The organism is Bradyrhizobium sp. SZCCHNR1002 (assembly GCF_032381435.1).
Taxonomy (GTDB): domain Bacteria; phylum Pseudomonadota; class Alphaproteobacteria; order Rhizobiales; family Xanthobacteraceae; genus Bradyrhizobium; species Bradyrhizobium aeschynomenes.
This window is the reverse complement of sequence record NZ_JAUHIS010000006.1, coordinates 115,344-170,401: the sequence shown is the minus strand read 5'-3', so window position 1 is coordinate 170,401 and position 55,058 is coordinate 115,344. Positions and strand designations below refer to the sequence as shown.

55 protein-coding genes, 2 pseudogenes and 1 riboswitch (2 of these 58 cut by a window edge) are annotated in these 55,058 nt (G+C 65.8%); of the genes and pseudogenes, 22 read left to right on the top strand and 35 right to left on the bottom strand.

Annotated elements, in window-relative coordinates:
• Positions 1 to 340, bottom strand: partial view of a bifunctional riboflavin kinase/FAD synthetase gene (locus tag QX108_RS25795; RefSeq protein ID WP_315784504.1) — the beginning only. It extends 641 nt beyond the left edge of the window; the window shows 340 of its 981 coding nt (coding positions 1–340); it begins with the start codon at positions 338 to 340; its stop codon lies beyond the left edge, outside the window.
• Between the two features lie 268 nt (positions 341 to 608).
• Between QX108_RS25795 and QX108_RS25790 the strand changes: the two genes are divergently transcribed.
• Positions 609 to 1,004 carry a response regulator gene (locus tag QX108_RS25790; protein ID WP_006613531.1) on the top strand — a complete coding sequence of 132 codons (396 nt, stop codon included), beginning with the start codon at positions 609 to 611 and terminating at the stop codon, positions 1,002 to 1,004.
• 68 nt (positions 1,005 to 1,072) lie between these two features.
• On the opposite strand, the gene QX108_RS25785 is transcribed toward QX108_RS25790, so the two are convergent.
• The 11 genes and pseudogenes from QX108_RS25785 to uvrC form a co-directional block, all read right to left on the bottom strand.
• Positions 1,073 to 1,927, bottom strand: coding sequence for a TIGR01459 family HAD-type hydrolase (locus tag QX108_RS25785; RefSeq protein WP_315721771.1), 855 nt, complete (start codon positions 1,925 to 1,927; stop codon positions 1,073 to 1,075).
• 15 nt (positions 1,928 to 1,942) lie between these two features.
• The gene (locus QX108_RS25780; RefSeq protein WP_315784506.1) at positions 1,943 to 3,529 is read right to left on the bottom strand and encodes an EAL domain-containing protein; all 1,587 of its coding nucleotides are present in this window, start codon (positions 3,527 to 3,529) and stop codon (positions 1,943 to 1,945) included.
• A gap of 313 nt (positions 3,530 to 3,842) precedes the next feature.
• Positions 3,843 to 4,394, bottom strand: coding sequence for a phage holin family protein (locus QX108_RS25775; protein ID WP_315721769.1), 552 nt, complete (start codon positions 4,392 to 4,394; stop codon positions 3,843 to 3,845).
• A gap of 349 nt (positions 4,395 to 4,743) precedes the next feature.
• A pseudogene (locus tag QX108_RS25770) lies at positions 4,744 to 4,848 on the bottom strand (DUF559 domain-containing protein); the annotation flags it as partial.
• A 356-nt stretch (positions 4,849 to 5,204) separates the two neighbouring features.
• Entirely contained in the window at positions 5,205 to 6,545 is a 1,341-nt protein-coding gene (locus QX108_RS25765) for an aspartate aminotransferase family protein (protein ID WP_172112446.1), read from the bottom strand.
• 306 nt (positions 6,546 to 6,851) lie between these two features.
• On the bottom strand, positions 6,852 to 7,817 hold the full coding sequence (gene prmB, locus QX108_RS25760; protein ID WP_315784509.1) for a 50S ribosomal protein L3 N(5)-glutamine methyltransferase: 966 nt from the start codon (positions 7,815 to 7,817) through the stop codon (positions 6,852 to 6,854).
• Positions 7,817 to 8,281, bottom strand: coding sequence for a molybdenum cofactor biosynthesis protein MoaE (locus QX108_RS25755; protein WP_315784510.1), 465 nt, complete (start codon positions 8,279 to 8,281; stop codon positions 7,817 to 7,819). Before QX108_RS25755 ends, prmB begins: the two co-directional genes overlap by 1 nt.
• A gap of 19 nt (positions 8,282 to 8,300) precedes the next feature.
• Entirely contained in the window at positions 8,301 to 8,552 is a 252-nt protein-coding gene (moaD, locus tag QX108_RS25750) for a molybdopterin converting factor subunit 1 (RefSeq protein ID WP_315721764.1), read from the bottom strand.
• A complete protein-coding gene (gene pgsA / locus QX108_RS25745; RefSeq protein ID WP_035639482.1) occupies positions 8,549 to 9,166 on the bottom strand; it encodes a CDP-diacylglycerol--glycerol-3-phosphate 3-phosphatidyltransferase in 618 nt (205 codons plus the stop codon). The genes moaD and pgsA overlap by 4 nt, the downstream gene beginning before the upstream one ends.
• Positions 9,167 to 9,416: 250 nt before the next feature.
• The gene (locus QX108_RS25740) at positions 9,417 to 9,752 is read right to left on the bottom strand and encodes a GIY-YIG nuclease family protein (RefSeq protein ID WP_315721763.1); all 336 of its coding nucleotides are present in this window, start codon (positions 9,750 to 9,752) and stop codon (positions 9,417 to 9,419) included.
• 323 nt (positions 9,753 to 10,075) lie between these two features.
• Positions 10,076 to 12,142 carry an excinuclease ABC subunit UvrC gene (uvrC, locus tag QX108_RS25735; protein ID WP_315784513.1) on the bottom strand — a complete coding sequence of 689 codons (2,067 nt, stop codon included), beginning with the start codon at positions 12,140 to 12,142 and terminating at the stop codon, positions 10,076 to 10,078.
• Positions 12,143 to 12,384: 242 nt separating this feature from the next.
• Here uvrC and QX108_RS25730 point away from each other — a divergent pair, with 242 nt between their 5' ends.
• Positions 12,385 to 13,026: a porin family protein gene (locus tag QX108_RS25730; RefSeq protein ID WP_315784515.1), complete on the top strand. Its 642-nt coding sequence runs from the start codon at positions 12,385 to 12,387 to the stop codon at positions 13,024 to 13,026.
• Positions 13,027 to 13,285: 259 nt separating this feature from the next.
• Here QX108_RS25730 and QX108_RS25725 read toward each other — a convergent pair whose 3' ends face one another.
• From QX108_RS25725 to QX108_RS25710, 4 genes are all read right to left on the bottom strand, one after another.
• On the bottom strand, positions 13,286 to 13,501 hold the full coding sequence (locus QX108_RS25725) for a cold-shock protein (RefSeq protein WP_006612991.1): 216 nt from the start codon (positions 13,499 to 13,501) through the stop codon (positions 13,286 to 13,288).
• 252 nt (positions 13,502 to 13,753) lie between these two features.
• Positions 13,754 to 14,614: a 23S rRNA (adenine(2030)-N(6))-methyltransferase RlmJ gene (locus QX108_RS25720; RefSeq protein ID WP_315784517.1), complete on the bottom strand. Its 861-nt coding sequence runs from the start codon at positions 14,612 to 14,614 to the stop codon at positions 13,754 to 13,756.
• Positions 14,615 to 14,820: 206 nt separating this feature from the next.
• Positions 14,821 to 15,525, bottom strand: coding sequence for a ribonuclease T2 (locus tag QX108_RS25715; RefSeq protein ID WP_315784519.1), 705 nt, complete (start codon positions 15,523 to 15,525; stop codon positions 14,821 to 14,823).
• Positions 15,526 to 15,657: 132 nt separating this feature from the next.
• Entirely contained in the window at positions 15,658 to 16,116 is a 459-nt protein-coding gene (locus QX108_RS25710) for a hypothetical protein (RefSeq protein ID WP_172112437.1), read from the bottom strand.
• Positions 16,117 to 16,284: 168 nt separating this feature from the next.
• On the opposite strand from QX108_RS25710, the gene QX108_RS25705 reads away from it, so the two are divergent.
• The gene (locus QX108_RS25705; protein WP_172112519.1) at positions 16,285 to 16,590 is read left to right on the top strand and encodes a hypothetical protein; all 306 of its coding nucleotides are present in this window, start codon (positions 16,285 to 16,287) and stop codon (positions 16,588 to 16,590) included.
• Between the two features lie 83 nt (positions 16,591 to 16,673).
• Complete coding sequence (locus QX108_RS25700; protein WP_172112436.1) at positions 16,674 to 17,222, top strand: DUF3617 domain-containing protein; 549 nt, start codon at positions 16,674 to 16,676, stop codon at positions 17,220 to 17,222.
• Positions 17,223 to 17,271: 49 nt separating this feature from the next.
• Here QX108_RS25700 and QX108_RS25695 read toward each other — a convergent pair whose 3' ends face one another.
• The 5 genes from QX108_RS25695 to QX108_RS25675 all read right to left on the bottom strand — a co-directional run bounded on the left by QX108_RS25695 (position 17,272) and on the right by QX108_RS25675 (position 22,837).
• Positions 17,272 to 18,261 carry an NAD(P)H-quinone oxidoreductase gene (locus tag QX108_RS25695; protein WP_315784521.1) on the bottom strand — a complete coding sequence of 330 codons (990 nt, stop codon included), beginning with the start codon at positions 18,259 to 18,261 and terminating at the stop codon, positions 17,272 to 17,274.
• Between the two features lie 18 nt (positions 18,262 to 18,279).
• A complete protein-coding gene (locus QX108_RS25690) occupies positions 18,280 to 19,485 on the bottom strand; it encodes an ABC transporter substrate-binding protein (RefSeq protein ID WP_315721757.1) in 1,206 nt (401 codons plus the stop codon).
• Positions 19,486 to 19,569: 84 nt separating this feature from the next.
• Complete coding sequence (locus QX108_RS25685) at positions 19,570 to 20,421, bottom strand: fumarylacetoacetate hydrolase family protein (RefSeq protein WP_315784523.1); 852 nt, start codon at positions 20,419 to 20,421, stop codon at positions 19,570 to 19,572.
• 31 nt (positions 20,422 to 20,452) lie between these two features.
• Positions 20,453 to 21,976 (bottom strand): bifunctional 3-(3-hydroxy-phenyl)propionate/3-hydroxycinnamic acid hydroxylase, encoded by a 1,524-nt coding sequence (locus tag QX108_RS25680; protein WP_315784525.1) that lies wholly within the window; start codon positions 21,974 to 21,976, stop codon positions 20,453 to 20,455.
• 69 nt (positions 21,977 to 22,045) lie between these two features.
• Positions 22,046 to 22,837 carry a DNA-binding transcriptional regulator gene (locus tag QX108_RS25675; RefSeq protein WP_315721754.1) on the bottom strand — a complete coding sequence of 264 codons (792 nt, stop codon included), beginning with the start codon at positions 22,835 to 22,837 and terminating at the stop codon, positions 22,046 to 22,048.
• Between the two features lie 140 nt (positions 22,838 to 22,977).
• On the opposite strand from QX108_RS25675, the gene QX108_RS25670 reads away from it, so the two are divergent.
• Entirely contained in the window at positions 22,978 to 23,961 is a 984-nt protein-coding gene (locus QX108_RS25670; RefSeq protein WP_315784527.1) for a VOC family protein, read from the top strand.
• A gap of 14 nt (positions 23,962 to 23,975) precedes the next feature.
• On the opposite strand, the gene QX108_RS25665 is transcribed toward QX108_RS25670, so the two are convergent.
• The 3 genes from QX108_RS25665 to QX108_RS25655 form a co-directional block, all read right to left on the bottom strand.
• The gene (locus QX108_RS25665) at positions 23,976 to 25,364 is read right to left on the bottom strand and encodes an ATP-binding protein (RefSeq protein WP_315784529.1); all 1,389 of its coding nucleotides are present in this window, start codon (positions 25,362 to 25,364) and stop codon (positions 23,976 to 23,978) included.
• A 283-nt stretch (positions 25,365 to 25,647) separates the two neighbouring features.
• On the bottom strand, positions 25,648 to 26,379 hold the full coding sequence (locus QX108_RS25660; RefSeq protein ID WP_172112428.1) for a response regulator: 732 nt from the start codon (positions 26,377 to 26,379) through the stop codon (positions 25,648 to 25,650).
• Positions 26,376 to 26,924 carry a MarR family winged helix-turn-helix transcriptional regulator gene (locus tag QX108_RS25655; RefSeq protein ID WP_315721751.1) on the bottom strand — a complete coding sequence of 183 codons (549 nt, stop codon included), beginning with the start codon at positions 26,922 to 26,924 and terminating at the stop codon, positions 26,376 to 26,378. The genes QX108_RS25660 and QX108_RS25655 overlap by 4 nt, the downstream gene beginning before the upstream one ends.
• 346 nt (positions 26,925 to 27,270) lie before the next feature.
• Between QX108_RS25655 and QX108_RS25650 the strand changes: the two genes are divergently transcribed.
• From QX108_RS25650 to QX108_RS25635, 4 genes and pseudogenes are all read left to right on the top strand, one after another.
• The gene (locus QX108_RS25650; protein ID WP_315721750.1) at positions 27,271 to 28,350 is read left to right on the top strand and encodes a branched-chain amino acid aminotransferase; all 1,080 of its coding nucleotides are present in this window, start codon (positions 27,271 to 27,273) and stop codon (positions 28,348 to 28,350) included.
• A 229-nt stretch (positions 28,351 to 28,579) separates the two neighbouring features.
• On the top strand, positions 28,580 to 30,265 hold the full coding sequence (hisS, locus tag QX108_RS25645; protein WP_315799615.1) for a histidine--tRNA ligase: 1,686 nt from the start codon (positions 28,580 to 28,582) through the stop codon (positions 30,263 to 30,265).
• A gap of 134 nt (positions 30,266 to 30,399) precedes the next feature.
• Positions 30,400 to 30,606 (top strand): annotated as a pseudogene (locus tag QX108_RS25640) (tautomerase family protein); the annotation flags it as partial.
• Positions 30,607 to 30,831: 225 nt separating this feature from the next.
• A complete protein-coding gene (locus QX108_RS25635; protein ID WP_315721747.1) occupies positions 30,832 to 31,227 on the top strand; it encodes a thioesterase family protein in 396 nt (131 codons plus the stop codon).
• Positions 31,228 to 31,408: 181 nt separating this feature from the next.
• Here QX108_RS25635 and proC read toward each other — a convergent pair whose 3' ends face one another.
• On the bottom strand, positions 31,409 to 32,227 hold the full coding sequence (gene proC / locus QX108_RS25630; RefSeq protein ID WP_315784536.1) for a pyrroline-5-carboxylate reductase: 819 nt from the start codon (positions 32,225 to 32,227) through the stop codon (positions 31,409 to 31,411).
• 118 nt (positions 32,228 to 32,345) lie between these two features.
• Positions 32,346 to 32,846 carry a YbjN domain-containing protein gene (locus tag QX108_RS25625; protein WP_172112422.1) on the bottom strand — a complete coding sequence of 167 codons (501 nt, stop codon included), beginning with the start codon at positions 32,844 to 32,846 and terminating at the stop codon, positions 32,346 to 32,348.
• A gap of 391 nt (positions 32,847 to 33,237) precedes the next feature.
• A riboswitch (FMN riboswitch) is annotated at positions 33,238 to 33,433 on the top strand.
• Positions 33,434 to 33,509: 76 nt separating this feature from the next.
• On the opposite strand from QX108_RS25625, the gene QX108_RS25620 reads away from it, so the two are divergent.
• The 8 genes from QX108_RS25620 (at position 33,510) to QX108_RS25585 (ending at position 43,420) form a co-directional block, all read left to right on the top strand.
• Complete coding sequence (locus tag QX108_RS25620; protein ID WP_315784538.1) at positions 33,510 to 34,109, top strand: 6,7-dimethyl-8-ribityllumazine synthase; 600 nt, start codon at positions 33,510 to 33,512, stop codon at positions 34,107 to 34,109.
• 443 nt (positions 34,110 to 34,552) lie between these two features.
• Positions 34,553 to 35,788, top strand: coding sequence for an MHYT domain-containing protein (locus QX108_RS25615; RefSeq protein ID WP_315784540.1), 1,236 nt, complete (start codon positions 34,553 to 34,555; stop codon positions 35,786 to 35,788).
• Between the two features lie 352 nt (positions 35,789 to 36,140).
• A complete protein-coding gene (locus QX108_RS25610; protein ID WP_315784542.1) occupies positions 36,141 to 37,004 on the top strand; it encodes a xanthine dehydrogenase family protein subunit M in 864 nt (287 codons plus the stop codon).
• Between the two features lie 258 nt (positions 37,005 to 37,262).
• A complete protein-coding gene (locus QX108_RS25605) occupies positions 37,263 to 37,763 on the top strand; it encodes a (2Fe-2S)-binding protein (protein WP_012029577.1) in 501 nt (166 codons plus the stop codon).
• Complete coding sequence (locus tag QX108_RS25600) at positions 37,760 to 40,180, top strand: aerobic carbon-monoxide dehydrogenase large subunit (protein ID WP_315787482.1); 2,421 nt, start codon at positions 37,760 to 37,762, stop codon at positions 40,178 to 40,180. The genes QX108_RS25605 and QX108_RS25600 overlap by 4 nt, the downstream gene beginning before the upstream one ends.
• Positions 40,181 to 40,507: 327 nt before the next feature.
• The gene (locus QX108_RS25595) at positions 40,508 to 41,377 is read left to right on the top strand and encodes a MoxR family ATPase (protein ID WP_315787480.1); all 870 of its coding nucleotides are present in this window, start codon (positions 40,508 to 40,510) and stop codon (positions 41,375 to 41,377) included.
• The gene (locus QX108_RS25590; RefSeq protein ID WP_315787478.1) at positions 41,374 to 42,576 is read left to right on the top strand and encodes a VWA domain-containing protein; all 1,203 of its coding nucleotides are present in this window, start codon (positions 41,374 to 41,376) and stop codon (positions 42,574 to 42,576) included. The genes QX108_RS25595 and QX108_RS25590 overlap by 4 nt, the downstream gene beginning before the upstream one ends.
• Before the next feature lie 28 nt (positions 42,577 to 42,604).
• Positions 42,605 to 43,420, top strand: coding sequence for an XdhC/CoxI family protein (locus tag QX108_RS25585; protein ID WP_315787476.1), 816 nt, complete (start codon positions 42,605 to 42,607; stop codon positions 43,418 to 43,420).
• A 108-nt stretch (positions 43,421 to 43,528) separates the two neighbouring features.
• Here QX108_RS25585 and QX108_RS25580 read toward each other — a convergent pair whose 3' ends face one another.
• From QX108_RS25580 to QX108_RS25550, 7 genes are all read right to left on the bottom strand, one after another.
• On the bottom strand, positions 43,529 to 44,623 hold the full coding sequence (locus QX108_RS25580) for an HWE histidine kinase domain-containing protein (RefSeq protein ID WP_315787474.1): 1,095 nt from the start codon (positions 44,621 to 44,623) through the stop codon (positions 43,529 to 43,531).
• 298 nt (positions 44,624 to 44,921) lie between these two features.
• Positions 44,922 to 45,746 (bottom strand): carbohydrate ABC transporter permease, encoded by an 825-nt coding sequence (locus tag QX108_RS25575; protein WP_315721736.1) that lies wholly within the window; start codon positions 45,744 to 45,746, stop codon positions 44,922 to 44,924.
• Complete coding sequence (locus QX108_RS25570; protein WP_315721735.1) at positions 45,743 to 46,678, bottom strand: sugar ABC transporter permease; 936 nt, start codon at positions 46,676 to 46,678, stop codon at positions 45,743 to 45,745. Before QX108_RS25570 ends, QX108_RS25575 begins: the two co-directional genes overlap by 4 nt.
• Positions 46,675 to 47,994, bottom strand: coding sequence for a sugar ABC transporter substrate-binding protein (locus QX108_RS25565; RefSeq protein ID WP_315787471.1), 1,320 nt, complete (start codon positions 47,992 to 47,994; stop codon positions 46,675 to 46,677). Before QX108_RS25565 ends, QX108_RS25570 begins: the two co-directional genes overlap by 4 nt.
• A gap of 126 nt (positions 47,995 to 48,120) precedes the next feature.
• The gene (locus QX108_RS25560) at positions 48,121 to 49,353 is read right to left on the bottom strand and encodes a benzoate/H(+) symporter BenE family transporter (RefSeq protein WP_315787469.1); all 1,233 of its coding nucleotides are present in this window, start codon (positions 49,351 to 49,353) and stop codon (positions 48,121 to 48,123) included.
• Between the two features lie 516 nt (positions 49,354 to 49,869).
• Positions 49,870 to 50,196 (bottom strand): hypothetical protein, encoded by a 327-nt coding sequence (locus QX108_RS25555; protein ID WP_315799612.1) that lies wholly within the window; start codon positions 50,194 to 50,196, stop codon positions 49,870 to 49,872.
• 220 nt (positions 50,197 to 50,416) lie between these two features.
• Complete coding sequence (locus QX108_RS25550) at positions 50,417 to 50,647, bottom strand: hypothetical protein (protein ID WP_315787466.1); 231 nt, start codon at positions 50,645 to 50,647, stop codon at positions 50,417 to 50,419.
• Between the two features lie 272 nt (positions 50,648 to 50,919).
• Here QX108_RS25550 and QX108_RS25545 point away from each other — a divergent pair, with 272 nt between their 5' ends.
• From QX108_RS25545 to QX108_RS25525, 5 genes are all read left to right on the top strand, one after another.
• Positions 50,920 to 51,366, top strand: coding sequence for a nuclear transport factor 2 family protein (locus tag QX108_RS25545; protein WP_315721730.1), 447 nt, complete (start codon positions 50,920 to 50,922; stop codon positions 51,364 to 51,366).
• 123 nt (positions 51,367 to 51,489) lie between these two features.
• Entirely contained in the window at positions 51,490 to 51,756 is a 267-nt protein-coding gene (locus tag QX108_RS25540; protein WP_315721729.1) for a hypothetical protein, read from the top strand.
• A gap of 211 nt (positions 51,757 to 51,967) precedes the next feature.
• Positions 51,968 to 52,408, top strand: a complete 441-nt coding sequence (locus QX108_RS25535) for a nuclear transport factor 2 family protein (RefSeq protein WP_315721728.1) — start codon at positions 51,968 to 51,970, stop codon at positions 52,406 to 52,408.
• Positions 52,409 to 52,542: 134 nt separating this feature from the next.
• Positions 52,543 to 53,478, top strand: a complete 936-nt coding sequence (locus tag QX108_RS25530) for a hypothetical protein (protein ID WP_315787465.1) — start codon at positions 52,543 to 52,545, stop codon at positions 53,476 to 53,478.
• A 152-nt stretch (positions 53,479 to 53,630) separates the two neighbouring features.
• Complete coding sequence (locus QX108_RS25525) at positions 53,631 to 54,044, top strand: hypothetical protein (protein WP_172112404.1); 414 nt, start codon at positions 53,631 to 53,633, stop codon at positions 54,042 to 54,044.
• A 348-nt stretch (positions 54,045 to 54,392) separates the two neighbouring features.
• Here the strand turns inward: QX108_RS25525 and QX108_RS25520 are convergent, their stop codons facing one another.
• Both QX108_RS25520 and QX108_RS25515 read right to left on the bottom strand, forming a co-directional pair.
• Complete coding sequence (locus tag QX108_RS25520) at positions 54,393 to 54,542, bottom strand: hypothetical protein (protein WP_172112180.1); 150 nt, start codon at positions 54,540 to 54,542, stop codon at positions 54,393 to 54,395.
• A gap of 109 nt (positions 54,543 to 54,651) precedes the next feature.
• On the bottom strand, positions 54,652 to 55,058 hold the 3' portion of the coding sequence (locus tag QX108_RS25515; RefSeq protein WP_315787464.1) for a MaoC family dehydratase. 73 nt of this gene lie beyond the right edge of the window; only the last 407 of its 480 coding nucleotides appear in the window; its start codon lies off the right edge, out of view; the stop codon is at positions 54,652 to 54,654.

Below are 55,058 nucleotides of genomic sequence, written 5' to 3'. Positions count from 1 at the left end.
GGTCATGGTGAATGAAGTCCTGCGCCGAGGTCTGGGCGCGGCCCTTGTCGAAGGTCATCACCACGGCACCCTGCAGGCCGGTTCCCGCCAGCAGCCGCAGCTTGGCGGCCTCGTCGGTGAGGCGGAATTGGGGGGTATTGGGGCTGAAGAAGCGCCGCGGATGCGGCTCGAAGGTCAGCGCGAGGGCTGGACGCCCCTTGGCCTTGCCCATCTCGATGGCGGCCTCGATCACGGCCCGGTGACCGAGATGAACGCCGTCGAAATTTCCCATCGCCACCACCGCGCCCTTGAGGATGTCCTGTGGCGGGGTGGAATCGCGGATGATCTGAAAAGCGCACATGTCGTGGAAATATCTCGCAGATTTCAGCAGGCCGTCAGCCGGCGGACGTTGCCGTCGACCGTGGGCGGCCGGCCTGCCGAAGTCAAGCCGAAGGGGTTCCCCGGCTCATGCAGTGCAGCATCCGCGACATGCAGCCGCGGCGCAGTTAACGCGCTGTTTAACGGCTGATGCTACTCCTGAGCCCGGATGGCGGAGGTCGTTCAAGGCCTGAGCCGAAAGAGCGTTTGGTAACAGTCTGCGCGTTGCGTACGCGTCTGGGGGAGTCAAGATGGCGGTTGATTTGACGATGCCGGTGCTCGTCGTCGACGATTACAGCACCATGATCCGTATCATCAGGAATCTTCTGAAGCAGATCGGGTTCGAGGACATCGACGACGCGAGCGACGGCTCGATGGCCCTGAACAAGATGCGCGCCAAGAAATACGGTCTCGTGATCTCCGACTGGAACATGGAGCCGATGACCGGCTACGACCTGCTCCGCGAGGTCCGCGCCGATCCGAACCTGGCGACCACGCCGTTCATCATGATCACGGCGGAATCCAAGACCGAGAACGTGATCGCCGCCAAGAAGGCCGGCGTCAACAACTACATCGTCAAGCCGTTCAACGCCGCGACCCTGAAGACCAAGATCGACGCGGTCTTCCCGGACATGGCGACGGCCTGAAAGCGGCCTGATGGTTCTAAGCTGAAAGACGCCCGGCACTCAGCCGGGCGTTTTTCGTTTGCGGGCGTTCACCACTTCAGTTCGCGCATCAAGGCGCGGGGCGGGTGGCCGAACAACTCCTTGACCGAGGCCGGATCGAGCTGGTCGATGCCGGCGAACTCCTCGGAATGGATGCCGCGGGTGACGAACAGGCAGTCGATGCCGAAGCCGTGCGCGCCGGCGAGATCGGTGCGGACGGAGTCGCCGATCGCCAGCACCTCCTCGCGCGCCACCTTCCGGCCGGCATGCTGCTCGGCCAGCTGCATCGCGCGTTCGTAGATCGGCCGGTGCGGCTTGCCGTAGAAGATCACCTCGCCGCCGAGCTCGCGGTACAGCTCGGCGATGGCGCCGGCGCAATAGATCAGCCGGTCGCCGCGCTCGACCACGATGTCCGGGTTGGCGCAGATCAGCGGCAGCTTGCGCTCGCGCGCCTGCAGCAGCATCGGCCGGTAGTCCTCGGCGGTCTCGGTCTCGTCATCATAGAGGCCGGTGCAGATGATGTAGGAGGCCTCCTCCAGCGGCGACAGCGCCAGGTCGAGGCCGCGATGGATCGAGTTGTCGCGCTCGGGGCCGAGCCAGAACACCTTGCCGCCCGGATGGTCGGCGACGTAGTGGCGCGTCAGGTCGCCGGAGGAGACGATGGCGCTGTAGACCTCGTCGGCGACGCCGAGCTTGCGCAGCTGCCGCTGCACCGAATCGGCCGGCCGCGGGGCATTGGTGATGAGGATCACCGTACCGCCTTCGTGCTTGAAGCGATGCAGCGCCTCGCAGGCCTCGGGGAAGGACTCCAGTCCGTTATGGACGACGCCCCAGATGTCGCTCAGCAGCACCCGCTTGCGGCCGACCACATCGCGCAGCCGCTCCTCGAATCGCAAGGCAGTCATGGCAGGCGTCGCAGGTCAGATGGACCCGGCGATGCGGCGAGCCAGCGCGGCGTTGCCGCTGCGCGTCGCTGCGTTGGTGTTCGACACGTCCAGGGAGGTGGGGCCGGCGGCATTGGGGTCCTGAATCTTGATGTCCTGCCCGCCCGCAGGGCCGGCGGCGGCCTCGCCGGTAGCAGATGCGCCCTCGGGTCGCAATGGGCGGGGCGGCGCGAACAGGAAGCCCTGGCCGAAGCGGACGTCGTAGTCGAGCAGGTCGACGACGCTGCTCTCGCCTTCGATCCGCTCGGCGATCAGGTCGATGCCGAAACGGCCCAGGAGGTCGGACAGATCGGTCGGATGGATGTCTGAGACCGAGCTCTGCTTGGGGTCGAGCAGCAGCGCGGCCGGCACCTTGATGAAGCGGACGCCGCGATCGGCGAGCTCGCGCGGCTCGAAGCGCAGGTCGGTGACGTGGTCGATCGAGAAGCGGTAGCCGCGCTGCGCCAGCGCCGCGAGATGCTCGGTCTCGGTCGGGCCCAGGCTGCGCAAGGTCGACTGCTTGAACTCGAGCACGAAGGAGGGGGCCAGCGCCCGGTTGGCTTCGAGGAAGTCGAGACACTGCGAGAAATTCGCGGGGCTGCTCAGGGTGGCCGACGAGATGTTGCAGAAGATGCCGACGTCCTTGTTGCGCACCATCAGGCGGCGCAGCACCTGGACGCAGCGAAGCAGCACCATGTGGTCGATGCGCCCGACCAGGCCCGCGGCTTCCGCGATGCTGATGAAGTCCTCGGCCGCGACCACCTGGTCGCGCTCGTCGCGCAGCCGCGTCACCGCCTCGTAGAAGCGCACCTTGCGCTGGGGCAGCGTCACCAACGGCTGCAGGTAGATGTCGAGGCGGTTGTCCTCGATCGCGCCCTTGACGGCCGCGAGGATCTGCTGCTGGCTGCGCGGCGCCGCGGGAGCCACGGGCGCGGAGTTCGCAATCGTGGCCGGCGCGGTGGGCACGGGCTGGGCGATCGGTGCCCTCGCGATGGGCGCTGGCGCCGGTGCTGCGCTGAACGTCCCCGTCGCCTCCCGCGCCTTGAGCTCGGGGCTGGCAGATGGTGCAGGCTTGGCTTCCGGGACAATGGCGGATGTTGGCGGCACAACGACGGGAGCCGTGACATCGCGAGCAGCCGCAGCGGTGCTGTCGGCGCCGCTCGCCGCGGCCTGCGGGATGGCGGCGATCAGGTCCTCGTGCTGGGCGACGGTCACGGCGAGCTGCTTCATCAGTCCGCCCAGCTCGTTGATCTCACCGATCACGCCCTGCAGCCGATCGGCGCTGACCGAGCTCGACGACACCATGCGTCCTTCGATCGCCGACAGCCGTCGGCCGAACTCGGCGACCTGGCGCGCGAGATCGGCGGTGCCGCGCGACAGATCCGCGATCTGGCTGCCGACGTCGGAACGGTCGCGCAGCCGCATCGACACGGCGTTGTAGAGGATGAGGAAGGTGAGCGCGGCCAGTGAGACGATTGCGGATTCCGAGCCACTGATGCCGGCCATCGAATACAGGATCAGGCCCAGCGACGCTGCGACCAGAACCATGCAGATGGCAATGAAAATCGTGGAGATACGGATCATGCTGCGCGACGCTCCCAACCGAACACAACCTTAGCACTTCTGTTGATTCGCGAGGATAGTCGGCAGGATTCAAATACCGGGCGAGGCCGACGATTTCCGCTCCGCGTGTCATTTACGCAAATTCGCATGACAAAGCGGAGTGTCATCGTAGTGCCGCGTCCCGTAGAACAACGGTGACGGCCGTCGTGGCGGGAAACGTCGCGACACAAGGGCGTCCTGAGGCACGAATGTCGTCGTTGGAAACTGATCAGCTCAGACAATGCGCCAGCGACGAGCGAGGTGGGACGTCATGTCGGCGTCACATCTCGTGCTGTCACGTCTGGTGATGGCGCCGCCGGCGCAACGCGGCGACGCCCAGCAGCAGCGCCGCGACGGCGACGCCCACGGGAACGTTGACCCGGCCAAGGCCGCGCGCGTGATTCGTCGATGCAGCCGAGGGGGCGAGCGGAATCGTGTCGGGATCGATTTCGTCGGCATCGGGCTGCCGCGCCACCGGCGCCGCAATCGCGACGCGCAGCCGGCTGGACAGCGAAGGGTAATGCGGCGTCGGGCTGCGGAGCTTGACGGCGGCGACGACCGCAGAGATCACCGCGAGCGCGACGAGTATGCCGCCGACCACCGCAAACGCCGTAAACAGGCCGTAGCTCATTTCCACCCAGCGGAACAAGGCGGTCAGTCCGACGATGCAGGCCGCGATCAGGAAAATGCCAGCTGTGGCGAACAGCCCGGCCGCGACCGCGTAGGAGGTCACCGTGCCCGTCGCCTGCCGCGCGCGGTCGCGCATGTAGGCCTGGGTGGCGCGCTTGACGCGGTTCAGCCTCTGCTCGAGGCCCAATTGCAGGAGCTCTCCTGGCGGTGCGAGCATGCGCGTCCTCCGAAACGTCGTTGCCGCGCGCGAACCGCCGGCTCGCGACATGAACGTGGAGGATTTGCGAAGGTTCCCTACGAGCTAACCCTGCAAATGGGTCGTCGCCAGCTCGCCAGGGCTCACTGGTGTCGAGTTGGCCTTCGATTGGCGTTACTTGAATTTCACGGCTGAGATTTGTCAGTGCTTGCACCGGTCGTATCATCCTGGCCGCCGGCGAAACTCTCTCGGCTCCCTCCCCCCTTGTGGGGGAGGGGCGGGGAGGGGGGTAGCCGCGGGCGCGATCGACGATGACTTGGCGGATGGCTTCAACAACGCCCTCAAGGTTTGAGATCACCTGCGCGTTCGTGAAGCGAAGAACTGCAAATCCCTCGGTAGCGAAAAACTCGTCGCGCTTGACATCTTTTGCTTGCCACTCGGCGAAATCGTGTGACTCGCCATCGAGCTCGATCACGAGCTTTGCCGAGAAGCAGACGAAGTCCACGATGTAGTTCTGGGACTGGTACCTGACGGCGAAAGCTCATGCCGTCAAATCGGTTCGCCTTGATGTACCGCCAGAGCAACGTTTCGGCACCTGTCATCGTTCGGCGAAGTTGCCTCGCTCTGTTGCGCTGGCGGTCGTTGACGACCGCGTGCGGCATCCTGGGCTACCCCCTCCCTGACCCTCCCCCACAAGGGGGGAGGGAACGGAGAGACCGTTGTTCGTCGAACCTTAGCAAAACCTGCGCTGAAGCGAGGGGACGCCCTCAAACAAAAATGGCGGCCACATGGGCCGCCATTTGTTTCTGCTGTTGGCTCGTCGCGCCCGGCTTACGCCACGGCCTTGATGACCTTGCCGACCTTCTCGACGATCTCGCCGATCTGGTCCTCGTTGATGATCAGCGGCGGGGTGAGCGCAAGCGTGTCGCCGGCGATGCGCAGCATCAGGTCGGTGTTGTGGAAGGCGTGCTCCATCGCCTGGTAGCCGCGCTTGCCGACGGCGTCGGGCAGGGCTGCGAGGTCGATGCCGGCGGTCAGGCCGACGGTGCGGATGTCGAGCACGTTGGGCAGGCCCTTCAGCGACATCACGGCGTCGGCCCATTTCGGCTCGATCGCCTTGGCGTGCTCGAACAGCTTCTCGTCGCGATAGATGTTGAGCGTGGCGAGGCCGGCGGCGCAGGCGATCGGGTGCGCCGAGTAGGTGTAGCCGTGGGTGAACTCCACCATGTGCTCCGGGCCGCTCATGAAGGCGTCGTGGATGGTGTCGCGCACCAGCACGCCGCCCATCGGCGCCGCGCCGTTGGTGACGCCCTTGGCGAAGGTCAGCAGGTCCGGCGTGACGCCATAGCGCTCGGCGGCGAAGGCATGGCCGAGACGGCCGAAGCCGGTGATGACCTCGTCGAAGATCAAGAGGATGCCGTGCTTCTGGGTGATCTCGCGCAGGCGCTTGAGATAGCCCTTCGGCGCCGGGATCACGCCGGTCGAGCCGGCCATCGGCTCGACGATGACGGCGGCAATGGTGTTGGCGCCGTGCAGCGCGACCAGGTTTTCCAGTTCCTCGGCGAAGTGCGCGCCGTATTCCGGCTCGCCCTTGGTGAAGGCCTGCTTCTCGCGGTCATAGGTCGCGGGGATGTGGTCGACGCCGGTCAGCAGGGTGCCGAACAGCTTGCGGTTGTTGACGATGCCGCCGACCGAGGTGCCGCCGAAGCCGACGCCGTGATAGCCGCGGACGCGGCCGATCAGGCGGGTGCGGCTGCCCTGGCCGTTGATCTGGTGGTAGGCGAGCGCCATCTTCAGCGCGGTGTCCGCGGCCTCCGAGCCGGAGTTGCAGAAGAACACGTGGTCGAGCCCGGCGGGCGCGAGGTCGGCGATGCGGTTCGCCAGCTCGAAGGCCTGGGGAATGCCGAACTGGAACGGCGGCGCGTAGTCGAGGGCGGCGGCCTGCTGGCCGATGGCTTCCGCGATCTGGCTGCGGCCGTGGCCGGCGTTGCAGCACCACATGCCGGCGGCGGCGTCGATGATCTTGCGGCCGTCGACGGTGATGTAGTGCATGTCCTTGGCGCCGGCGAGCATGCGCGGATTCTTCTTGAACGCGCGGTTCGCGGTGAACGGCATCCAATGCGCGGCAAGATCATTCGGAACGGTGGTGGGGCGGGGGCTCTTGTCCAGCATGGGGACCTCTTCGGACGTTCAAGGCAGAATGGGGCGACGGCGACAGCATGACCCGGAAAGGTGGCAAACCGGTTGCCGGACACTGACCGAAACGGATCATGCGTGAGGGGCCTGAATGCGCGCGCAGACGTCGTCAGCCGACGATCCGGGCCGGCGCCAAGCTATCAGCTTCGCGAACGGACGGAAATGTCAAAGGTCCGGCGTTGGCGCTGCCCTGGTGAGCGAATTCTGCACAGCGACAGCAGTTTGTGCCGAATCTTGGAAGTCCGCTGCGTCATTTCGCGTCAGCGTGCATCCGGCCGAGAGTCAGACCAGATCGCGCGCGGTGATCCAGAACACCTCGCCCTCGGAATCCTCGGTATCGAGCCACAGCAGCGGCAGGTCCGGGTAGGCGGCTTCGATCTGCGGGCGGTCGCGGCCGACCTCGCACAGCAGGGCGCCTTCGGCCGTCAGATGGTCACGCGCCTCGGCGAGGATGCGGTGGATGATGTCGAGCCCGTCAGGGCCGCCGTCGAAGGCGAGCGCCGGCTCGGCGCGGCATTCCCTGGGAAGGCCGGCCATGCCCTCGGCGTCGACATAGGGCGGGTTGGTGATGATCAAATCGTAGCGGCGCTGGCTGAGCGGCGCGAACAGATCGCCGCGGTGCAGCGAGATGCGCTCGCCGAGATCGTAAGCGGCGACGTTCTTGGCGGCGACGGCGAGCGCATCCTTGGAGATGTCGACGGCGTCGATCACCGCGTTGGGAAAATGGCGGCTGGCCAGGATCGCCAGACACCCGGAGCCGGTGCAGAGGTCCAGAACGCTGTCCACGGCCAAGGGATCGTCGATCAGCGAGGTCCCATCGGCCTCGGCGCCGCCGAAATGCGTCTCCAACAGCTCGCCGATGAAAGAGCGCGGCACGATGACGCGCTCGTCGACATAGAACGGCAGGTCGCGCATGTAGACCTTGTTGACCAGGTAGGCGGCCGGCTTGCGCGTGGTGATTCGGGCCGCGACCAGGTCGAGGATGGTCTTGCCTTCGGCCGCGGTGACCCGCGCGGTGACGAAGCTCTCGAACTGGTCGGGACGCAGGTGCAACGCCTCGCCGATCAAAAAGGCGGCCTCGGAGACCGGATCGGTGGTGCCGTGCGCGAACACCAGGTCGGCGTTCTGGAAGCAGCTCACGGCATAACGCAGGTAGTCGAGCAGCGTGGCGAGCTCGCCGGCATTGACCTTCGGCAGCCTCGGAGCCGCCGCCTTGCGCGGCGTAGCCGCCTTCGCCTTCTTTGCCATCACTTCGTCCAGCGCGCCGCGGCGGCATCGTCGTGGCTCCTGGCCTCGACCCAGCTGCCGCCGTCCTCGGTTTCCTCGCGCTTCCAGAATGGCGCGTTGGTCTTGAGATAGTCCATCAGGAACTCGGCCGCCTCGAACGCCGCCTGGCGGTGGCTCGAGGCGGTCACCACCAGCACGATGTTCTCACCCGGCCGGATCCGGCCGAAGCGATGGATCACGGTGAGACCATGCAGCGGCCAGCGCGCCATCGCCTGCTCGGCATGGCGCATGATCTCGGCCTCGGCCATGCCCGGATAGTGTTCGAGCGTCAGCGCCGAGATCGGCGTCTCATGGTCGTTGCCGCGGCACAGGCCGGAGAAGCTGACGACGGCGCCGATGTCGGTGCGGTCATGGCTAAGGGCTGCGATCTCGGCGGCGGTGTCGAAATCCTCGTGCTGCACGCGGACGGTGACGATCGCGGTCATGGACGTATCTTCTGTTGCGTCAGCCGCCGGTCATGGGCGGAAAGAACGCGATCTCGCGGGCGCCGGCGATGGCTGTATCCGGCTGAACATGGGTCTGGTCGATCGCGGTGCGGATCACCTTCGGCTTCTCGAACGCGTAGGCATAGCCCTCGCCCTGCGCGGTCAGCCAGTCGATCAGCTCGCTCACGGTGCGCACATCCGCGGGCGGCTCGACGGTTTCCTCGGCCTTGCCGATGCGCTCGCGCACCCAGGCGAAATACTTCACCTTCATCGCGAGTCCTCTTCGATGAGGTGGTGGATGCCGGCGCGGAAATAATCGTAGCCGGTGTAGATCGTGAAGATCGCAGACGCCCACAGCAGCACGATGCCGATCATGGTCACCACCGGAACCACCTGGTCGCCGGCCTCGCCCGCGAGCAGGAAGCCGATCGCGATCAGCTGCATCGTGGTCTTCCATTTGGCGACCTTGGTGACGGGCACGCTGACGCGGAGCGCGGCGAGATATTCGCGCAGGCCCGAGACCAGGATCTCGCGGCACAGGATCACGATCGCGGCCCACAGGGTCCAGCCATGGATGCTGTTATCGGCGGCGAGCATCAGCAGGCAGGAGGCGACCAGGAGCTTGTCGGCGATCGGGTCGAGCATCCGGCCGAACGCCGATTGCTGGTTCCAGATGCGGGCGTAATAGCCGTCGAGATAGTCGGTCACGCCTGCGGCGATGAAGACGGCGACGGCCACCCAGCGCAGCCACAGCGGATAGTCCATGATGGACTGCGCGTAGATGCAGCCGACCACGACCGGTATCGCGGCGATGCGCGTATAGGTCAGGATGTTCGGCAGGGACGTCGACGTCTTGCTGGGCACGCGTGTGGTCGCAATATTCATCCGGTGTACCAATACTGCCGCCGTTCGAACGTCAACCTCCGAGCCGGGCGACTTTGGCAGGATGACGCAGATATGACACAAATCGCAACGAGGTCTTGAAGAGATAGGAACTCTCCCGCCCCGATACAAAGAGAGCGGTAACGTTTCATTAAGCAACCGCACGCGTGCGCGCCAGTGTGCAGATCGGCTCCGGGCGGCGCGCGCGCCGCCCCCTTTTATTGCGGTGCAATGACAGCAGCGCGACTCCGCGTCAGATCGCCTCGGCCTGATGAACCGCACACCAGTGCGCCTGACGCTCCGCGAACACGCGGTCGCGAACATAGGCCAGCGTCTCCTCGTCGAAGGTCTCGATCACATCGAGGCTGAATGCGCTCTCGCCATGGGTGCTCCAGGCTGCCTGCAGCCCGCCGCGGCGATGGCCGCCCTGGCGCAGGGTGAACCAGAGCCGGTTCTGGATTTTCTCCAGGTCCGGCGCACAGCCGATCCAGCGCGCGCCGGTCGCGGCGCACGTCACGGCATAGATGCCGGCGGGGGTCTTGCGTTCCTTGTAGGCGGCTGCGGCCGCCTTACGCTGATCGGGGGTCATGGTGGGGCTCCGGATTTTCGTCCGGGTGTATATCGGATAATTTTGTCCGGGTAAAATAATTTCTGCGCCCCTCGTGGAATGAGCGGGCACCAGCCCATCCACGTCATTCCGGGGCGCCCGCAGGGCGAGCCCGGAATCAATAACCACGACCGTGAGTGATGATACGGGATGACCGCCACAGCCGGTCCCGTCCCCACGTCCGCCTGTGGCTATGGATTCCGGGCTCGCCCTGCGGGCGCCCCGGAATGACGGGTGGCGGAAGACGGGCTCAAGCTGACCGTGGAAACGGGTGGGTCAGCTCCATTCAACTCGCCCCGGTCCGCTCAGCTCGCGTTGCTATGGAAGTACTCGAAAATCTTCCGCGCACTCTCCGCGGAGACGCCCGGCACCTTGCCGAGGTCGGCAATCGAGGCGCGCTCGATCTCCTTCAGCGTGCCGAAGTGATGCAGCAGCGCGCGCTTGCGCGACGGGCCGATGCCGGGGATCTCCTGCAGGCCGGCCTCGCGGATGTCCTTCTTGCGCAGCTTGCGGTGCGAGCCGATGACGAAGCGATGCGCCTCGTCGCGCAGGCGCTGGATGAAATACAGCACGGGGTCGCGCGGTTCGAGCTTGATGGCCTCGCGCTCGGGAATGAACAGCGTTTCGCGGCCGGCGTCGCGGTCCGGGCCCTTGGCGACCGACATCAGCGCAACGTTGCTGACGCCAAGCTCAGTGAAGATCTCTCTGACGGCATTGAGCTGGCCACGGCCGCCGTCGATGATGACGAGATCCGGCCATTGCGGCACATCGTCCTCCTTCGCGGCGCGGGCGACGTCCTTCTCCGACGGCGACACCAGCCGCTTGAAGCGGCGCTGCAGCACCTCCTTCATCATCGCGTAGTCGTCGCCTGGCGTCAGCCCTTCCGACTTGATGTTGAACTTGCGGTACTGGTTCTTCATGAAGCCGTCGGGGCCGGCGACGATCATCGCGCCGACCGCGTTGGTGCCCTGGATGTGGCTGTTGTCGTAGACCTCGATGCGCTTCGGAATCTGAGGCAGAGCGAGCGTGGTGGTCATCGCTTCCAACAGGCGACTCTGCGTCGCGGTGTCGGCGAGCTTGCGGCCAAGTGCCTCGCGCGCATTGGTCAGGGCATGCGTGACGAGGTCCTTCTTCTCGCCGCGCTTCGGGCAAGACACCTCGACCTTGTGCCCGGCCTTGACGCACAGCGCTTCGGCGAGCAACTCGGCCTCCTCGATCTCGTGCGACAGCAGGATCAGCTTCGGCGGCGGCTTGTCGTCGTAGAACTGGGTGAGGAAGGCGGACAGCACCTCCTCCGGCGTGAAGGTCTTCTCCGCGCGCGGGAAGTAGGCGCGGTTGCCCCAGTTCTGGCCGGTGCGGAAGAAGAACACTTCGACGCAGAAGAAGCCGCCTTCCTGGTGGACCGCGAACACGTCGGCCTCCTCGACGGTGCGCGGATTGATGCCCTGTTGCGACGAGATCGCCGACAGCGCCGCGAGGCGGTCGCGATAGACGGCAGCGGTCTCGAATTCGAGCTCGCCGGAGGCTTTCTCCATCTCGGCCGCCAGCAGCGCCTTCACCGCCTGGCTGCGGCCGGACAGGAAGTCGGTCGCCTCGCGCACCAGCTCGGTATAGCCGGGGAAGTCGATCTCCTGGGTGCAGGGCCCGGCGCAGCGGCGGATCTGGTGCAAGAGGCAGGGGCGGGTGCGGCTCTCGAAGAACGAATCGGTGCAGGAGCGAATCAGGAAGGCGCGTTGCAGCGCCGTGATGGTGCGGTTGACGGCGCCGGCCGAGGCGAACGGGCCGAAATAGCGTCCGGGCCGCGACTGCGCGCCGCGATGCTTGAGGATCTGCGGCGCCCAATGGTCGCCGGTGATGAGAATGTAGGGGAACGATTTGTCGTCGCGCAGCTGCACGTTGAAGCGCGGCTTGAGCTGCTTGATGAGGTTTGCTTCCAGCAGCAGCGCCTCGGTCTCCGTGGTGGTCGAGACGATCTCGACGGTCACGGTGGCCGCGATCATGCGCAGGATGCGCGCCGGCAGCGGCGCGTTGGCGCGGGCATAGGACGACAGCCGCTTTTTGACGTTCTTGGCCTTGCCGACATAGAGCACGTCATGGGCCGCATTGAGCATGCGGTAGACGCCCGGCGAGGTCGGCGCCAGCCGCACCGCGTTCTCGATCGCGGCGTGGCCGATCGCGAGCCGGCCCTCGCCGACGGCCTCCAGGCCTTCTTCGGTCAATTCCGGCAGCCGTCCTTCGTCATCCTCGTCGGCTGCGGAGGAGGCGGGATCGAGATCGGGCGTGTCGATGGCGTCGGGCGGCAGGTCGGCCGTGGCGCCACGCCGGGACGTGGGCGCCGGCGCCTTGGGTGGATCGGATCTGTCGGTGGTCATGTCGTGCAAATTAAGCGTTGGCGGCCGCTCCCGCCAGCGGGCGGAGGCGCCATGCACAGGCCCACGCGGTAACGCTTCGTTAAGCACATTAATCGACGGGTAACCGGGCTTAACAACGGCTTAACCTAAAACTCTCGATAAATGCTCACGAAAACAGCAGGAGTTCCGTAACCACGCCGGCTCCCCCGCACGTTCGTGCGGCGCAGACCCGGCTGGAGACGGCGAGTGGCGTGGAGTGAGTGATGAACAGGTTCTTGGTCGGTGCTGCCGCCGCGGCGGGCTTGGGCGCAGCGGCTTTCGGATCGGTGTCGGCGCAGGCGGCCGATCTCAACTACGGCTACGGGCGCCGCGCGCCCTATACGGTGAACCAGCCGCTCAATGCCTACAGCTGGGCCGGCCCCTATCTCGGCGGCACGCTCGGTTATCAATGGGGCGCCGTCGGCAACAATCCGACCAAGCCGTCCGGGCTGATCGGCGGCCTGACCGCGGGCTACAACTGGCAGAACGGCCCGTGGGTGTTCGGTGCGGAGGGCGACATCAATCTGAGCGGCGCCAACGACACCTTCGCGCCGTGGAAGTTCTCGAATCCCTGGTTCGGCACCCTGCGCGGCCGCGCCGGCTATGCCTTCAACAACATCCTGTTCTACGGCACCGGCGGTCTCGCCTTCGGCGGCCTGCGGGCCGAGACCTTCGGCCTGTCGGAGTCGCACACCACGGTGGGCTGGACGCTCGGCGTCGGCACCGAGTTTGGCCTGGCGCAGAACTGGACCGCCAAGATCGAGTATCTCTATGTCGATCTCGACAGCAGCAATTTCGTGATCACGGGGGCGAAGAACGACTATCGGTCTGGATTGATCCGCGCAGGCATCAACTTCCATTTCTGATGGCAAAAACGGGATAGGAAGAAGAAACGTCGAACGACAACCTCCCGGCCGCTCGCGCGGCCGGGATTTTTTTGCAGGCTCACCAGAGGGCATGCGTCATCGCGCGCAGCCTTCGCAGACGGCGCGTGCAAACGCGCTGCGTGCGAGCCGGCCGCGCTGCCGGCAGCTTCTGCCAACGGCTTCCAATCGGAATGCATTGAGGTCGACGCGCCCGCCGCGGCCGGCCGCTCGCAGGCGGCTGTCGCCGAGCAGGCTGCGTCTATGACGACAGGACCAGGTTCACCGCCTTCGGGCCCTTGCCCTTCTTGTCTGGCTCGACCTCGAAGCTGATACGCTGTCCTTCGGTCAGATCCTTCAGGCCGGCACGCTCGACCGCCGTGATGTGCACGAATACGTCGCGTCCACCGTCGTCCGGCTTGATGAAGCCGTAGCCGCGCTCACCATTGAAGAACTTGACTGTCCCAGTCATGGCCATCGGGAAACTCCTCCCCCGCAATGCTTCCTCCACTGCGCGCCCTGCGCAGTGTCCGACCGGACATCACTTTGATCGGAAAGCGTTGGCCACCTTAACGACCAGCGCTCGCCACGCCGGATCGTCGGATCTTGTTAGGCCTTGATCACCCCGCCGCAACCATTCGCGGAAGCGGAACGTAAAGCCAGTCTTACAATCAGACACAATAGTACGGTTCCGCGCCGATTGACTATGGCTTTTCGACCAGTACCGCTTTCAAGCTTTGGGGATGTCCAGCCTGAAGCGTGCGGTACCGCCCTGGCCCAGCGGACGCTGCAGTTCCTGCAGGATGAGCTTGAGCTCATCATGCAATGGCCAGGGCGGATTGACGACCAGCAGCCCGGTCGAGGTCAGCGCCTCGCCTTCGATTTGCGGCGCAACACTGAACTCGATCCGCAGCACCTTGCCCGGCGGCTTGGCCGCTGCTGCGAGCGCAGTGACGCGGTCGGCGAGCTGCTCGGTGGCCCGCCGGCTTTTGGCGGGATACCAGAGCACGTATATACCAGTCGTCCACTTCGCGAACGCCGCGGCGAAGCGGTCGGCGAGACGCTCGAACTCATCCTTGGCCTCGAATGCCGGATCGATCAGCACCACGCCGCGGCGCTCGTTCGGCGGCACGAAGGCGGGCAGGGCGACCCAGCCGTCGAGATCGACGACGCGGGCCTGGGTGTCGCGGCGCAGCGCATCGATCAGCTGCTTGCGTGGCGCCGGCGCCAGCTCGCACAGCGTCATGCGGTCCTGCGGCCGCAGCAGCGCGCGGGCAATCAGCGGCGAGCCGGGATAGGCCTTGAGCTCGCCCGGCGGATTGAACGACCTGATGATGTCCAGATAGGGCGCAACCAGCGCATAGGCCTGGTCCGACAGCCGTGCCTGCAGCAGCCGTGCGATACCGGTCAGGTACTCGCCGCTGCGCGAAGCCTCGTCGCCGGTGAGATCATAGAGGCCGGCGCCGGCATGGGTGTCGATCACACGAAAGGCAGCCGGCTTCTCCTGGAGGTAGACCAGGATGCGTGTCAGCACGATGTGCTTGATGACGTCGGCGAAACCGCCGGCGTGAAAGGCGTGTCGGTAGTTCATGCCGTCCGGGTTACGCCGTTCCGCGTCAAAAGGGTACCCCGTCATTCGCCCGGCCTCGGCCGCACGAGCGGCTTTGGCAAAGCACCGGCTGATTCGCCGCGGCGCCTAAAGCGCGATGAGATCGGGATGAATCGTCATCGCGCTTTAGGTTGTTGTTTGCGCATGATCTTTTCGGAAAACCGCTGCGCCCTTTTCCGGATCATGCTCTAGCCGCCGCGCACCGGCGGCATGTTGACCTCGTCGCGCCGGCAGGCCTGACGGTCGACCTCGTCACAACTGCGGAATTCGAGATCCTTGGACAGGCAGATGCGCACCTCGCTCAGCCGGGTGCGGTTGCAGGTGACGGCAATGGCCGAGGTCGTCAGCTTCGGGTTGGCCTTGATGAAGGCCTCTTCGACGGCCGCCGGTGCCACCGTCTTGGCCTGGGCCAGGTCGAGAAATTCCTCCGGGATCTTGATCGCCGCCCGTGCCTTGCGGATCGCCTCGAAATAGGCCTTCGCCGACAGGCCCGAGCACGTGCCGTGCTTGTCCCATTCGTTATAGATCAGCCCCGGCGCCGGCATCAGGTCGAGCATCGAGGTCATGATGTTGCGGGGCAGGCGCGGCGACGGCTGCTCGCAATACTCGGGATAGCCGGCCTCGTATTGCGGCCACAGCCCGTGCACGACGAAGGAGTAGGGCCGTCCGCTGCATTGCTGCGAGCGGCTGCCGCGGCCGCCGCGCTCCTCGGCCTCGGCACAGAAGGATGGCGACCAGGATAGCGACAGGACGTAGAAGTCGAACGCGCCCGGCGCATTCTGGCGGCGGTCCTGCGCCCCGGCCGGGGCGGCCGCGAGGGCGCCGACCAGCAGAGCGAGGCAGGCAATCGTGTGCGAACAAGCAACGGCAGATCGGCGCAGGCAATCGAACATGGCGAACTCCCCGGACTGTTCCAGGAACTTACCAAGCTGATGGAACATTTCAAGAACAAAAACGGCTGCCCGAAGGCAGCCGATGATCACAAGCGTCCCGCCATTGACGGGCTCGCGCCGGCCGTCGACCGATCAGGGCTTGGCGGCGCGGCAGGCCGGGTTGAACGCCCAGTTGCGATCGAGGCCGACGACGCAGAACTCGACGCCCTGGTCGTAGCCGGCGAAGCCGCCGTCTTCGATGATCGAGTAGTTGAGCGTGCGCGCCTTGCCGTCGCTGATCATCACGCTGCCGGTGCAGAAGCGGCGCGGAATGTTGTCGGACTGCCAGGGCCGGAACGCGATCTCGCGGACGTTGGCGACGCCGGTGATCTGCAGCGACGAATTCCAGAAGGTGCTTTCCTTATCCTGGAATCGCGAGACGATGGTCGGGATGGCCGCCTCGCACGGCGCGACCCGGCCTTCATATTTCGGGCCCGACAGCCAGAAGTTCATCTCGAGCGGGTTGGCCGCCTGGGCCGGCGCGGTCGCAACGGCGAGCAGCGCGCCGCATGCGGCGCCGAACGTCTTGAAAGCTGTGCTGAAGTCGCGCATGGGCCGTCCGCAAGGCTGATCCGGGAGCGTGGACCGTGCCGCGGCGGCCACAGGAGGTCAAGTGCAACGCGGCAACACTCCACGATTAGTCCTGTTAACGTGAGGCCGGTGTTCTTTTCTTGACCGGACAGGACCTTTAGAATGGCAGGCCAGATCGAGGAGAATGCAATGCGGACGCTGATGGCCGGATTCGTGAAGACTGCAGGCCTCGCGGCCGCTGGGGTGGTGCTGGTCGCCGCCTCCGCCCAGGCCGACGTGGTGCCGCCCTTCAAGGGCAACGACACCGGCGGCATCATCGCCTATCAGCTGGCCCAGACCACGGATGCCCGTCAGCTCGCGGTCGACCACTGCGCCTCCTACGGGAAGGTCGCGAAGTTCCGCGCCGTCGATGCGCGCTACGGCGGCTACGTGTCGTTCTCCTGCCGCTGGGTACCGTACGGCTCGGCGCAGCGGCCGCTGCGGACGCTGTACTGACGTTCCTTCAACTGCCGTTCTCCTAATTGCCATCTTTTGGCGGCATTCGCTCCGGCATCGATCAACGAGCCGGAACGGGGCACATGACCTGCACACGCATCGCTATTGGGCTGTTGGCCTGCTGCCTCCTGGGCGCGACCGCGAGCCATGAGGCTTGGGCCGTCGACCTGCCGGTGCGCAAGGCCGGCCTGTGGGAGCTGAAGATGATCAGATCCGGCGGTCAGCTCCCGGAGGCGACGATGCAGCATTGCACCGACGCGGCTACCGACAAGGAAATGAACAATTTCGCTTCGCCGATGGCGCAGCAGGTCTGCTCCAAGCAGGACATCCAGAAGACGGCGACCGGCTACGTCTCCGATTCGGTCTGCAATTTCGGCGGCATCAATACGACGTCCCATGCCGACATCACCGGCGACTTCAACTCGGCCTATACGGTGAAGACCATGTCGCGCGTGACGGGCGGCGCTGCCGGCACTGGCGTGAAGGACACCGCGATGACGATCGAGGCCAAATGGCTGGGCGCCTGCAAGCCCGACCAGAAGCCCGGCGACATCGTGATGCCCGGCGGCATGAAGATGAACATCAAGGACATGAACAAGCTGAAGGCCCTGATCCCGGGCGTGAAGCAGTAGCCGCGCGCTGGTTGCGTGTGGCGGGCGCGGAGACGTGGGCTGGCGCTCATCAGCGGACGCGAAGCACGATCTTCCCGACGTGTCGGCTCGTCTCCATGCGTTCGTGCGCATCGGCTGCCTCCGAGAGGCGATAGGTCCTGTCGATGTGCGGTCGAATGGCCGTTCCGAGAAGGGGCGAGATGCGCTGCCGCAACTCGCTTGCGATGCGGCGTTTGATATCGCGTGAGGTCGAACGGAGAAATGCGCCGGTGATGCTGGCCCGGCGCGCCATCAGGCTGCGCAGCGGCACTCCAAGGTCCTTCCCGCCTCCAGCCGACAGCATGGCGATCCGACCGTCCATCGCGAGCGCCGCGAGGTCCTGCGCGATGTGAGCGCCTGCGGAGGTGTCGAGGATGCAGTCGACCCCGCGCTGTCCCGTCGCCGCGCGGATCTGCTCGGCGAGATCGGGATCGGCATAGTCGAACACGGCGCTGCAGCCGAGGCTGAGTGCCAGGGCGCGTTTCTCTGCGGTGCCGGCGGTGGCAAGAACGGGATGACCCAGCGCGCACAACAGCTGGATCGCGATCGTGCCGACGCCGCTGCTGCCGCCATTGATCAGGGCGGTCTCGCCGGGCACCATGCGCATCAATTCGAAGAAGTTGAACCAGGTCGTGAACAGCGCCTCGGGCAGGGCGGCGCCTTGGATCCAGTCGAGGCCGCTCGGCAAGTTCAGTGCGAGATGCTGATCGGTGGCGACGTATTGAGCGTAGGAGCCGCCGTCGGTCAGTGCCATCACCGTTTCGCCCAGTCGCTCCGGGGGAACGTCGGCGCCGCAGGCCACGATGCGTCCCGAGGCTTCCAGTCCCGGAACGGGATTGGGCTCCCGCGACGGCCCGGCGGCGCGCTGGTTGCAGTCATGACGGTTGATGCCGGCGGCGGCGACCTCGATCAGCACGTCGTCGGGGCCGAGCCGCGGGACCGGCCAGTCCGGCCGTTCCGACAGGACCTCCGGGCCGCCCGGAGCGGTGATGATGACGGCGCGCTGATCGTTCGGAATCATGCCTGGTTGCTCATCGGCTCACTTGCCGACCAGGCTGCATTTGCTGCGGTCGAGCGGACGAAACGCCTGATCGGGGGCGATCTTCGTCACCAGCTTGACGAAGTCCCAGGGGCCCTTCGATTCGGCTGGGGTCTTGACCTGGACCAGATAGAGGTCGTGCACCATGCGCTGGTCGTCGCGAATCTGGCCGTGGTCCGCGTAGGCGTCCGAGACCGGCGTGGCTTTCATCTTCGCCATCACGCTCGCGCCGTCGTCGCTGTCGGCGTCCTTCACCGCCTGCAGATAATGGCGCACGGCCGAATAGACGCCAGCCTGGATCTGTGACGGCATTGCCTTGCGTCGCGCGTAGAACGCGTCGGAGAAGCGGCGAGCGGCGGGGGAAGCATCCTCGAAGAAGCTGGTGACGATCAGATCGCCTTGCGTCGCCTTGAGGCCGATGGATTCGATGTCCACGTTCTGGAACGACATCGGCACGATCTTCATGCCTTGGGCCGCAAGCCCGAACTCCTCGGCCTGCTTGATGGCAGTGGCGTTGTCGCCGGCGACGTTGAGCGCCAGGATCTTGGCGCCGGAGGCCTGGGCCTGCAGCAGGAACGAGCCGTAGTCCGGCGTGCCGAGCTGCGCCTTGACGCTGCCGGCGACGGTGCCGCCGAGCGCGGCGATGCGGGCGCGCGCGGTCGCCTCGACCGAATGGCCGAATGCGTAGTCGCCGGTGATGAAGAACCACGGCTCCTTGCTGGTCTGCATGATGCCCGAGACGACGGCGGTCGCGGTCGAATAGGCGTCGTGCGTCCATTGCACCGAGGTCGGCGCGCACGCCTCGTCGGTGAGCTGGTTGGCGCCGGCCCCCGAAATGAGGAAGATCCTGCCGTTGCTGCGCACCAGCTCCTGCACGCCAAGCGCCGCGCCGGAGCTGCCGCCGTCGGCGATCGCCTGCACGCCGTCCTGCTCGAACCAGCGCCGGGCGATCGCGACCGCGATGTCCGGCTTGTTCTGATGGTCGGCCTGAAGGATTTCGATCGGCCTGCCGTTGATGTTGCCGCCGAATTCTTCCGCGGCCATCCGCGCCGCCTCGACTGAGCCGGGCCCCATCGCCGTCGCGAAGATGCCGGTCATGTCGGTGAGCACGCCGATCCGGATCGCCTTCCCTTTGATGTCCGCCTGCGCGGATGAGCCTGCAAGCAGCAACAGCGCGGCGATGCCGGCCGTGAGACGTCGCGACATGATGATCCTCCCCGGATTCAACGATCTTGTTTGTTATGTGGTGTTTGGTTGCTGCGCCCAGCGGTTGTCCGCGAGGCGGAGACGTCAGGCTGCCGGTTCGGCGGCCACGGGATTGCGCAGCACGCCGATGCCCGAGATCTCGACCTCGACCGTATCGCCGGGCTTCATGAACAGCGGCGGGTTGCGCTTGAAGCCGACACCTCCCGGCGTTCCGGTGACGATCACGTCTCCCGGCAGCAAGGTCATGATCGTCGAGCAGTAGGCGATGAGATCGGGCACATCGGTGATGAGGAGGTCCGTCGTGGTCCGCTGCACGGTCTCGCCATTGAGGCGGGTCTGCAGCGTCAGCTTGGACGGGTCGGGGATCTCGTCGGCGGTGACCAGCCAGGGGCCGAATGCGCCGGACTGGTCGAAGGTCTTGCCCGACAGGAATTGCGAGGTGTGGCGCTGCCAGTCGCGGATGCTGCCTTCGTTGTAGCAGGAATAGCCGGCGATGTGCGCAAGCGCGTTCTCGCGCCGGACGTGCCGGCCGGCTGTCCCGATCACGAGCGCAAGCTCGCCCTCATAGTCGAAATGATCGGAGACGCCGGGGCGAACGATCGGCTGCAGATGTCCGACCTGGCTGGTCGCAAAGCGCGCGAACAGCGCGGGCTTCTCGGTGACCGTCCGTCCGGTCTCGGCGACGTGGTCGCGATAGTTCAGTCCGACGCAAATGATCTTGCCGGGATCGGGGATGACGGGCGCGAAGGCGATCGCATCGAGCGGATAGTCGGGCCGTTCGGAGGTGAGCAGCGCGGCGGCGTCGCGAAGCGCATCCGCCTCGAGCAGCGCGCGCAGGCTTTTCGCCGGCAGCCGCCGGCCGAGGTCGACGACACCGTCTCCCTTCACTGCGCCGTACCCCGGGCGCCCGTCGATGACAAAGGAAACCAGCTTCATACGTGACCCCTCTCAGGACAAACGGAAACGATCAGGCGACGCTCGGCAGCGGTGCGAGGAAGGCGAGGCCGGACAACAGCGCCGCGGGATCGTCGCCCCGGCGCACGGCACCCAGGATGTAACGGTCGGGGCGCATCAGCACGGCGTCGAAGCCGTGCTGATCGAGCCAGCCGTCGAGGCCGCCGGCTTCCTCGCCACAAAGTATGTTGACGTCAGCGGCCGTCAGGCTGGCATGATGCTGCTCGATCACTGCGGTCCCGAGTCCCGACCGGCACAGCAGCGCGAAGCGATAGCCGACACGGTCGTCGCTGCGGCCGTGATCACGGCTGCGGAATTGCGGCGCCAGTCGTGCCGTCAGACTGCGATCGCAACACGCCGGGCCCGGGCCGAGCAGCGGCTTCTGCACGTCGAGCTTGAGCTGGCCGTCGCGCTGTGCCGTGCCGGTCGCGAGCGCTGCCTCGACCGCCTTGGTGTTGATGAGCCCACCCAGCCGGATCGCGAGCTCGATGAACTCCCGCACATGCGGCGCGCGTTCGCTCTGATAGGTGTCGAGAAGATCAGGCGTTGCCTTGCCGGCGATCACATGAGCGAGCTTCCAGGCGAGGTTGGCTGCGTCGCGAATGCCGGCACACATGCCCTGGCCGAGGAAAGGCGGGGTCTGATGCGCGGAATCGCCTGCGAGCAGGAACCGTCCGCCGCGCCACTGCCGGGCCACTGCGGAGTGGAACGTGTAGACGGCGGCGCGTTCGATCTCGGCCTCTGTGGGCTGGAGCCAGCGCGAGAGCAGCTCCCAGACGCGCGCCGGCTGGACAATGTCGACCGCATCCTCGTCAGGATGAACCGTAATTTCCCAGCGTCGGCGGTTGCCGGTGCCGCGAATGTAGGTCGCGGGACGCTGCGGGTTGCAGTGCTGGACGCTGAAATCGCCGAGGTCCGGTCGTTCCTCTCTCAGCAGCACGTCGCAGACCAGCCAGCGCTCGTGAAACCCGAGATCGTCGAGCGCCGAGCCGATGAAGCGCCGCACCAGCGAGCGCGCTCCGTCGCAGCCGACGACGTAGGCACAGGAGACGTCGACGAGCCGGCCGGTGGCGAGATCCTCATAGCGCACGCGGGCGCCGTCCTGGTCCTGCTCCAGCGCGAAGACATCGCAGCGCGTGCGCAACTCGACATGAGGCCAGCGCTCCAGGCCGCTGTTGAGCACGGCTTCGAGGTCCGGCTGATGGAAGCGATAGCTCAAATTCCAGCCCATCGCGGTCGGCTCGCTCGGACGCGGCCAGTCGAGCAGCAGCCGGCCCTCCACATCGACGAAGCGCATGCCGGGACTGAGAGTGAGGTGGGGCAGGATGGCGTCGGCGAGGCCGATGGTCTGGAACACGCGCATGCATTCGTCGTCGAAATGCACTGCGCGCGGCAGGTGATAGGTCTTGGCTTCGCGCTCCAGCACCAGGGTGCGGATGCCACACAGGCCGAGCAGATTGGCGAGCGTCGAGCCGACGGGCCCGCGACCGACAATCACGACGTCGAAGTTTTGGGAGTTTGCGGCCGTGTTGCTCATGGCCGCATCTGATCCGCAACCGCCTCGCAGCTTCAAGGCGCGGTCACCAACTGTCCGCCCAGCGGACGCTTAACGCTCGACGGGGATGGCGGCTGCGGCGTCGCGCAAGGGGGCCGCGTACTGGGCGATGGCCTCCTCCAGGGTCATGGCGGAGCGGATCCAGATGATCGAGATGCAGCCGAACACGACGTCGTCCCGCACGATCGGCACGGCGATCGACGACGTTTTCGGATTGAACTCGCCCTCGTCGCGGATCGCATAGCCGCGCCGAGCCGTTTCATTCATCATGCGTTGCAGCCGCTCGGGTGCCAGGAAGGTGACGTCCTCGGCATTCTCGATGCGTCGCAAGTGGTTGATGATGAGGTCGCGCTCCGCGGGAGGGCAGGCGGCGAGATAGGCCCGGCCGGCCGAGGTCTGCAGCATCGGCAGCCGCTTGCCGATCATGCTGCGGTCGATCGAGAGCGGGCTGCGCGCATGCGTGGTCTCCTGGATGACCATCGCGCCGTTCTCGTAGGTCGACAGATCGACGGGCCACACCAGGGTGCGGCTGAGCTCGGCGAGATAGGGCGCTGCGGCCTGGCAGATGACGATGCCGGGATCATAGCCGTCGCCGAGGCTCAGCGCATGGCGCGTCACCCGGAAGCGGTCGTCGCTGGCGCTGCGCGCGACATAGCCGAGCTCCTCGAGTGTTTCGAGCAGGCGATAGACCGTGGGCCGCGGCAGATCGAGCTGGCGTGCGACGTCGCCGGCGCGAATGCCGCCGGACCGATTGACCGCGCGGAGCACGTCGAGGCCCCGCTTGAAGGCGCGGACACCCTCCGCAGGACGGGCGTGCGGAGATCGCGTCCGTTGCTTGGACACTTGGAAAATCCTCCCTGTTCTTCGTTTCCGTCCGCCGATACCGTCTTGAGAACGCGAGCCGGATGCAGGGGCACCAGTCTACTGCAGGACCGCGCGGAGCTGATACGAAATTTGGCCCGCGCCTTTCGGGAGAAAACACCATGGAAATCACGGCGCTCGGTTACGTCGGCATCAAGTCGTTCCAAACAGAGCAGTGGGGACGCATGGCGACCGAGCTGCTGGGGATGCAGCGCATCGATCGTGCGGCCGGGAAGCAGGCTTACCGCATGGACGACCGCAAGCAGCGGCTGATCGTCGACGGCAGCGATGATAGCGGACTCGCCGTCATGGGTTGGGAGGTCGGCGACGCCGCCGCGCTCGCGCGCCTCGCCAGCCGTCTCGATGACCATGGGGTGAGGGTCGCCCGCGGCTCGCGCGCGCTGGCTGACGAGCGTCACGTCACCGAGCTGATTTCGTTTCAGGATCCGGCGGGCAATACGATCGAAGTGTTCTGGGGGGCAGCCGTCGCCTCCGATCCCTTCAGCCCGGGACGTCCGATCTCCGGTTTCCGCACCGGGCCGCTCGGCATGGGACACGTCGTGCTCAACGTCGAGGAGGTCGAGCCGCTGCTGGCGTTCTATCGCGACCTGCTCGGCTTCCAGGTCTCCGACTTCGGCCTGACGCCTTACAAGCTCTATTTCTTCCACGTCAACGGCCGGCACCACAGCTTCGCGATGGTCGGCTCCGGCCGCCGGACGCTGCATCATTTCATGGTGGAGCTCGGCAGCCTCGACGACGTCGGCCAGGGCTACGACCTGGCGCAACTCGACGAAGGGCGCGTGGCCTACACGCTGGGTCGGCACACCAACGACCACATGACCTCGTTCTACGTCAACACGCCCTCCGGCTTCTTCATCGAATATGGCTGGGGCGGACGGGTGATCGATCCCGCGACCTGGCAGCCGCATGAGACCTTCGATGGTCCGTCCTTGTGGGGACACGAGCGACTGTATTTGCCGGATGAGCAGCGCAAGCGCATGCGCGACATGCGACTCTCCGCCGCCGCACGCGGCGTCCGTGTGCCCGACCCCAGCGTTCCGCCGCTGAACTGCGCGTGGCTCGACGCGGTGATCGCGCAGGAATGAGCTAGACCCGCGAGCTACACCGGAATCCGGACGCTGGCGCGCAGGCCGCCCATCGGGCTGTCGCCGAGCGTGATGTCGCCGCCATGGGAGCGGGCGATGTCGCGGGCGATGGCGAGGCCGAGGCCGGTGCCGCCCTCGTCCTGGTTGCGCGCGTCGTCGAGGCGCAGGAACGGCTTGAACACCTCCTCGCGCATGGCGGCGGGAATGCCCGGGCCGTCATCGTCCACGGTGATGGTGAGATAGCGGTGGTCGCGATGGCCGGTGATGGCGATCGCGTCCGCATGGCGGGCGGCGTTGGAGACGAGATTGCCGAGACAGCGCTTCAGCGCCTGCGGCTTCACGGTGACCACCGGCAGGCCGTGGAACGACACCGTGGCGGAATGGCCGTTGCGCTCGGCGTCGCTGCGCAGCTCCTCCAGCGCGTTGGAGATGTCGGTCGGCTGCGCGATCTCGCCATTGTCGCCGCGCGCAAACGCCAGATAGTCCTCCAGCATGTGCGACATCTCGTCGACGTCCTTGCGCATCGCGTCGATCTCGGGACTGTCGCCGAGCAGCGCCAGCTCCAGCTTGAAGCGCGTCAGGATGGTGCGCAGATCGTGGCTGACGCCGGCCAGCATCGCGGTGCGCTGCTCGAGCGTGCGCTCGATGCGCGCCTTCATCTCCAGGAAGGCGTGCGCCGCGCGCCGCACCTCGCGCGCGCCGCGCGGCCGGAAGTTCGGCACCTCGCGGCCCTTGCCGAAACTCTCGGCGGCATCCGCAAGGCGCAGGATCGGCTTGATCTGGTTGCGCAGGAACAGCACCGAGACGATCAGCAGGATCGAGGACGTCCCGACCATCCAGAACAGGAAGATGTCGGTGTTCGACGCATAGGCCGCGCCGCGCTGCGCGAACACGCGCATCACGGCATCGTCCAGTGCAATGCGGATCTCGACCAGGTTGGAGCGGCCGACCGTGTCGATCCAGTAGGGGCGGCTGATCTGGCGGCCGATCTGGCTCGACAACGACTGGTCGAGCAGATTGAAGAACGGCTTCGGCCCGGGCGGCGGCATGTCGCCGGCGGGCAGGAAGTCGACCACGAGGTTGAGCCGCTGCTGCGCGATCCGGCGCAGCATGGTGCGGTCCTTGTCCTGCGGATAGCCCTTGTAGATGTCGATCAGCGCGGCCACGTCCTGCACCACGGCGGCGGAGAGGCGGCGCGTCACCGTGTTCCAGTGCCGCTCCATGAAGACGCCGGCGACCACCGTCTGCAGGATCACCATCGGCACGATCATGATCAGCAGCGCGCGGGCGTAGAGCCCCGTCGGCATCCAGCCCTTGAAGGCATTGCCGACGATGCTGTTGGCGCGCGACACGCGGCGCGAGGCGGTGCGGATGAGGGTGAGGCCGGTGTCGAGCGTGGTCATGTGCAAAAAGGGGTTTGCAGTTGCACGATCGCGCGCTGCGAAGTCGGTGCACCCTCTCCCCTTGTGGGAGAGGGTGGTTTCGAACGAAGTTCGAAACCGGGTGAGGGGTATGCCTCCGCGATCTCATCTGCGGAGGCATACCCCTCACCCGGCTCGCATTTCGCTACGCTCATGCGATCCACCCTCTCCCACAAGGGGAGAGGGTGCACCGTGTAGGCCGCTGGATGTGTGCACAACTTTGTCGGCGAAGATGGAGCTTTGCCGTGATGCTCGCGTCGGATCATCACCCCGTCACCATCAGCCGGTAGCCGATGCCGCGCACGGCCTGCAGGAACAGCGGATTCGCGGGGTCGATCTCCAGCTTGCGGCGGAGGCGGTTGATCTGGACGTCGACGGCGCGCTCGTTGACGGTGCCGTTGCCGGTGAGTGCGCCGCGCGGCACGGTCTCGCCGCGGGCGGTGGCCAGGATGCGCAGCATCTCGCGCTCGCGGTCGGTGAGGTGGACGATCTCCTCGCCCTGTTTCAGCTCGCCGCGTGCCAGGTGATAGACGAACGGGCCGAATGCGATCTGCTCGACGACCTCCTCCGCCGGCGGCGGCGCGGCGCGCTTGAGGATGTTGCCGATGCGCAGCGCGAGCTCTCTGGGTTCGAAGGGTTTGGCCACGTAGTCGTCGGCGCCGAGCTGCAGGCCTTCGATGCGGCTTTCGGGCTCGGCGCGCGCGGTCAGCATCACGATCGGAACGGAGGATTGCGTGCGGATGAAGCGAGCGAGGTCGAAGCCGCTCTCGCCGGGCATCATCACGTCCAGAATCAGGAGATCGAAATGTAGTCCCGTCAGCTTGGCGCGGGCATCGCTCGCGCTCGCCGCCGTGGTGACGCGATAGCCTTCGCCGCGCAGGAAGCGCGACAAGAGATCGCGGATGCGGCGGTCGTCGTCGACGAGCAGGAGATGCGGCGCGTCGTCGGCCGGCGTCTGCGGCGGATGCGGTGCGATGGCTGTGATCGTCACGGTCACTCCTTGGCAGCGGCGGCGGGCGTCCTGAAGATGGCTTCCAGCACCTTGTCCGGATCGTCGCGATCGATCATCGCGCGCAGGAACTGCCGGACCTTCTCGGCGCCGGCCGGCCCGACCTGCTCCAGCGCGCGGTCGATGCGCGCGGTCTGCAGTCCGGCGAGCTTGGCCACCAGCGCCTCGCCCTTCGGCGTGGCGAAAAGAAGGCGCTGGCGCCGGTCATTGTTGCCGGTCTTCTGAACGATGTAGTCCTCGTCGAGCAGCTGCTTCAGCACGCGGCCGAGCGACTGCTTGGTGATGCGCAGCACGTCGAGGAGATCGGCGACCTTCAGGCCGGGATAGCGTGTGACGAAATGCATCACGCGATGATGCGCGCGGCCGAAGCCGAACGCCTCCAGCTCATGATCGGCGTCCCCGACGAAATCCCGGTAGGCGAAGAACAGAAGCTCGATGATGTCCCAACGCAGCGGCTCGCCGGCCGTCGCGGAGGGCTCGGCCGCGCGCAGCTCGGGGCTCAACGTCGGAGACGAGAAATTTATGTCAGCCATATTGACGTTTCTGCGGTTCAATGTTACAAAACAATCGCCCGCCACGAAATTTTAGATCGTTTCATCGGCGGGCGATCGTCTCAAGACGTGTCTGGACGGGCCAAAAGCAACCCGGACGGGCAACCCTGGGCGACGGTACGAACAACCGTGTGATGTCGAGCGGCATTTCGGCAAACCATACTGGACTTCCGCCGGGCGCAAAAGCATGTCCTGTGGTGGCACGCTTGCCCGGCGACCGGCTCAACGGCCGGCCGCGGCAAGTCCGAAATTCAAAAGCCGACTGGCCCGAACGGACGGGTCGGCGCCAGAACTCGCGAATGGCGACCAGAGCGGGGGAAGCAAGGACATGACATTGACATTCGACATCAAGCCGACGACGAGCCCGACCTCCGACCAGGAGCGCGCCGCCAAGCTCGCCAACCCGGGCTTTGGCCGGGTGTTCACCGATCACATGGCCGTGGTCCAGTACAGCCAGGACAAGGGCTGGCACAGCGCCCGCGTCGAATCCCGCGCCAACTTCCCGCTCGATCCGGCCGCCGCCGTGCTGCACTACGCACAGGAGATCTTCGAGGGGCTGAAGGCCTATAAGCGCGACGATGGCGGCGTGAATCTGTTCCGTCCCGACGCCAACGCCAAGCGGTTCTGGAATTCGGCCGAGCGCATGGCGATGGCGCAGCTGCCCGAGAGCGTCTTCATCGAGGCGGTCGAGCAGCTCGTCCGGATCGACCGCGCCTGGATCCCGGGCGGCGAGGGCAGCCTGTATCTGCGCCCGTTCATGATCGCCAACGAGGTGTTCCTGGGCGTGAAGCCGTCGGCCGAATACATCTTCGCGGTCATCGCCTCGCCGGTCGGCTCCTATTTCAAGGGCGGCCCGGCCCCGGTCTCGATCTGGGTCTCGGAGAACTACACCCGCGCCGCGGTCGGCGGCACCGGCGGCGTCAAATGCGGTGGCAATTACGCCGCGAGCCTCAAGGCGCAGGCCGAGGCGATCGCGCATGGCTGCGATCAGGTCGTGTTCCTGGATGCGATCGAGCGCCGCTATGTCGAGGAGCTCGGCGGCATGAACGTGTTCTTCGTGTTCGACGACGGCTCGCTGTCGACGCCGCCGCTCGGCACCATCCTTCCGGGCATCACCCGCGACTCCATCATCAAGCTCGCCCGCGATGCCGGCCGCGAGGTGCGCGAGGAGGCGTATTCGATCGATCAGTGGCGGGCAGATGCCAAGAGCGGCAAGCTGAAGGAGGCGTTCGCCTGCGGCACCGCCGCGGTGATCTCGCCGATCGGCAAGGTGCGCTCGACGAGCGGCGATGTCCTGATCAACGGCGGCGATGCCGGCCCGGTCGCCATGGGCCTGCGCAAGCAGCTGGTCGACATCCAGTACGGCCGCAGCCCGGATCCGCACAATTGGATCCGGGACGTGAAGTAGGGCAGCCCGCTGCTCCATTCGCCGTCATGCCCGGGCTTGTCCCGGGCATCCACGTCGCGCGGCATGAAAAGTCGTGGATGGCCGGGTCAAGCCCGGCCATGACGAGCCTGAAATCGTGCAGCTTCCCCGGGTTGTGACCCTGCGCCCCGGCTGCTACCAAAGCCAGCAACGCATTCCATCCCGTTGGGTGGGCCAAGGACCGCGCAAGCGGGCCGTGCCCACCGCTGCGATGTCATCCAGCCCATGGTGGGCCCGCTGCGCTTTGCCCACCCTACGGTCGAGTCCCATGTCCGACAAACCCAAGAAACCCCAGAAGCTGAAGGCGCGGCTGCCGCGCGGGCTCGAGGATCGCGGCCCGGCTGCGATCGCGGCGACGCGCGAAATGGTCGAGAAGATCCGCATTGTCTATGAGCGCTACGGCTTCGAGCCGGTGGAGACGCCGGCGTTCGAGTACACCGACGCGCTCGGCAAGTTCCTGCCCGATCAGGACCGGCCGAACGAGGGCGTGTTCTCGTTCCAGGACGATGACGAGCAGTGGATCTCGCTGCGCTACGACCTCACCGCGCCCTTGGCGCGCTACGTCGCCGAGAATTTCGACGCCTTGCCGAAACCCTACCGCAGCTATCGCGCCGGCTACGTGTTCCGCAACGAGAAGCCGGGCCCCGGCCGCTTCCGCCAGTTCATGCAGTTCGACGCCGACACCGTCGGCTCCGGCTCGCCGGCGGCGGACGCGGAGATGTGCATGATGGCGGCGGACACGATGGAGGCGCTGGGGATTCCGCGCGGCGCTTATGTCGTGAAGGTGAATAATCGGAAGGTGCTCGATGGCATCTTGGAGAGCATTGGCCTTGGCGGCGACGAGAATGCCGGTCGCCGACTGACAGTACTGCGAGCAATCGACAAGCTCGACAAGTTCCCGACGTCCGAGATCGAGAAGCTCCTGGGGCCCGGACGTTGGGATGGCAGTGAGGAAGGGAAAGGCGACTTCACCAAAGGCGCAGGTCTGGACAACGAGCAAATTGAAAAGGTTCTCGTATTCGCTCTGCTGCAAGAGGGGAACCTTACCGAATTAGAGGATGTCACCAACTTGCCGACGGGAGTTCGTCAAGAGCGGGGTGCAGTGATGACCTTCTCTGCCGTCGATGGCAGCAAATCCTACTTTGTCGAGAGTAACAAAGGCGTCATCGATGGTTTGATGACGCATTTCGGTTCGAACGAGACTTCTCGGGCAGGAATCGAAGAGCTTAAGCAAATATCGGAATTGGTCGAATCCGTAGGTTACGATCGAAGTAGAATTCGGATCGACCCTTCCGTCGTCCGCGGCCTCGAATACTACACGGGTCCCGTCTACGAAGTCGAACTTCTGCTCGAAACCAAGGACGAGAAGGGCCGTCCGGTGCGCTTCGGCTCGGTCGGCGGCGGCGGCCGCTATGACGGCCTCGTCTCGCGCTTCCGCGGCGAGCCGGTGCCGGCGACCGGCTTCTCGATCGGCGTGTCGCGGCTGCAGGCGGCGCTGACGCTGCTCGGCAAGCTCGACACGCGGCCGGCGTTCGGGCCGGTGGTCGTCACCGTGTTCGATCGCGACCGTGTCGCGGACTATCAGAAGATGGTCTCGACCCTGCGCGGCCACGGCATCCGCGCCGAGCTCTATCTCGGCAATCCGAAGAACATGGGCAACCAGCTCAAATATGCCGACCGCCGCAACGCGCCCTGCGTCATCATCCAGGGCTCGGATGAGAAGGCCCGCGGCGAGGTGCAGATCAAGGATCTGATCGAGGGCGCCAAGGCCGCCGCCGCGATCGCCTCCAACCAGGAATGGCGCGAGAGCCGCCCGGCGCAGGTCTCGGCCAAGGAGGACGAACTGGTCGCCGCCGTCCGCGAGGTGCTCGCGCGCCACGACGTGAGCTGGGGGTAAGGGGAAGATCGTCATGCGCGGGCTTGACCCGCGCATCCATCTCTTCAATCGATATCGTCGATGTCTGGAGATGGATTGCCGGGTCAAGCCCGGCAATGACGAGCAACTAATAACGAGATCACAACAGGAAACCGTCAATGCCCGAGATCACCGTGAACATGGCCGCCGGCCGCACCGACGAGCAGAAGGCCAACATGATGCGCGACATCACCAAGGCCCTGGTGACGCATCTCGGCGTCGACCCCGAAGCCGTCGTCATTCAGATCAACGAGGCGCCGCTGACGCACAAGATGAAGGGCGGAAAGACCTTCGTCGAGCGGTTGGCCGAGCAGAAGAAGTAGTTGATCGCCGTTACGCCGAAGCGAAGCCAATAGCATCTGTTTCGATCACCACCGCTGTCGTCCCGGCGAAAGCCGGGACCCATACCCCCTGGAAGCGGTTTGAGGCAGGCTGGTCATTGGGCTTTTGCCCATCAAGACCGCCGCGGCGTGGGTTCCGGATCGGCGCTGCGCCGCGCTGTCGCGCGTCGCAGCTTGTCCGGGACGACGACTGAACTCGGAGCCACCATGGACGCACGTGACATCATCAAGCCGGGGATGCGCGCCGAGCGCCTGCTCGTGGTGCCGCCGGAGCGCACCGTCGGGCATTTCGTGCCGCATATGCCGATGGTCTATGCGACGCCGATGATGATCCTGGAGATGGAGATGACGTCGGGGGACGCCATCAACCCGGTGCTCCCGCCGGGCTGGGTCACGGTCGGCACCGAGGTCAATGTCCGCCACCTCGCGGCATCGCCGGTCGGCGCGACCATTCGCACGGTCGCCGAGGTGATCGAGGTCGAGCGCCGCGTCATCCGCTTCAGCGTCGAAGCCTATCATGGCGACGTGAAGATCGGCGACGGCCGTCACGGCCGCGGCCTGATCAATGTCGAGCAGTTCAAGAAGCGCTTCGCGGTGCCGTAACTTACCTTACTGGAGGGGACAGGCGGCGGACGAGGTTGCTTGCTGCGCAACGACCAGTCTTGCGTCAAACAAGCTTGTCATGCGCGGGCTTGACCCGCGCATCCATCTTCTCATCAGCCGGTCTTGCGAAGCGGATGGATTGCCGGGTCAAGCCCGGCAATGACGGCGGAGGGTGTGAGAGCTACTTCGCCAATTCCTTCGAGCGGGCCGTCGCGGCCGCCACGGCGCGCTCCAGCAGCGGCTGGAAGCCGTCCGTTCCCATCAGCACCGACAGCGCCGCCGCGGTGGTGCCGCCGGGCGAGGTGACGTTCTCGCGCAACGTCGCTGACGACAGCTCGGACTGGCGCAACAGTTCGCCGCCGCCCGACACCGTGTCGCGCGCGAGTCGCGTGGCCAGCGCCTCTGGCAGCCCGGCAGCGACGCCGGCGCGCGCGAGCTCCTCGGCGAGCAGGAAGACGTAAGCGGGGCCGGAGCCAGACACGGCGGTCACCGCATCCATCAGGGCCTCGTCATCGACCCATTCGACCGCGCCGGTGGCGCGCAACAGCGCGTCGGTCAGGGCGCGCTGGGCGGCGCTGACGTTGCCGGCCGGCACCGCCACGGTGATGCCGCGGCCGATCGCCGCCGGCGTGTTCGGCATCGCGCGCACGACCGCGCCGCCCACGACCTGCTGCAGGCTGGCGATCGTGGTGCCGGCCATGATCGACAGCACCAGCGTGCCGTCGCCGACCCACCGCTTCAGCGCCGGGCCGGCCTCGCGGAACATCTGCGGCTTGACGGCAAGGATGACGACCTCGGCCGGAGCGGCATCAGCCGGATTGAGGCGGACGCCGCGGGCCGCCAGCGCGGTGATCTCCGCCGACGGCATCGGCTCGATCACCACCACCCGCGCCGGATCGAGCCCGCCGGCCAGCCAGCCGGTCAGCATCGCGCCGCCCATCTTGCCGGCGCCGGCCAGCACGATGGTGCCGGTGGTGTTCTGGAGTTCGGATCTGGTCATCAAGCCACCACTTGTCATGGCCGGGCTTGACCCGGCCATCCATCGACAATGAGAAGCGGCTTTTTGAGGTGAGATGGATGCGCGGGTCAAGCCCGCGCATGACGAGAGGGGAGGCGGCTTACGCCTCCCCCGCCGTATCGAACAGCGCCGCCGCCATGGCATCCTGCGTCGACTTGCCGGCCCAGACCACGAACTGGAAGGCGGGGAAATAGCGCTCGCAGGCGTGGATGGCGCCGGCGAGCATGCTTTCGCATTGCGGGCCGGAGGCGGTGATGCCGCCGGGCAGCACCAGCGCCTGGCGGTGCATCACCATGCCGGTGTGGGTCCAGATGTCGAAATGGCCGAGCCAGAGCTGCTCGTTGATGGCCGCGATCAGCCGCTGCACCTCGGCGCGGCGGGCCTCCGGAATCTTCATGTCGAAGGCGCAGGCCAGATGCAGCGCCTCGATCTCGCCCATCCACGTGAAGGAGAGCTGATAGTCGGTCCACTGCCCCTTGGAAGCGATCGTGATCTCGTCCTCGCCGGAGCGCTCGAACATCCAATTGTTGTCGGACGCGATGTTCTCCACCACGCTCAAGGGATGATCTCCGGAATCGATAGTGCTTTCGAGCAGGGACATGCCGTCTCGACCTCGTCTTCTTGATCTCGTTGGTACTTACGCGGCGACCCGGCCCGCACCCTCTGGCGCTTCGAGACCCGGCTTGCAGTCCCGGAGGTACCCCGGGCGTGCGAGGACAAACTGATGTGATTTGCGGAATCTGCGCAACGGGGGGGTGAGTCCGTCCACAGCCAAACACCGCTTCGTCCACAACTCCTGTCCAGCCTGTGGAATCATGCCGTTTTGAGAACAAAACGGAATCGGATTCGCCGCAAACCGCCCGTCCAGGGCGATTTGGCCGCGGGAATGACGTCTGCGGCCGCATGGTGGCCCCTCATAGCCTGCGGGCGTGAGGCCTTGCCGCAGCGGCGGAGCCCCTGCATAGTCCGTTCGGGCCGTCCAGCCGGGCGGCTCATGTTCTCAGGGCGGGGCGAAATTCCCCACCGGCGGTAAGCGGTCTCGGTCGAGAGCGCGAGCCCGCGAGCGCCTTCTCTGGCAGGCCTGATCTGGAGAATTCCGTACTCCCGATCGCGTCGGCAAGGGAAGGGTCAGCAGATTCGGTGCGATTCCGAAGCCGACGGTCACAGTCCGGATGAAAGAGAACGGGTCCCGGCACCCTGCGCACTCAGCGCGGGGGCGTCGTCGTTCCGTGTGCCCTGATTCTGGTCTCTATCGAGGACAACCATGAATCAGATGCTGCAAGACACCATCGACACCACCACCGATATCGCCACTGAAGCCGTGCCGCCGGCGGACACGCCGGCTGCATCCCCGCCTGACGACTCGCCCCCGGCGCCGTCGCATCCGCGCTTCGCCAAGCCGCAGCGGGTCGCCTTCGTCCAGTCGGCCTGGCATCGCGACGTCGTCGCGGAATGCCGGATTGCGTTTCTGGACGAGATCGAGGCACGCCACATTCAGCGCGACCGGGTCGACATCTTCGAGGTGCCCGGCTCGTTCGAGATCCCGCTGCATGCGCAACTGCTCGCCAAGACGCGGCGCTATACCGCGATCGTTGCGGCCGGCCTCGTCGTCGACGGCGGCATCTATCGCCACGAGTTCGTCTCCGACGCCGTCATCAAGGCGTTGATGGACGTGCAGCTGCGCACGGAGGTGCCGGTGTTCTCCGCCGTGCTGACGCCACAGCAATTCCACGAGACGCAGGCGCATTTCGAGTTCTTCAGGAAGCATTTTGCAACCAAGGGCGTCGAGGTGGCGACGGCCTGCGCGGAGACCTTGCTGAGCCTGGAGCGACTGCGCAGCCAGGTGGCGGCGGGGATCATCTGAGGCGGGGAGGGCGTGTGGCTGGCAGAGGCGAGCCACACGTCTTCGTCTGCTCTCATTGCCGAGATCGCGCATCTCACAGCACGGGCGCCGGGCTCCCCTCCCCCTTGCGGGGAGGGGTTGGGGGTGGGGGTCTCCGGGCGCTGAATCCCATGAGACTCACTTCCGGCAATATGCCTTCTCGCAGTCGACGCTCATCACTTTGAGCGGAATGCGTGGACCCCCACCCCCGACCCCTCCCCGCAAGGGGGAGGGGAGCGCACCGTCTTCGCGGTGAGAGTTCGGATCTCTCTCGCGCCCAAGAGCAGCGATTGTGTTCGACGCTCGGTAACCCCAGCGACATCACGCCCCCTCGCGCTCCCCGCCTTGTGTTGTCATTCCCCGCTCGCCCCCTGTAAAATCTTTGCGGGAGGAGGCTGGCCCGTGGCGACGGGCGGCCGGCAAGGATGATCGAAGGATACGATCCTTATCTCGTCGCGCTCTCGGTCGTGATCGCGAGCCTGGGTGGTTATACCGGATTCAGTCTCACCGCGCGCATCCGCAGCGGGCCGGGGGCGAGTCCGCGCGTGCTGCTGTCGGGGGCCGCGGGCATTCTCGCGGTCGGCATCTGGACCATGCATTTCGTGGGCATGATGGCCGCGCCGCTGCCGGCGGATGCCGTGTATCTGGTGCTGCCGACCATCATCTCCTTCCTGATCTGCGCGCTGGTCGTGGGTATCTCCCTGTTCTTCGTCAGCATCGGCGATCCCTCACCGCAGCGAGTCGTGCCCTCGGCGCTGCTGCTCGGCGCCGGCATCGCCAGCATGCATTATGTCGGCATGCACGGCCTCGCCGGCCGGTTCGGGCTGACGCATGATCCCGCGCTGGTCGCGCTGTCGGTCGCGATCGCGATCGTCGCCGCCTATGGCGGCCTGCGCATCTTCCTGGCGCGGCAGGACGGCCTGCGGCTCGCCATCAGCGCGCTCGCCTTCGGCATCGCCGTCTCCGGCATGCATTACACGGCGATGCTGGGCATGCATGTCGTGCCGGCCGGCGAGGGACATCAGCATGCCGCCGCGGGGCTTGCTGCGTCGCCGCAGGTGCTGGCGATCGTCGTGGCTGTGCTGTGCTTCGTCGTGGCCGCAGGCTTCCTGCTGTCGCTCGTGCCCGACGCGCGACGCGCGGTGGAGCCGGCCACGTCTCCCCCCGTGGCTGCCCCTGACCTCGCACCGGAGCCGGTCACCCCGCCGCCTGCGGCGCAACCCGTTGCGGCTGCTCCTCCCGACGCGCTCGAAAGCGCTCCTCCCACACGTATCAAGGCCGCTCCGCTGGGCGGCATCGGCCAGCCGCCGCGCATCGCGGCAGTGCGGCTGCCGCTCGAAGGCGCCAACGGCACCCATTTCATCGACGCCGGGGATGTCCGCAGCGTCCGCGCCGATGCGCACTATACGAGAGTGCACGACGGCACCCGCGAGCGGATGTGCCCGTGGTCGATCTCCGAGGCCGAGGCGCAGCTCGATCCCGGCCGTTTCATCCGGGTGCATCGCAGTCACATCGTCGCGATCGAGCATGTGACCTTCGTCGGCAAGGAAGGCGAGGGCGCCATCATCGAGCTCGACGGGCCGTCGAAGCCGCGCGTGCCGGTCAGCCGCGCCAAGGTCGCCGAGGTCAAGGCGCGGCTCGGGCTGCGTCGGCCGGCGTGATCTCGGGATGTCGTTTCGCGCCTGCAGCATCCGGCGCGGCCTCCTTTGCAATGCACATCGCCTGACGTCGTGAGCATCGTACGCCGCTGCGCCTTCGCGCATCCGATCGCAGTCGTCATTCGCGCGATTAGGTCGTGTCGACTGACGCAATTCGTGCGCGTTGATCCGCCATTCGTGCGAATTCACCGCTCTCCGTGCCCGCTCCGTTGCGCGGCCCGCGATCCCGATCGACTCTCCCGCCCAATTTGCGATCCGCTGGCGTTCACAATTCGCTCTTGCAGCACGAACGTTCGCGCATCGACGTAAACGGCCAAGCCGGCAAGGCAGGCCAGCATGAGGGAAGGGAAACGAGATGATTCCTGGTCCGTTCGACTATCACCGGCCCGCGAGCGTCGGTGACGCGATCAAGCTGCTCGCCGATCTCGGCGACGAGGCCCGTCCGCTCGCCGGCGGTCACAGCCTGCTGCCGATGATGAAGCTGCGGCTGGCGACGCCTGCGCATCTGGTCGACCTGCACGGCATCGCCGGCCTCAAGGGCATCTGCCGCGAGGGCGACCGCATCGCGATTGGCGCCATGACGACACAGGCCGAGTTGCTAACCTCCAAGGAGATCGGTGAGGCGTTGCCGATCCTGCATGAGACGGCGCTGCTGATCGCCGATCCGCAGGTGCGCTACCGCGGCACGCTCGGTGGCAACGTTGCCAATGGCGATCCCGGCAACGACATGCCGGCGCTGATGCTGGCGCTGGATGCGACGTACCGACTCGAAGGGGCAAACGGCGCCCGCGAGGTCGCGGCGCGGGAATTTTATCAGGGCGCGTATTTCACCGCGCTGGAGCCCGGTGAGATCCTGACGGGAGTCAGCATTCCCGTGCCGCCGGCGGGGCACGGCTATGCCTACGAGAAGCTCAAGCGCAAGGTTGGCGATTATGCGACGGCGGCGGCCGGCGTCGTGCTGACGATGGTCGGCGGCAAGGTGGCGACGTGCGTGATTTCGTTGACCAACCTGCATGAGACGCCGCTGCTGGCGACGGACGCGGCGAATGCGGTGATCGGCACCACGCTAGATGAGGCGGCGCTGAAAGCCGCCGCGACGGCGGCGCGCGCGATCATGCAGCCGGCCTCCGACGCGCGCGGCCCGGCCGAGTACCGCATCCATGTCGGCGGCATCATGGTCATGCGCGCGCTGCAGCGCGCGGCGAGCCGGGCGAAGTAAGGAATCGATGCGGAAGCCGCGCACGCGGTGCAACCTCGCCCCGCCAGGGCGAAGCGAAGCTTCGCTAGGGCGGGGAGAGGTCGGATTGCATCGAAGATGCAATCCGGGTGAGGGGGTACAGGTCTCACCGCATACACCGCTCGTGCGGCTGCCCCTCACCCCAACCCTCTCCCCGTGAAGAACGGGGAGAGGGAGCGCACCGAGATCGCGGCTGATAGCTCGGCTCAAAATTCAAAGACGTTCTTTAGGGAGCACCGAATGCCCAAAACCCACGTTACGATGAAGGTGAACGGCAGCGAGGTCGAAGGTCTCGCCGAGCCGCGCACGCTTCTGGTTCATTTCCTGCGCGAGCAGGCACAGCTCACCGGCACGCATATCGGCTGCGAGACCAGCCATTGCGGCGCCTGCACGGTCGATATCGACGGCATGAGCGTGAAGAGCTGCACCATGCTCGCGGTGCAGGCCAATGGTGCCGAGATCACCACGATTGAGGGCATGGCCAATGCGGACGGCACGCTGTCGCCGCTGCAGGAAGGCTTCCGCATGATGCACGGCCTGCAATGCGGCTTCTGCACCCCCGGCATGATTCTTCGCGCGCACCGGCTGTTGAAGGAGAATCCGTCGCCAACCGAGGCCGAGATCCGCGCCGGCATCTCCGGCAACATCTGCCGCTGCACCGGCTATCAGAACATCGTCAAGGCGATCCAATACGCCGCCGCCAAGATCAACGGCGTTGAATTCCAGGAGGCCGCGGAATGAACGACATGACTCCCACGCGGGAACAACGCGAAGCCGCCCTCGAAGGCATGGGCTGCCGGCGCAAGCGCGTCGAGGACATCCGCTTCACCCAAGGCAAGGGCAACTACGTCGATGACGTCAAGCTGCCGGGCATGCTGCATGGCGACTTCGTGCGCTCGCCGCATGCCCATGCGCGCGTTAAGGCGATCCACACCGAGGAGGCGCTGAAGGTGCCGGGCGTGCTCGCGGTCATCACCGCCGAGACCTTGAAGACCGTCAACCTCGCCTGGATGCCGACATTAGCCGGCGACGTGCAGATGGTGCTCGCCGACGGCAAGGTGCTGTTCCAGAACCAGGAGGTCGCCTTCGTCGTCGCCACCGACCGCTACGCCGCCGATGACGGCGTCTCCAAGGTGGTCGTCGACTACGAGCCGCTGCCGGTTCTGGTCGATCCGTTCAAGGCGATGGACCCGGATGCGCCGGTGCTGCGCGAGGATCTCGCCGGCAAGACCTCCGGTGCGCACGGCCCGCGCAAGCATCACAACCACATCTTCGAATGGACCGTCGGCGACAAGGAGCTGACCGACGCGGCGTTCAAGAAGGCGGATGTGACGATCAAGGAGATGATCTCCTATCACCGCACCCATCCGTCGCCGCTGGAAACCTGCCAGTGCGTGTGCTCGTTCGACAAGATCAAGGGCGAGCTGACGATCTGGGGCACCTTCCAGGCGCCGCATGTCATTCGTACCGTGGTGTCGCTGATCGCCAAGCTGCCGGAGCAGAAGATCCACGTCATCGCGCCGGATATCGGCGGCGGCTTCGGCAACAAGGTCGGCGCCTATCCCGGCTATATCTGCGCGGCGGTGGCCTCGATCGTCACCGGCAAGCCGGTCAAATGGGTCGAGGACCGCATCGAGAACCTCACCGCCACCGCGTTCGCGCGCGACTATCACATGACGACCGAGATCGCGGCGACCAAGGACGGCAAGGTCACCGGCCTGCGTGTCCACGTGCTGGCCGATCACGGCGGCTTCGATGCCTGCGCCGATCCGTCGAAATGGCCGGCCGGCTTCTTCAACATCGTCACCGGCTCCTACGACTTTCCGGTCGCACATCTCGCGGTCGACGGCGTCTACACCAACAAGGCGCCGGGCGGCGTCGCCTATCGCTGCTCGTTCCGCGTCACCGAGGCCGCCTACTGCATCGAGCGCGCGATGGACATCCTGGCGCAGAAGCTCGGCATGGATCCGGCCGAGCTGCGCCTGAAGAACTTCGTCAAGCCGGAGCAGTTTCCCTATCACTCGGCCTTGGGGTGGGAATATGATTCCGGCGACTACCACACCGCCATGCGCAAGATGATGGAGACCGTCGACTACGCTGGTCTCCGCAAGGAGCAGGCCGAGAAGCGCGCCGCGTTCAAGCGCGGCGAGACCCGGGAGATCATGGGCATCGGCATCGGCTTTTTCACCGAGATCGTCGGCGCCGGCCCGTCGAAGAACTGCGATATTCTCGGCATCGCGATGTTCGATTCCTGCGAGATTCGCCTGCACCCGACCGGGGCGGGCATCGCGCGGATGGGCACCAAGAGCCAGGGCCAGGGGCACGAGACCACCTGGGCGCAGATCATCGCCAGCGAGATCGGCATTCCCGCCGACAACATCATGGTCGAGGAGGGCAACACCGACACCGCGCCTTACGGCCTCGGCACCTACGGCTCGCGCTCGACGCCGGTCGCCGGCGCGGCCATTGCGATGGCTTCGCGCAAAATCAAGGCCAAGGCGCAGATGATCGCGGCCTACAAGCTCGAGGTCCACGAGGACGATCTCGAATGGGATATCGACGGTTTCCGCGTCAAGGGCCTGCCGGAGAAGGCGATGTCGATGAAGGACATCTGCTGGGCGGCGTACAACTCGGTGCCGCCGGGCATGGAGCCGGGGCTGGAGGCGGTGAGCTACTACGATCCGCCGAACATGACCTATCCGTTCGGCGCCTATCTCTGCGTGATGGACATCGATGTCGATACCGGCGTGTACAAGGTCCGGCGCTTCTACGCGCTCGACGATTGCGGCACCCGCATCAACCCGATGATCATCGAGGGCCAAGTGCATGGCGGCCTCACCGAGGCCTTCGCCATCGCGATGGGCCAGGAGATCCGCTACGATTCGGAAGGAAATGTCGTCACCGGCTCGTTCATGGACTTCTTCATGCCGACCGCGGTCGAGACGCCGCATTGGGAAACCGACTACACGGTGACCCCGTCGCCGCACCATCCGATCGGCGCCAAGGGCGTCGGCGAAAGCCCCAATGTCGGCGGCGTGCCGGCATTCTCGAACGCTGTCAACGACGCGTTCTCGTTCCTCGGCGCCACGCACATCCAGATGCCCCACGACTTCTGGCGCAACTGGCAGGCGGCGAAGAATTTGGGGGTGGTGGCGTAGGCGCGATCGCGTGCTCGGTCGTCATTGCGAGGAGCGAAGCGACGAAGCAATCCAGAGTCCCACCCGAGCCCCTGGATTGCTTCCGCCTACGCTCTGCGAGCTTCGGCGGACACGTCGCTTCGCTCGCAATGACGCGGAGAGAGCGAACGAAATCGCCGAAAAGGACGTGGCGGCATCGACGGTGCGCTCCCCTCCCCCTTGCGGGGAGGGGCGGGGGGTGGGGGTCTCCGGCGGCGGTGTCGCTTGGGGCCACCCCCCTCCCTAAGCCTCCCCCACAAGGGGGGAGGAAGGCAGCGAGTTCGCCATGAGATCGAGAAACGAACGCAGATGAAAACCCGCGACGACATCGCGCAATCTCTTGCCGCCTGCGGCTACATCGCCGATGGCGAGCTGGCGATGGCGATTGCGCTGATGCAGCTGCTGAAGCGGCCGCTGTTGCTGGAGGGCGAGGCCGGCGTCGGCAAGACCGAGGTGGCGAAGGCGCTGGCCGCGGTTGAAGGCACCGAGCTGATCCGGCTGCAATGCTATGAGGGGCTCGACCAGAGCGCCGCGCTCTACGAGTGGAACTATCAGCGTCAGTTGCTCGCGATCGAAGCGCATCGTGGCCATGCCGACGCGATCGAGGACCGGATCTTCTCCGAGAAGTATCTGCTCGAGCGTCCGTTGCTCGCCGCGATCCGCCGTGCAACGCCGCCGGTGCTGCTGATCGACGAGATCGATCGCGCCGATGACGAGTTCGAGGCGTTCCTGCTGGAGCTGCTGTCCGATTTCCAGGTCTCGATCCCCGAGCTCGGCACCATCACGGCGACCAGCATCCCGCATGTGGTGCTGACCTCGAACGGCACCCGCGAGCTGTCCGACGCGCTGCGCCGCCGCTGCCTGTATCACTATGTCGACTATCCCGACGTCGACCGCGAGGCCCGCATCATCCTGGCGCGGATCGACGGCGCCTCCGCGCAGCTTGCGCTGCAGATCGCGCGGATGGTCGAGGGGCTGCGCAAGGAGGAGCTGCGCAAGGTGCCCGGTGTCGCCGAGACGCTGGACTGGGCCGCGGCGCTGGTCGGGCTGGATATCCGCGATCTCAAGGATCAGCCGGAGGTCATCCATGACACCCTGATCTGCCTACTGAAGACCCATGAGGACCGCGCCCGCATCACGCGCGAGGTCTCGGCGCGCTTGTTGGGGAAGGTCGCATGAGCTGCTGCGGCGCCACGCCCGATCATGAAGACATGGACGCGGTGGCGCGGCTGGTCGCCGGCCGGCTCGGCGCCTTCCTGCGGACGCTGCGCGACAACGGCTTTGCAGTTGGAATGCCCGAAGGACAGGACGCCGCGGCGGTGATGGCCGCGGGCTATGCCGACAAGCCCGGCTTGCTGCGCTCCGCCTTCAAGCATCTGTTCGCGGCACGCAAGAGCGAGTGGGATCGCTTCGATGGCCTGTTCGACGCGTTCTGGCTCGGCAAGCGCGTGCGCTCGCGGGTGCTCACATCGGGATCGCCGCAGGCTGCGAACAGCCCGTCCTTGAAGACGCTGCAGGACGCTGGCGCCGGTCAGCGCGGCCCGCAAGGCGCGATGGATCAGGTGCCGTCTGAGGAGGCGCCACGCGAAAACGGCGAGGGCATCCGCGAAGGCGTCTCACACGTGGAAGCGATCAGCGACACCGACTTCCGCAAGCTCGCCGATCCCGACCAGGTCGCGCTCGCGCATGAGGCGGCGGCTCGGCTGGCCAAGGCGATGCGCACGCGGCTGACGCGGCGCGACCAGCTGCGGCGCAAGGGCGAGCGCCTCGATCTGCGCCGGACCATTCACCGCAATATCAGCCACGGCGGCGTGCCGATCGCGCTGGTGCATCGCCGCCGCAAGGTGAAGCCGCTGCGGCTTGTGGTGTTGCTCGATGCGTCCGGCTCGATGAGCGCCTACACCGCGGTGTTCCTGCGCTTCATCCACGGCGTGCTCGACACGTTTCGCGAGGCTGAGGCGTTCCTGTTTCACACCCGGCTCGCCTACGTCTCCGATGCGATGAAGGAGCGGGATGCCGCGCGGGCGCTCGACCGTCTCTCGATGATGGCGCAAGGCGCCGGCGGCGGCACGAAGATCGGCGAGAGCCTGCAGACCTTCAACCGCTGGCACGCCGCGCGCGTGATCCATTCGCGCACCTGCGTGATGATCGTCTCCGACGGCTATGACACCGGCGATCCCGCACTGCTCGGCCGCGAGATGGCGCAATTGCGCCGCCGCTGCCGCCGCATTGTCTGGCTCAACCCGATGCTCGGCTGGGACGGCTATGCGCCCGAGGCGCGCGGCATCAAGGCGGCACTGCCGCATGTCGATCTCTACGCGCCGGCGCACACGCTGAGCTCGCTCGCGGCGCTGGAGCCGTATCTGGCGAGGTTGTGAGGCCATGCCGTCCGAGAGGAGCTCATCCATGACTATCTCCACCGAACTGCTCGACCTCGCCGCGCAGCTGAAGGCCGACGACCAAAGCTTCGTGCTCGCCACGGTCGTGCGCACCGTATCGGTGACGGCTGCCAAGGCCGGCGCCAAGGCGATCATCCGTCCGGACGGCACCATCGTCGCGGGCTGGATCGGCGGCGGCTGCGCCCGCGGCGCGGTGCTGAAGGCGGCGCGCGAGGCGCTCGCCGATGGCGTCCCGCGCATGGTCTCGGTGCAGCCCGACAACCTGCTCGCCGAGCTCGGCGTCAAGCCGGGTGAGACCAGAGAGGGGGTCCGCTTTGCGTCCAACATGTGCCCCAGCAAGGGCACGATGGACATCTTCGTCGAGCCGGTGCTGCCGCATCCCGCGCTGATCATTCTCGGCGCCAGTCCTGTGGCGATCGCACTGGCCGCGCAGGCGCGCCCGCTCGGCTATCACGTCACCCTCGCCGCGCCGGCCGCCGATCTCGTCACCACGCCGCAGGCGGATGTCCTGATCGACGGGTTCACGTTGAACGAACGGGCGACGGGCAGCCGCTTCGTCGTGGTGTCGACCCAAGGCAAGGGCGACGAGGCGGCGCTGCGCGCCGCGCTCGGCTGCGACGCGGTTTATCACGCGTTCGTGGGCAGCCGCCGCAAGATGGACAGCCTGCGCGGGAAGCTGATCGAGGACGGCATCGACGCCGCGCAGCTCGACCGGGTGAAGGCGCCGGCCGGGCTCGATCTCGGGGCCATCACGCCGGAGGAGATCGCGATGTCGATCCTGGCCGACATCACGCTGACGCGCCGCCGCGGCCAGCGCGGCTGAGGCGCCGCTAGATCATGATGCGTTTCGGCGGAAAACGCATCATGATCTCATCTCTTTTTTGAGCACGATCTTTTCGGAAAACCGGTTTCCACTTTTCCGGATCATGCTCTAAGGCGTCAGCGGCAGATCGAATTGCACCTTGAGCCCATCAGCGGCGAAGTCGCGCGTCACCTGGCCTTTCAGCGCCGCGCCGAGAATGCGCTCGAACAGCAGCGAGCCGAAGCCGTTGCGGGCCGGCGGGCTGACTGGCGGTCCGTCGCTCTCCTCCCAGGAGAGAGCAAGGCGGCCGTCGGCATGGCGCCAGCTCAGCGCCACCCGGCCCGCATCGTTCGACAGCGCGCCATATTTCACGGCGTTGGTGACCAGCTCGTGCAGCCCCATCGACAGATACAGCGCGATGCCCGGCGCCAGCTGCACCGCCGGGCCATCGACCACCACGCGGTCGGATTGCAGCGGGGCCAGCTCGGCGCAGACCAGCTCATTGAGGGCGATCGCCTCGCGCCCGCGGTCCAGCGCCAGCGCGTGGCTGCGGGTGAGGGCGGCGATGCGGCCGCGCAGCACCTCGCCGAACTCCGTCAGGGCGGAGTCGGCGCGGATGCTGAGCGCGATCACGCTGTCGACCAGAGCGAGCGTGTTCTTCACCCGATGATTGAGCTCATGGACCAGCACGCGCTGATGCTGCTCGATCGTGCGCCGCCGCGCATTTTCAGTGCGTAGCGCGATCTCGTCCATGACGATCTCGCTGAGCTCGGTGAGCTGGGCCACGTCGTCCTCGCTCCACGGCCGCGGCTCGTGGTCGATGGCGCAGAGCGCGCCGATCACCTCGCCGCTCGGCAGCTTCAAGGGGACGCCGAGATAGGCGATGACGCCGAGTACGGGTACCGCGAGATTGTCCTTCACCAGCGGATGCTGGTTGGCATCGCTGACGACCAGCGGCTGCGCCGACGTCACGACGTGCTGGCAGAACGAGTGGCTGAGCGGCGTTTCGCGCAGCGAGGCCCATGGTTCGCACAGCCCCATCGAGCTCTTGAAGAACTGCCGGTCGCGGTCGACCAGCGCGATGATCGCGGCGGGCGCCTGCAATAGCCGCGTCGTCAGGCGCGTGACGCGATCGAAGCCGGGCTCGGGCGGCGAGTCGAGCAGCTCGGTCTGCAACAGGGCAGCCAATCGGTCTGGCGCTGGAGCGTCGCGATCGGATGTCATGAAGCTTTCGTCGGTCGGGCGTTCAGCCGGTGATGGGTTTGCACGACGGACCGAACGGGGGGCCAACCCCGAGCGGTCGATCGTGCGGCGTAGGTATTCGGCTGGGACGAAGCCGTCACGGACACGAGACGGAACCGTTTAACGCGATTGAGCGCCCGCTTCAGCGACGGAGGCGAATCCCGGTTCCATCCAGGTAACCAAGTGGCAGACTGTGGCCTGACCAAGGCAAATCTGGCATTCCGCCGCAGCTTCTGTTGGCATGCATTATACCGAACAAAGCGCCGAAATCTCCACGACGTCAGCCGCCTTTGACCGCACCGGCGGTGAGGCCCGCGACGATCTGCCGTTGCGCAAACACGGTCAGCAGCAGCACCGGCAAGGTGACGATCAGCGCAGCCGCGGCGAGCGGGCCCCAGCTCAGCTGATCGAACGAGATCATGTTGTAGACCGCGACGGGCAGGGTGCGCGTCTCGCGACCGGCCAGCACGATGCCGAACACGAAGTTGTTCCAGGAGAAGATCACGGCGAGGATGAAGGCGACCGCAAGCCCGGGCTTGGCGACAGGCAATGCGACGTGGCGGAACACCTGCCAACGCGTCGCGCCGTCGATGCGCGCGGCTTCCTCCAACTCGATCGGCGTGGTCTCGAAATAGCCGATCATGATCCAGATCACGATCGGCACGGTGACGACGAGGTGGATGATGATCTGCGGCCACAGGGTGCCGAGCAACCCGAGCCACTGAAACAGCAGGAACAGCGGGATCAGATAGGACAGGCCGGGCGTGATGCGCGCGATCAGGATCACGATCGCCGACTTATGCGCGGCCATGCGGGCGATGCCGTAGCCGGCGGGCACGCCGACCAGCATCGCCAGCGCCGTCGCGCCGCCGGTCACCAGCACGCTGTTCTTGAAGTAGGTGAAGAAGCGGTTGGAGGACAGCACGTCGGTGTAGTTCTTCCAGGCGAAATGCTCGGGCCAGAACACCGGCGGAAAGGCGGCATTGTCGACCTCGAACTTCACCGACAGCGAGATCATCCAGAGGAAGAACAGGATCGCCGGAGAGACGATGAGGAATACGCCGACCGCGAGACCAAGCCGGCCGAGAAGGGTGTTCACGCTCATGTGTCGCTCCCGAGCGCATTCCACTGCGCGCGCCGTCGCAGCACCAGCAGCAGCGCGGTGAGTGCCACGATCAGGGCGAAGAACACCACCGCGATCGCCGAGGCATAGCCGAGGTCGTAATAGACGAAGGCGACGCTGTAGAGATAGAGGTTGATGGTCTCCGATGCCGAGCCGGGGCCGCCCTGCGTGATCGCGAAGATGATGTCGAAGCTCTTGATGGCGTCGATCGCGCGGATCATCGCCGCGATGAACAAAAACGGCATGATCAAAGGCAGGGTGATGTAGCGGAACATCTGCCAGGTCGAGGCGCCATCGATCTGCGCGCTCTCGTAGGGCTCGGTCGGCAGCGAGGCGATGCCGCCGAGCACGATCAGCATGACCAGCGGCGTCCACTGCCAGGTCTCGACCAGCACCAGCGACGGGATCACCGTGCCCGGGTGGAACACCCACAACTGCGGCGGCAGGCCGACGAGCGACAAGAGATAGTTCAGAATCCCGAGCTGCGGGTGGAACATCATCGTCCACACCAGGGCGATCGCGACCGGCGTCGCCATCATCGGCATGATGAACAGCGCGCGCAGCAGGCCGCGCCCGGGGAAGCGCGCGTGGAACACCACCGCCGCAAGCGTGCCGAGCACCAGCGGCAGCAGCACCGACAGCGCAGTGTAGGACAGCGTATGCCCGACAGATTCGACGAAGCGCGGATCGGCAGGCAGTCGCAGGTAGTTCGACAGCCCGACGAACGTCGTGGGTGAGCCGACCTTCCACTCCTGGAAGCTCATCCAGATCGTGAACAGCCAGGGAAAGATGATGACAGCGAGGACGGTGACCAGCGCCGGCACCACGAACGGCCAGTAGGACGGCGGCCGCAACGCACGTTCCGGCGCAGCAGCCTCCGCTGCCGCGCCAGCCTGTTCGACGATCGTGCTCACGCTTTTTCGCTGCGCTCCAGGATCGGGCGGAACTGCTCGTGCGCCTTCTTCAGCTCGGTGGCCGGATCGGCGCCCGACAGCGTGGCCGTCAAGGCCGCGCCAACGAGATCGCGGAATTCGGCGACCGGAATGATCACGGGCAGGCCAAGCTTGGAGATCTTGCCGGAGTCGATCGCCGATTGCAGCCATTCCTTGGGCATCTTCACGCCGCCCTGAACCCCTGGGTCGTTCAGCACCGAGTTGCGGAACGGCACGCCCCCGCCGGCCTGCACCAGGCGAGCGCCCTGCGGCTTGGACACCAGCCACTGGCAGAGCAGCCAGGCCGCTTCCTTGTTCTTGCTCGCCGCCGCAATGCCGATGCCGTCGCCATAGGTCGCGGAGTACTGCCCCTTCGGTCCGGCGGGCACCACGGTGTAGCCGACCTTGCCGACGATGCGAGATGCGTTCGGATCCTCCAGCGGCGGGGCCCAGCCGACGCCGTCGATCCACATTGCCGAGCGTCCTTGCGTGAACGAGGCCATCGACTCCATCCAGTTGAAGCCGGCGACGCCGGGAGGCGCGCAGGTCGTGAGCAGCTTCTGATAGAGCTTGGTGGCTTCAACCGCTTCGGGACCGTCGGTCAGGATGTTGCCCTTGGCGTCGAGGAATTCGCCGCCATAGTTGAGGAAGAAGTTGGTCCACAAGGTCATGTTGGCATTGCGCAGGCCGCGGCCGACGAAGCCGAAGGTACCGTCCTTGGGATCAGTGAGCTTCTGCGCTGCTGTGACCATCTCGTCGAGTGTCTTCGGCACCTCGACGCCCTTCTTCGCGAACAGCTCCTTGTTGTAGTAGAGGATGAAGTAGTCGACCGACCATGGCAGCGAGAACATGCGGCCCTTGTCGTTGCTGGCGTAAGTCAGGCCTGCGGCGGAGAAATCGCTCTGCACGAGGTCCGGCGCGGTCAGGTTCGGGTCCTTCATCATGTCGGTGATGTCGGCGAGCCAGCCGGCCTTCTCGAACTGCCGCTTCTGCACGTGATAGCTCAGATGCACGACGTCGAAGCTCGGCTTGCCCGACGACAGCTCGATCACCACCTTCTGACGCTGCTGCTGCTCGGGGATCTGCTCGGACTCCACCTCGATGCCGGTCAGGGCAGTGAATTCCTTGATGTTCTTCTGCAGATTGTCGCCGCGCGGCCCCTTGGCGAGGATCACCTCGAGCTTGGTGCCGGCATATTTCTTCCACTGCGGCTCCGACCAGGCAGGTTGGCCGGTGAGCGCCAGCGCGCCTGCTGCTGCCGTGCCCGCAAGCATGTTGCGGCGCGTGATCGCGGTCATTCGTACCCTCCCAGGAGACTTTTTGTTTGGTCGTGAAGTGTAGCGCGATCCGGCGGCGCTGCAACAGGGCGTTGCCCGCTGGGTTGGGGATGCGACGACGACGCGTGATGCGATGCGGTAAGCGGCTCACACGTCCGACGCAGCTGCAAAATCCGCCCGCTCGAGCAGCCACGAGATCGCAAAGCCGGCGACGAGCCCCCAGAACGCCGCGCCGATGTTGAGCAGCGGCACGTCGGCGACGGTCACGAGGAAGGCCATCAGAGCGCCGAGCGAGAACCGTGTCTTGAACGCGGTCACGAACGCCGTCTGCAGTACGCGCAGCATGGCCAGGCCCGCCAACGTGGTGATCAATGATTTCGGCGCGATCAACAACAGCGTCGTGAAGGTCGGCGCCAGCAGGCCGAAGCCGATCGCGAGCAGGCCTACGACCATCGCCGCAGTATAGTGTCGCTTGCGCTCGCCGCCGGAGACCACGATGGCGTTGGTCGGACCGGTGAGGCAGGTCGAGACGCCCCCGACGATGGCGGCCAGCGCCGAGCCGAGGCCGCAGGCAAGGGTCACGGCATTGACCGGCGGCTTGTGGCCAGCGGCTGTCAGCACCGCAAAGCCCTGGCCGTTCTGCACCACCAGCACGGTGACTGCGAGCGGCACCACGAGCTCGATCATGGCCGCCAGCGACCAGGACGGGGTTGGGATCACCGGGCTGATCAGTGCAATCTGCAGCGACGCATCCTGATGATATCTGCCGAACGCAGTGGCTGCGAGCGTGCCGACGACCAGCGCGCCGATGATCGGCGGACAGCGCCGCCCGAGCGCGGGCAGCGCCGTCAGCACGAGCCACACGCCGACCATCGGCCCGGCAATGGCGAATTCGCCGAGCACGGCGCGGACCAGGTCGAGGCCGAACCGCAGGAAGACGCCGGCCACCATGCCCATCACGATCGGCATCGGCACCAGCTGCATCGCGCGTTTGACCCAGCCCGACAACCCCAGAACGAGCATCAGCAGTGCGGTGCCGTAGAACGCTCCGATGACCTGCGGGAAGCTGAGATGGGTCAGTGAATGTCCAACCAGGACCGTGCCCGGAATGGTCCAGAACAGCACCAGCGGCTCGCGATAGAGCCATGACAGCAGGATCGTGATCAGGCCGTTGATGAAGAACACGCCGAAGATCCACGACGCGAGCTCGGCCTGGGACAGCCCGCCATTGGCGCCGACCGACAGGATGATGGCCACGGGCCCCGTGATGGCGAACAGCCAGCCGATGAAGCCGTGCGAGGCGTAGAGCGGACCGAAGTCAGTCTTGATCTGACCGAGGCCGGGTGGCCGACCCGCGGGCCGTTCGATGGCGCTGAACATGGAATCAGGGGCTCAAAGCGTGTCTTGTGGTCGTCCTTGGTGTCGCGCCGGCTGTTGTGGCGGAATGAGGTGAACTGTGCAAGGCGGGGATGGATTGCCGGGCCGTTCGCAATCTACCTCGCTCGAAGCGATGGTCTCTGTTCACGCTTTCGGACCGGTCCACGATGGTGATCGACGAGCGGATTGCATCCATTGGAGTTGCCGGGTCTCAGTGCTGTCGCCACCCGCCGCCGAGAATGGACTGTTAGTACTACTGTGTCAGAAAAGGGCTTCGCTCTCTCGACGTGTCGTTCCGGGGCGCCCGAAGGGCGAGCCCGGAACCCATACCCACAGGCAATCGTGTGAGGCAGGCTGGTCGTGGGCACTTTCCGCCAAACATCTGTCTGTGGCTATGGATTCCGGGCTCGCCCTCCGGGCGCCCCGGAATGACCACGGGATAGCTGGCAGTATTTCTGACGCAGTAGCATTAGCTCTGCCTTCAACGGACGAAGGGGAGGCGATGCCCTGAGGCGCACTTCAGCCCATCGCGAGTGCGGCGACCGACAGCACTGCCAGCATCACCGTCGAGCTCAACAGCTGCAGCGAGCCTTCGGACTGCGTGCGCCAGCGCAGCACCTTGTCGGCGACGCCGATCGTCGCGTCGTAGAACTCCGCTGCATAGGCCTGCTTGAGCACATGCGGATAGCGCGGTCCGGCGGCCGAGGTCATCAGCACATGGATGATGGTCGCCGTGGCGACGAAGCCGATGATGCTGGTGTGCAATGCCGTGCTGTGCGCCAGCTTGAGAATCAGCGCGGCACCGGCGTAGGTCGGAATGGCCTGGAACAGGGCGGTCAGTGCCATTCCTTCGAGCAGGTTGAGAAGCGGCGCCTTTGGCGCCGATGAGCTGGGGGACGCGGCGGCGTGCATGATCGGACATCCATTTGCGGAGGCCCTCGGCGAGGACCAGACGGATCCGATGTAGCCCCCTTTGACCGTCATCACCGTGAGGCGGATCACGTCGTGAGCGTACCGGCCATCTGACGCCCGGATGCGTCAAGTCATTGCGACGCTATCGCATCAGCTACATGCGGCCCTGGCCGTTCACCCGGGTCTGCTGCTGATGACGGTCCTGCTCCTTGGCGCGATGACGGCCATAGAGGCAGCCTGCGGCTGCGCCGAGCACGCCGTGGTGACCGGCATAATGGCCGGCCACGCCGCCGACGATGGCACCCTTGATGCAGCCCTTGGCCTCGGCGGCTTCGGTGGATAGCAGCGCAATGGCGGCGACTGTCAAGGCAAGCATGGCTTTCATGTTCGTGCTCCATAGGAAGGCTGTTCTCTAACCATCGCTATGCGGCGTAGTTCCCGCCACGCAACCAATGTCATGCCTGACGCGAACCTTTTGATCGCGCCTCTGACCTACGGCTTGAGAGACTTGATCGCGTGCACGACCTGTTGCCAAGCTTCCATTCACCGTATCGGCGCATTGTGCCTGCAGACGGTCGCACGGGTGATTGACGGTCGAAGGCCAATCTCTCCAGAACGAGTGGCGGCAACAAGGGCATTCCGGTCAGTGGAGACAGGATGATCGAGCACATCAACAAGCAACGCGTGCGCAAGCTGCTCGAGGCCCATGCCGCCGGCGATTTCGACACGGTGCTGGCCTTTTGCAGCGACGACCTCGAGCACTTCGCCTCCGCTCCGATCGACATCTTTCCCCATCTCGGGCGACGCCGCGGCAAGGCCGAGGTGCGGCAGATGTGGGAGGTCGCCCGCAGCCGCTATGCGGACGTCAGGCACGAGATCAAGACCATGATCTGCGAAGGCGACCAGGTCGCCGCCGATCTCCGCATCTTCCTGCGCAAACGCGACAACGAACGCATCGTGCAGTACGATCTGGCCGCCTTCTACACGCTGCGCGACGGCCGCATCAGCCGCATCCGTGAAATCATGGATACGTTCGACCTGGTGCAGCAGGTGCTCGAATGCGACCTCAGCCGGCTGCTGATCGCCGGAACCGCTCGGCCCTAACTCGTCACGCCGGGGCGATCCGCCGCCGATCACGCAAATGTCAGCACGAGATTGGTGCGCGGTTTGAACCTGCGGGCGCCGCCGCGAACCCATCAGCGGGCAGCTGACGGGGCATCGGTGAACATGAAGATCGCATTCCTGGCGATGGCAGGGCTGGTGATGGGAGTCGTGGGGGGCGCCACGGTCGGAATCGGCCTGGGGCTCGCCTGGATCGAGCTGTTCAGCACCAGCGAGTTCGAGGGTTATGCCGGCATGCTGGTGTTCTTCACCTTCATGCCGCTCGGCGCCCTGATTGGCGGCCTTGGCGGCGCCACTCTGTTCGGAATGGCGGCGTTCCGCGATCACGAGGTGGCGATCGCGCGCCAACATATGCCTCACGAACGGGGTTGAAGAGTCCCGATCGTCATTCTCCACCCCTGCGGCGACGTCCCACGCGGTCGCGGTGTGCATTTGTGCAATGCAAAAACAACCGTTGCGCGTGCTTCTCAGACGCGTATCTAGGAGATCATTAAGTTGGATTGGCGCCCCGGCGCGATGTCATGACGATATCGCCTGATGGCTGGCGCGCCGCCTTGCAAGCCAGATCAGGATCAGCAGAAAGATGACGGAGCATAGCCTCTGGCGTCTGTCGCGCGCGTTGCATCGCGCGATCAACGACCGCCAATTCGACGCGCTCACCGAGCTTCTCGACGACGACGTTGACTGGGCCATCTACGGCCCGATCGACATGTTTCCGTTTCTCGGCGCCCGGCTCGGCAAGGATGCTGTGCTCGAGACCGTCCGGCAGATCGCGGACACCGTGCACATCCGAAGGCTCGATCGCGAGACGCTGATGCTGGATGACGGCGCGGCTGCCACGATGGTCCGCTGCGCCATGACCACCCAGGAGTCCGACAAGCCGATCACGGCCCGGCTCGCGCAATTCATGCATTTTCGAGCCGGCAAGCTGGCGCGGCTGCGCATCCTCATCGACACGTTCGATCTGGTGGAGCAGACGCTCGGCCGGCCCATCGACCTGCCCCGGATCGGCAGCTTCGCCTGAAGCCGGTCGCCTGCGTGTTGGATTGCAGTCACACCCACCAACAGCCCAACATATCGTGACTGGCGCAGCCATAATTTTGCGCCAAGATTCGACCATATTCTGACGGACAGGTTCGGGCGGCGGGGGTTGCTCTCATGAGATCGTATGGTTGCGCGCTGGCGGTTTTCACGGCCGGCTTCGGGGTTCTTACGTCCTCCGCGCAGGCCCAGTCTCTGATGCAGGCGCCGCAGCCGATGCAGATCGTTCCCTGGCAGCAGATCGCTCCGGCCCCGCAGGAGGCGGAGGACGAAGAGGCGGAAAATCAGGTCGCCGCAGCTGACCCGATGAAGGACATCGACGTCGAGAAGCTCGACTGGAGCCAGCTCGCGATCGACGAGACCACCTTTCTCGATCGTCCCGAGGCCGCTGCCGCGGCGAAGCGTAAAGCAGCCGCCGAGAAGGCGGCCGCGCTCGACTGGTCGAACCAGAACAAGGGAAGCCTTGCCTCCGGCGTGTCGGTCAAGCAGTCGGTGTCTCCGTTCTGGGACGCGCGTGTCGGCGCCGACATGACGGTCGCACGGCAGCCGACCACGATGTCGGAATTGCTGGCGGAAAAGGCCGAGAACGGCGGCAACGCTCCGCAATCCGGCGGCTCGGCCTGGGCTGCCATCACCGCGCCCGGCGCAGGCTCGATCTGGGACAAGACGGCGGTCGAGGCTCGTGTCGATCCGGGCTCGGACCAGAGCCGGCTCGGCACCACCATCACCAAGGCCGTGCCGATCGATCACTACAATCTGACCTTGCAGAATGGCTACAACGTCACGCAGCAGGGCATGGTGCCGATCCCTGGCGCCGCGCCGAAAACGAGCCGCAGCTTCGACACCGAGCAATCCGCGAGGCTGTCGATTGAGGACACCGGGACGAGCGTCACGGCGGGACAAACATTGTCGTCGAGCGATGACAAGTGGCTGCGCAAGATCGGTGCCGAGCAGAAGCTGTCGGATGGTCTGAGCGTGTCCGGCACGGTCAGCGAAACGGCGCAGGGCGGCACCAGCAAGAGCATCTCCGCCGGCTTCAAGCGGAGCTGGTAAGGTTAACGAATTGCGGCAGCCCGCCACGAATGATCGAACCGGCGCCGCAGCTTCGCCGCGGTGCGGCCCAATTTGGCCGCACTGATAGGCTTTGAGAAGTTCGTCGTGCGGGGACACCGCGCTCGCTTGAACGCGAAATGAGGAAATAGCCGATGAATGCCATTCGTCCGGACAAGATCGATGGAACTGAAGCCGAGCTGGATACGGATCTGGCTGCGGTCTCGGAAGTCGAGGCCGGCATTCGTGATTTCGTCCGTAATGATATCGCCTATCTGCGCCGCCCCAATGCGGCCGCCACGGCCGAGGCCGCGATCGATGCCGATGCTGCCGTCAACAGCGTCACCACGCTGATCCAGCGCGTTGCCGGCACCTCCCTGTCGGAGATCGAGAACCTGATCGGGGAGCTCGAGAGCCTCCGCGAATTGCTGCACGCCGAAGGCCAGCGTGTGCAGCGCGAGATCGCGAGCTACGCCCAGCTCAGCCAGGCGGCGATGAAGTCGACGCGCGCGATCGCCGAGAACGTGACTCAGTGGAAGCGAGCCGCCGACGGTCTGCGCAGCAGCTGATCGGTCTCAAGGGCTTCAAAGCGAGCCGCCGCGCGAGCCATCGCGTGGCGGCTTTCGTCGTTGGTGTGCCATACCCTTGAACGTCTCGTGACGGCCCTGCGACCAACACGTGCCCAGTTGTTTGCGGGCATGTTGGGGCGGGGGCATTCACGTCGATGGAAACGATCCGGCCGGAAAACACCGATCCGATCCCGCTGCGGCCTCAGCCTCAGCGGATCGGGACCATCATGGTCCGCTTCGTCGGATTGCTGGTGATTGCGATGGCGGTCATGGTGCTCATCTGGAGCCGTTAGACCGCCGCTACGAACGGCTGCGCCGCTCGTCGTAGTTAATAAAGATTTAAGATCGTCACTCTTCGACGGAGGCCGAGGTCTCCAGCGAATACGAGCCGTCGGCATATCCCTTTACGACCATTCCCGTCGCAAGCATTACCGCGAGCGTCACGCTGGCAAAGATAAAGCCGAGGAGTTTCAGACCGCTGCGATCTGCCATGTTCATCCCCCACATCCTGATCCCTGATGGGCTGTCTTATAGAGTCGGGGTTCAGAATGCGTTAGCGCGAAGTTCGTTCCGTGCTGACAATCCTACGCAGCGTGACCTTTTCGCCTCAACCATTGTTCCGTCTCGGCACGAAGGCCGATGCGAGCACGGAGAACACCAGTTCACCGTGCTGATTGGTGCCGGTATTGCGCGCCTGCAAGATGCCCCACTGCGGACGCGACGCCGATGCACGAAGCGAATCAATCTCGCTCACGAAGCTGATCGTGTCGCCGGCAAGCACGGGCTTGAGCCAGCGCAGCTCACGAAATCCGGGCGAGGGGCCCCCGACCGCGACCGGCTCGCCGCGCGAGCGCGCGATCTCCGCGAGCCGTTGATTGTCGGCGATGATCAGCTTCATGCAGACCGAGCCGATATGCCAGCCGGAGGCGGCGAGCCCGCCGAACAGCGAGTTGCGGCCTTCCTCCTCGTCGAGGTGAAAGCGCTGCGGATCGAATTGCGCGGCGAAGCGTTTGA

What these genes read in the sequence shown, in the direction of transcription:
- QX108_RS25790 (WP_006613531.1), top strand. Translation starts at nt 609, where the DNA reads ATGGCGGTTGATTTGACGATGCCGGTGCTCGTCGTCGACGATTACAGC.
- QX108_RS25785 (WP_315721771.1), bottom strand. Translation starts at nt 1,927, where the DNA reads ATGACTGCCTTGCGATTCGAGGAGCGGCTGCGCGATGTGGTCGGCCGC.
- QX108_RS25780 (WP_315784506.1), bottom strand. Translation starts at nt 3,529, where the DNA reads ATGATCCGTATCTCCACGATTTTCATTGCCATCTGCATGGTTCTGGTC.
- QX108_RS25775 (WP_315721769.1), bottom strand. Translation starts at nt 4,394, where the DNA reads ATGCTCGCACCGCCAGGAGAGCTCCTGCAATTGGGCCTCGAGCAGAGG.
- QX108_RS25765 (WP_172112446.1), bottom strand. Translation starts at nt 6,545, where the DNA reads ATGCTGGACAAGAGCCCCCGCCCCACCACCGTTCCGAATGATCTTGCC.
- prmB (WP_315784509.1), bottom strand. Translation starts at nt 7,817, where the DNA reads ATGGCAAAGAAGGCGAAGGCGGCTACGCCGCGCAAGGCGGCGGCTCCG.
- QX108_RS25755 (WP_315784510.1), bottom strand. Translation starts at nt 8,281, where the DNA reads ATGACCGCGATCGTCACCGTCCGCGTGCAGCACGAGGATTTCGACACC.
- moaD (WP_315721764.1), bottom strand. Translation starts at nt 8,552, where the DNA reads ATGAAGGTGAAGTATTTCGCCTGGGTGCGCGAGCGCATCGGCAAGGCC.
- pgsA (WP_035639482.1), bottom strand. Translation starts at nt 9,166, where the DNA reads ATGAATATTGCGACCACACGCGTGCCCAGCAAGACGTCGACGTCCCTG.
- QX108_RS25740 (WP_315721763.1), bottom strand. Translation starts at nt 9,752, where the DNA reads ATGACCCCCGATCAGCGTAAGGCGGCCGCAGCCGCCTACAAGGAACGC.
- uvrC (WP_315784513.1), bottom strand. Translation starts at nt 12,142, where the DNA reads ATGACCACCGACAGATCCGATCCACCCAAGGCGCCGGCGCCCACGTCC.
- QX108_RS25730 (WP_315784515.1), top strand. Translation starts at nt 12,385, where the DNA reads ATGAACAGGTTCTTGGTCGGTGCTGCCGCCGCGGCGGGCTTGGGCGCA.
- QX108_RS25725 (WP_006612991.1), bottom strand. Translation starts at nt 13,501, where the DNA reads ATGGCCATGACTGGGACAGTCAAGTTCTTCAATGGTGAGCGCGGCTAC.
- QX108_RS25720 (WP_315784517.1), bottom strand. Translation starts at nt 14,614, where the DNA reads ATGAACTACCGACACGCCTTTCACGCCGGCGGTTTCGCCGACGTCATC.
- QX108_RS25715 (WP_315784519.1), bottom strand. Translation starts at nt 15,525, where the DNA reads ATGTTCGATTGCCTGCGCCGATCTGCCGTTGCTTGTTCGCACACGATT.
- QX108_RS25710 (WP_172112437.1), bottom strand. Translation starts at nt 16,116, where the DNA reads ATGCGCGACTTCAGCACAGCTTTCAAGACGTTCGGCGCCGCATGCGGC.
- QX108_RS25705 (WP_172112519.1), top strand. Translation starts at nt 16,285, where the DNA reads ATGCGGACGCTGATGGCCGGATTCGTGAAGACTGCAGGCCTCGCGGCC.
- QX108_RS25700 (WP_172112436.1), top strand. Translation starts at nt 16,674, where the DNA reads ATGACCTGCACACGCATCGCTATTGGGCTGTTGGCCTGCTGCCTCCTG.
- QX108_RS25695 (WP_315784521.1), bottom strand. Translation starts at nt 18,261, where the DNA reads ATGATTCCGAACGATCAGCGCGCCGTCATCATCACCGCTCCGGGCGGC.
- QX108_RS25690 (WP_315721757.1), bottom strand. Translation starts at nt 19,485, where the DNA reads ATGTCGCGACGTCTCACGGCCGGCATCGCCGCGCTGTTGCTGCTTGCA.
- QX108_RS25685 (WP_315784523.1), bottom strand. Translation starts at nt 20,421, where the DNA reads ATGAAGCTGGTTTCCTTTGTCATCGACGGGCGCCCGGGGTACGGCGCA.
- QX108_RS25680 (WP_315784525.1), bottom strand. Translation starts at nt 21,976, where the DNA reads ATGAGCAACACGGCCGCAAACTCCCAAAACTTCGACGTCGTGATTGTC.
- QX108_RS25670 (WP_315784527.1), top strand. Translation starts at nt 22,978, where the DNA reads ATGGAAATCACGGCGCTCGGTTACGTCGGCATCAAGTCGTTCCAAACA.
- QX108_RS25665 (WP_315784529.1), bottom strand. Translation starts at nt 25,364, where the DNA reads ATGACCACGCTCGACACCGGCCTCACCCTCATCCGCACCGCCTCGCGC.
- QX108_RS25655 (WP_315721751.1), bottom strand. Translation starts at nt 26,924, where the DNA reads ATGGCTGACATAAATTTCTCGTCTCCGACGTTGAGCCCCGAGCTGCGC.
- QX108_RS25650 (WP_315721750.1), top strand. Translation starts at nt 27,271, where the DNA reads ATGACATTGACATTCGACATCAAGCCGACGACGAGCCCGACCTCCGAC.
- hisS (WP_315799615.1), top strand. Translation starts at nt 28,580, where the DNA reads ATGTCATCCAGCCCATGGTGGGCCCGCTGCGCTTTGCCCACCCTACGG.
- QX108_RS25635 (WP_315721747.1), top strand. Translation starts at nt 30,832, where the DNA reads ATGGACGCACGTGACATCATCAAGCCGGGGATGCGCGCCGAGCGCCTG.
- proC (WP_315784536.1), bottom strand. Translation starts at nt 32,227, where the DNA reads ATGACCAGATCCGAACTCCAGAACACCACCGGCACCATCGTGCTGGCC.
- QX108_RS25625 (WP_172112422.1), bottom strand. Translation starts at nt 32,846, where the DNA reads ATGTCCCTGCTCGAAAGCACTATCGATTCCGGAGATCATCCCTTGAGC.
- QX108_RS25620 (WP_315784538.1), top strand. Translation starts at nt 33,510, where the DNA reads ATGAATCAGATGCTGCAAGACACCATCGACACCACCACCGATATCGCC.
- QX108_RS25615 (WP_315784540.1), top strand. Translation starts at nt 34,553, where the DNA reads ATGATCGAAGGATACGATCCTTATCTCGTCGCGCTCTCGGTCGTGATC.
- QX108_RS25610 (WP_315784542.1), top strand. Translation starts at nt 36,141, where the DNA reads ATGATTCCTGGTCCGTTCGACTATCACCGGCCCGCGAGCGTCGGTGAC.
- QX108_RS25605 (WP_012029577.1), top strand. Translation starts at nt 37,263, where the DNA reads ATGCCCAAAACCCACGTTACGATGAAGGTGAACGGCAGCGAGGTCGAA.
- QX108_RS25600 (WP_315787482.1), top strand. Translation starts at nt 37,760, where the DNA reads ATGAACGACATGACTCCCACGCGGGAACAACGCGAAGCCGCCCTCGAA.
- QX108_RS25595 (WP_315787480.1), top strand. Translation starts at nt 40,508, where the DNA reads ATGAAAACCCGCGACGACATCGCGCAATCTCTTGCCGCCTGCGGCTAC.
- QX108_RS25590 (WP_315787478.1), top strand. Translation starts at nt 41,374, where the DNA reads ATGAGCTGCTGCGGCGCCACGCCCGATCATGAAGACATGGACGCGGTG.
- QX108_RS25585 (WP_315787476.1), top strand. Translation starts at nt 42,605, where the DNA reads ATGACTATCTCCACCGAACTGCTCGACCTCGCCGCGCAGCTGAAGGCC.
- QX108_RS25580 (WP_315787474.1), bottom strand. Translation starts at nt 44,623, where the DNA reads ATGACATCCGATCGCGACGCTCCAGCGCCAGACCGATTGGCTGCCCTG.
- QX108_RS25575 (WP_315721736.1), bottom strand. Translation starts at nt 45,746, where the DNA reads ATGAGCGTGAACACCCTTCTCGGCCGGCTTGGTCTCGCGGTCGGCGTA.
- QX108_RS25565 (WP_315787471.1), bottom strand. Translation starts at nt 47,994, where the DNA reads ATGACCGCGATCACGCGCCGCAACATGCTTGCGGGCACGGCAGCAGCA.
- QX108_RS25560 (WP_315787469.1), bottom strand. Translation starts at nt 49,353, where the DNA reads ATGTTCAGCGCCATCGAACGGCCCGCGGGTCGGCCACCCGGCCTCGGT.
- QX108_RS25555 (WP_315799612.1), bottom strand. Translation starts at nt 50,196, where the DNA reads ATGGCACTGACCGCCCTGTTCCAGGCCATTCCGACCTACGCCGGTGCC.
- QX108_RS25550 (WP_315787466.1), bottom strand. Translation starts at nt 50,647, where the DNA reads ATGAAAGCCATGCTTGCCTTGACAGTCGCCGCCATTGCGCTGCTATCC.
- QX108_RS25545 (WP_315721730.1), top strand. Translation starts at nt 50,920, where the DNA reads ATGATCGAGCACATCAACAAGCAACGCGTGCGCAAGCTGCTCGAGGCC.
- QX108_RS25540 (WP_315721729.1), top strand. Translation starts at nt 51,490, where the DNA reads ATGAAGATCGCATTCCTGGCGATGGCAGGGCTGGTGATGGGAGTCGTG.
- QX108_RS25535 (WP_315721728.1), top strand. Translation starts at nt 51,968, where the DNA reads ATGACGGAGCATAGCCTCTGGCGTCTGTCGCGCGCGTTGCATCGCGCG.
- QX108_RS25530 (WP_315787465.1), top strand. Translation starts at nt 52,543, where the DNA reads ATGAGATCGTATGGTTGCGCGCTGGCGGTTTTCACGGCCGGCTTCGGG.
- QX108_RS25525 (WP_172112404.1), top strand. Translation starts at nt 53,631, where the DNA reads ATGAATGCCATTCGTCCGGACAAGATCGATGGAACTGAAGCCGAGCTG.
- QX108_RS25520 (WP_172112180.1), bottom strand. Translation starts at nt 54,542, where the DNA reads ATGAACATGGCAGATCGCAGCGGTCTGAAACTCCTCGGCTTTATCTTT.